The organism is Streptomyces subrutilus, assembly GCF_008704535.1.
GTDB lineage: Bacteria > Actinomycetota > Actinomycetes > Streptomycetales > Streptomycetaceae > Streptomyces > Streptomyces subrutilus.
On sequence record NZ_CP023701.1, the window covers coordinates 3,752,121 to 3,809,674 of the forward strand.

51 protein-coding genes (2 of these 51 cut by a window edge) are annotated in these 57,554 nt (G+C 74.6%); 29 read left to right on the top strand and 22 right to left on the bottom strand.

All coding sequences use genetic code 11. The features are described from left to right. From CP968_RS16400 to CP968_RS16415, 4 genes are all read left to right on the top strand, one after another. Positions 1–253, top strand: partial view of an NTP transferase domain-containing protein gene (locus CP968_RS16400; protein WP_150518729.1) — the 3' end only. The gene continues 686 nt to the left of window position 1, outside the view; 253 of the gene's 939 nt are visible here — the last part of the coding sequence; its start codon lies beyond the left edge, outside the window; the stop codon is at positions 251–253. Further along, positions 250–1,563: a molybdopterin molybdotransferase MoeA gene (locus tag CP968_RS16405; RefSeq protein ID WP_189828902.1), complete on the top strand. Its 1,314-nt coding sequence runs from the start codon at positions 250–252 to the stop codon at positions 1,561–1,563. Before CP968_RS16400 ends, CP968_RS16405 begins: the two co-directional genes overlap by 4 nt. After that, entirely contained in the window at positions 1,551–2,651 is a 1,101-nt protein-coding gene (locus CP968_RS16410; RefSeq protein ID WP_150518730.1) for a potassium channel family protein, read from the top strand. The genes CP968_RS16405 and CP968_RS16410 overlap by 13 nt, the downstream gene beginning before the upstream one ends. A 62-nt stretch (positions 2,652–2,713) precedes the next feature. Beyond that, positions 2,714–3,691, top strand: coding sequence for an NAD(P)H-quinone oxidoreductase (locus CP968_RS16415; protein WP_150518731.1), 978 nt, complete (start codon positions 2,714–2,716; stop codon positions 3,689–3,691). Between the two features lie 119 nt (positions 3,692–3,810). On the opposite strand, the gene CP968_RS16420 is transcribed toward CP968_RS16415, so the two are convergent. From CP968_RS16420 to pdhA, 3 genes are read right to left on the bottom strand one after another with little or no spacing between them, the layout of a single operon-like run. Next, positions 3,811–5,184, bottom strand: coding sequence for a dihydrolipoamide acetyltransferase family protein (locus CP968_RS16420; RefSeq protein ID WP_150518732.1), 1,374 nt, complete (start codon positions 5,182–5,184; stop codon positions 3,811–3,813). Further along, a complete protein-coding gene (locus CP968_RS16425; RefSeq protein ID WP_150518733.1) occupies positions 5,184–6,212 on the bottom strand; it encodes an alpha-ketoacid dehydrogenase subunit beta in 1,029 nt (342 codons plus the stop codon). The genes CP968_RS16420 and CP968_RS16425 overlap by 1 nt, the downstream gene beginning before the upstream one ends. Next, entirely contained in the window at positions 6,212–7,345 is a 1,134-nt protein-coding gene (gene pdhA / locus CP968_RS16430) for a pyruvate dehydrogenase (acetyl-transferring) E1 component subunit alpha (protein ID WP_150518734.1), read from the bottom strand. The genes CP968_RS16425 and pdhA overlap by 1 nt, the downstream gene beginning before the upstream one ends. Positions 7,346–7,523: 178 nt before the next feature. Here pdhA and CP968_RS16435 point away from each other — a divergent pair, with 178 nt between their 5' ends. Next, on the top strand, positions 7,524–8,099 hold the full coding sequence (locus tag CP968_RS16435; RefSeq protein WP_150518735.1) for an Lrp/AsnC family transcriptional regulator: 576 nt from the start codon (positions 7,524–7,526) through the stop codon (positions 8,097–8,099). A gap of 106 nt (positions 8,100–8,205) precedes the next feature. On the opposite strand, the gene CP968_RS16440 is transcribed toward CP968_RS16435, so the two are convergent. Both CP968_RS16440 and CP968_RS16445 read right to left on the bottom strand, forming a co-directional pair. Beyond that, positions 8,206–8,796, bottom strand: a complete 591-nt coding sequence (locus CP968_RS16440; protein WP_150518736.1) for a TetR/AcrR family transcriptional regulator — start codon at positions 8,794–8,796, stop codon at positions 8,206–8,208. Continuing rightward, complete coding sequence (locus CP968_RS16445; protein ID WP_150518737.1) at positions 8,793–10,310, bottom strand: 3-hydroxyacyl-CoA dehydrogenase; 1,518 nt, start codon at positions 10,308–10,310, stop codon at positions 8,793–8,795. The genes CP968_RS16440 and CP968_RS16445 overlap by 4 nt, the downstream gene beginning before the upstream one ends. A 124-nt stretch (positions 10,311–10,434) precedes the next feature. Here CP968_RS16445 and paaN point away from each other — a divergent pair, with 124 nt between their 5' ends. Then, positions 10,435–12,117, top strand: coding sequence for a phenylacetic acid degradation protein PaaN (gene paaN, locus CP968_RS16450; protein ID WP_150518738.1), 1,683 nt, complete (start codon positions 10,435–10,437; stop codon positions 12,115–12,117). Positions 12,118–12,154: 37 nt separating this feature from the next. Here paaN and CP968_RS16455 read toward each other — a convergent pair whose 3' ends face one another. From CP968_RS16455 to CP968_RS16465, 3 genes are all read right to left on the bottom strand, one after another. Then, positions 12,155–13,051, bottom strand: coding sequence for a TrmH family RNA methyltransferase (locus CP968_RS16455; protein WP_189828903.1), 897 nt, complete (start codon positions 13,049–13,051; stop codon positions 12,155–12,157). A gap of 67 nt (positions 13,052–13,118) precedes the next feature. Next, entirely contained in the window at positions 13,119–14,312 is a 1,194-nt protein-coding gene (locus CP968_RS16460) for an HTTM domain-containing protein (protein ID WP_150518739.1), read from the bottom strand. After that, the gene (locus CP968_RS16465) at positions 14,309–14,971 is read right to left on the bottom strand and encodes a DUF5819 family protein (protein ID WP_150518740.1); all 663 of its coding nucleotides are present in this window, start codon (positions 14,969–14,971) and stop codon (positions 14,309–14,311) included. Before CP968_RS16465 ends, CP968_RS16460 begins: the two co-directional genes overlap by 4 nt. A 135-nt stretch (positions 14,972–15,106) precedes the next feature. Between CP968_RS16465 and paaA the strand changes: the two genes are divergently transcribed. The 6 genes from paaA to CP968_RS16495 all read left to right on the top strand — a co-directional run bounded on the left by paaA (position 15,107) and on the right by CP968_RS16495 (position 20,077). After that, positions 15,107–16,111, top strand: coding sequence for a 1,2-phenylacetyl-CoA epoxidase subunit PaaA (paaA, locus tag CP968_RS16470; protein WP_150518741.1), 1,005 nt, complete (start codon positions 15,107–15,109; stop codon positions 16,109–16,111). Then, a complete protein-coding gene (paaB, locus tag CP968_RS16475; RefSeq protein ID WP_030009045.1) occupies positions 16,108–16,392 on the top strand; it encodes a 1,2-phenylacetyl-CoA epoxidase subunit PaaB in 285 nt (94 codons plus the stop codon). Before paaA ends, paaB begins: the two co-directional genes overlap by 4 nt. Next, on the top strand, positions 16,389–17,174 hold the full coding sequence (paaC, locus tag CP968_RS16480; protein ID WP_373304069.1) for a 1,2-phenylacetyl-CoA epoxidase subunit PaaC: 786 nt from the start codon (positions 16,389–16,391) through the stop codon (positions 17,172–17,174). Before paaB ends, paaC begins: the two co-directional genes overlap by 4 nt. Before the next feature lie 68 nt (positions 17,175–17,242). Continuing rightward, complete coding sequence (gene paaD / locus CP968_RS16485; protein WP_229886412.1) at positions 17,243–17,719, top strand: 1,2-phenylacetyl-CoA epoxidase subunit PaaD; 477 nt, start codon at positions 17,243–17,245, stop codon at positions 17,717–17,719. Continuing rightward, on the top strand, positions 17,720–18,835 hold the full coding sequence (locus tag CP968_RS16490; RefSeq protein ID WP_150518743.1) for a 2Fe-2S iron-sulfur cluster-binding protein: 1,116 nt from the start codon (positions 17,720–17,722) through the stop codon (positions 18,833–18,835). Between the two features lie 99 nt (positions 18,836–18,934). Next, positions 18,935–20,077: an acyl-CoA dehydrogenase family protein gene (locus tag CP968_RS16495; RefSeq protein ID WP_150518744.1), complete on the top strand. Its 1,143-nt coding sequence runs from the start codon at positions 18,935–18,937 to the stop codon at positions 20,075–20,077. A gap of 46 nt (positions 20,078–20,123) precedes the next feature. Here the strand turns inward: CP968_RS16495 and CP968_RS16500 are convergent, their stop codons facing one another. The 5 genes from CP968_RS16500 to CP968_RS16520 form a co-directional block, all read right to left on the bottom strand. Next, complete coding sequence (locus CP968_RS16500) at positions 20,124–20,468, bottom strand: rhodanese-like domain-containing protein (protein WP_150518745.1); 345 nt, start codon at positions 20,466–20,468, stop codon at positions 20,124–20,126. Between the two features lie 168 nt (positions 20,469–20,636). Continuing rightward, positions 20,637–21,509: a J domain-containing protein gene (locus CP968_RS16505; RefSeq protein WP_150518746.1), complete on the bottom strand. Its 873-nt coding sequence runs from the start codon at positions 21,507–21,509 to the stop codon at positions 20,637–20,639. Between the two features lie 103 nt (positions 21,510–21,612). Further along, positions 21,613–23,013 carry a DUF2252 domain-containing protein gene (locus CP968_RS16510; protein ID WP_150518747.1) on the bottom strand — a complete coding sequence of 467 codons (1,401 nt, stop codon included), beginning with the start codon at positions 23,011–23,013 and terminating at the stop codon, positions 21,613–21,615. A gap of 53 nt (positions 23,014–23,066) precedes the next feature. Next, positions 23,067–23,726, bottom strand: coding sequence for a response regulator (locus CP968_RS16515; RefSeq protein ID WP_150518748.1), 660 nt, complete (start codon positions 23,724–23,726; stop codon positions 23,067–23,069). An 8-nt stretch (positions 23,727–23,734) separates the two neighbouring features. After that, positions 23,735–25,405, bottom strand: coding sequence for a sensor histidine kinase (locus tag CP968_RS16520; RefSeq protein WP_150518749.1), 1,671 nt, complete (start codon positions 25,403–25,405; stop codon positions 23,735–23,737). A 210-nt stretch (positions 25,406–25,615) separates the two neighbouring features. On the opposite strand from CP968_RS16520, the gene CP968_RS16525 reads away from it, so the two are divergent. Both CP968_RS16525 and CP968_RS34105 read left to right on the top strand, forming a co-directional pair. Next, positions 25,616–26,413 (top strand): AfsR/SARP family transcriptional regulator, encoded by a 798-nt coding sequence (locus CP968_RS16525; protein WP_229886383.1) that lies wholly within the window; start codon positions 25,616–25,618, stop codon positions 26,411–26,413. A 164-nt stretch (positions 26,414–26,577) separates the two neighbouring features. Further along, entirely contained in the window at positions 26,578–27,177 is a 600-nt protein-coding gene (locus tag CP968_RS34105; RefSeq protein ID WP_167536717.1) for an NADH oxidase, read from the top strand. A gap of 133 nt (positions 27,178–27,310) precedes the next feature. Here CP968_RS34105 and CP968_RS16530 read toward each other — a convergent pair whose 3' ends face one another. The 4 genes from CP968_RS16530 to CP968_RS16545 all read right to left on the bottom strand — a co-directional run bounded on the left by CP968_RS16530 (position 27,311) and on the right by CP968_RS16545 (position 31,868). Next, complete coding sequence (locus CP968_RS16530; RefSeq protein WP_150518750.1) at positions 27,311–27,919, bottom strand: response regulator transcription factor; 609 nt, start codon at positions 27,917–27,919, stop codon at positions 27,311–27,313. Positions 27,920–28,014: 95 nt separating this feature from the next. Beyond that, a complete protein-coding gene (locus CP968_RS16535) occupies positions 28,015–29,157 on the bottom strand; it encodes a sensor histidine kinase (protein WP_229886386.1) in 1,143 nt (380 codons plus the stop codon). A gap of 177 nt (positions 29,158–29,334) precedes the next feature. Beyond that, positions 29,335–31,677, bottom strand: a complete 2,343-nt coding sequence (locus tag CP968_RS16540; protein ID WP_150518752.1) for a TOMM precursor leader peptide-binding protein — start codon at positions 31,675–31,677, stop codon at positions 29,335–29,337. After that, complete coding sequence (locus tag CP968_RS16545; RefSeq protein ID WP_150518753.1) at positions 31,674–31,868, bottom strand: hypothetical protein; 195 nt, start codon at positions 31,866–31,868, stop codon at positions 31,674–31,676. The genes CP968_RS16540 and CP968_RS16545 overlap by 4 nt, the downstream gene beginning before the upstream one ends. A gap of 330 nt (positions 31,869–32,198) precedes the next feature. On the opposite strand from CP968_RS16545, the gene CP968_RS16550 reads away from it, so the two are divergent. The 7 genes from CP968_RS16550 (at position 32,199) to CP968_RS16580 (ending at position 38,636) form a co-directional block, all read left to right on the top strand. Next, positions 32,199–32,891 carry a tryptophan 2,3-dioxygenase family protein gene (locus tag CP968_RS16550; RefSeq protein ID WP_167536811.1) on the top strand — a complete coding sequence of 231 codons (693 nt, stop codon included), beginning with the start codon at positions 32,199–32,201 and terminating at the stop codon, positions 32,889–32,891. Beyond that, a complete protein-coding gene (locus tag CP968_RS16555) occupies positions 32,888–33,742 on the top strand; it encodes an alpha/beta hydrolase (protein ID WP_229886387.1) in 855 nt (284 codons plus the stop codon). Before CP968_RS16550 ends, CP968_RS16555 begins: the two co-directional genes overlap by 4 nt. Continuing rightward, complete coding sequence (locus CP968_RS16560; RefSeq protein ID WP_150518756.1) at positions 33,739–34,500, top strand: 4'-phosphopantetheinyl transferase family protein; 762 nt, start codon at positions 33,739–33,741, stop codon at positions 34,498–34,500. The genes CP968_RS16555 and CP968_RS16560 overlap by 4 nt, the downstream gene beginning before the upstream one ends. Before the next feature lie 112 nt (positions 34,501–34,612). Next, positions 34,613–36,169, top strand: a complete 1,557-nt coding sequence (locus CP968_RS16565) for an amino acid adenylation domain-containing protein (RefSeq protein WP_150518757.1) — start codon at positions 34,613–34,615, stop codon at positions 36,167–36,169. Between the two features lie 237 nt (positions 36,170–36,406). Beyond that, the gene (locus tag CP968_RS16570) at positions 36,407–36,625 is read left to right on the top strand and encodes an MbtH family protein (protein WP_150518758.1); all 219 of its coding nucleotides are present in this window, start codon (positions 36,407–36,409) and stop codon (positions 36,623–36,625) included. A gap of 43 nt (positions 36,626–36,668) precedes the next feature. Next, positions 36,669–37,601 (top strand): ATP-binding cassette domain-containing protein, encoded by a 933-nt coding sequence (locus CP968_RS16575; RefSeq protein WP_150518759.1) that lies wholly within the window; start codon positions 36,669–36,671, stop codon positions 37,599–37,601. Between the two features lie 114 nt (positions 37,602–37,715). Further along, positions 37,716–38,636, top strand: a complete 921-nt coding sequence (locus CP968_RS16580; RefSeq protein WP_150518760.1) for an ArsR/SmtB family transcription factor — start codon at positions 37,716–37,718, stop codon at positions 38,634–38,636. A gap of 105 nt (positions 38,637–38,741) precedes the next feature. Here the strand turns inward: CP968_RS16580 and CP968_RS16585 are convergent, their stop codons facing one another. The 5 genes from CP968_RS16585 to CP968_RS16605 form a co-directional block, all read right to left on the bottom strand. Beyond that, the gene (locus CP968_RS16585; protein ID WP_150518761.1) at positions 38,742–41,309 is read right to left on the bottom strand and encodes an FtsX-like permease family protein; all 2,568 of its coding nucleotides are present in this window, start codon (positions 41,307–41,309) and stop codon (positions 38,742–38,744) included. Then, positions 41,306–42,103 carry an ABC transporter ATP-binding protein gene (locus CP968_RS16590; protein ID WP_150518762.1) on the bottom strand — a complete coding sequence of 266 codons (798 nt, stop codon included), beginning with the start codon at positions 42,101–42,103 and terminating at the stop codon, positions 41,306–41,308. Before CP968_RS16590 ends, CP968_RS16585 begins: the two co-directional genes overlap by 4 nt. A 74-nt stretch (positions 42,104–42,177) precedes the next feature. Continuing rightward, entirely contained in the window at positions 42,178–42,696 is a 519-nt protein-coding gene (locus CP968_RS16595; RefSeq protein WP_150518763.1) for a flavin reductase family protein, read from the bottom strand. Continuing rightward, entirely contained in the window at positions 42,693–44,003 is a 1,311-nt protein-coding gene (locus tag CP968_RS16600; RefSeq protein WP_150518764.1) for a cation:proton antiporter, read from the bottom strand. The genes CP968_RS16595 and CP968_RS16600 overlap by 4 nt, the downstream gene beginning before the upstream one ends. A gap of 34 nt (positions 44,004–44,037) precedes the next feature. Further along, positions 44,038–45,591: a tryptophan halogenase family protein gene (locus tag CP968_RS16605; protein WP_150518765.1), complete on the bottom strand. Its 1,554-nt coding sequence runs from the start codon at positions 45,589–45,591 to the stop codon at positions 44,038–44,040. Between the two features lie 304 nt (positions 45,592–45,895). Here CP968_RS16605 and CP968_RS16610 point away from each other — a divergent pair, with 304 nt between their 5' ends. The 8 genes from CP968_RS16610 to CP968_RS16645 all read left to right on the top strand — a co-directional run. Next, entirely contained in the window at positions 45,896–46,693 is a 798-nt protein-coding gene (locus tag CP968_RS16610; RefSeq protein ID WP_268253275.1) for an AfsR/SARP family transcriptional regulator, read from the top strand. A 241-nt stretch (positions 46,694–46,934) separates the two neighbouring features. Beyond that, a complete protein-coding gene (locus CP968_RS16615) occupies positions 46,935–47,945 on the top strand; it encodes a LysR family transcriptional regulator (RefSeq protein ID WP_229886388.1) in 1,011 nt (336 codons plus the stop codon). 137 nt (positions 47,946–48,082) lie between these two features. Then, on the top strand, positions 48,083–48,364 hold the full coding sequence (locus CP968_RS16620) for an acyl carrier protein (protein ID WP_150518767.1): 282 nt from the start codon (positions 48,083–48,085) through the stop codon (positions 48,362–48,364). Between the two features lie 31 nt (positions 48,365–48,395). Continuing rightward, a complete protein-coding gene (locus tag CP968_RS16625; RefSeq protein ID WP_150518768.1) occupies positions 48,396–49,628 on the top strand; it encodes a beta-ketoacyl-[acyl-carrier-protein] synthase family protein in 1,233 nt (410 codons plus the stop codon). Continuing rightward, positions 49,628–50,722, top strand: coding sequence for a beta-ketoacyl synthase N-terminal-like domain-containing protein (locus tag CP968_RS16630; RefSeq protein ID WP_150518769.1), 1,095 nt, complete (start codon positions 49,628–49,630; stop codon positions 50,720–50,722). The genes CP968_RS16625 and CP968_RS16630 overlap by 1 nt, the downstream gene beginning before the upstream one ends. 144 nt (positions 50,723–50,866) lie before the next feature. After that, positions 50,867–51,613 carry a 3-oxoacyl-[acyl-carrier-protein] reductase gene (fabG, locus tag CP968_RS16635; protein ID WP_150518770.1) on the top strand — a complete coding sequence of 249 codons (747 nt, stop codon included), beginning with the start codon at positions 50,867–50,869 and terminating at the stop codon, positions 51,611–51,613. Positions 51,614–51,707: 94 nt separating this feature from the next. Continuing rightward, positions 51,708–52,412, top strand: coding sequence for a 2-hydroxychromene-2-carboxylate isomerase (locus CP968_RS16640; RefSeq protein ID WP_150518771.1), 705 nt, complete (start codon positions 51,708–51,710; stop codon positions 52,410–52,412). Positions 52,413–52,561: 149 nt separating this feature from the next. After that, on the top strand, positions 52,562–57,554 hold the beginning of the coding sequence (locus CP968_RS16645; protein ID WP_150518772.1) for a non-ribosomal peptide synthetase. The gene runs 6,068 nt beyond the window's last position; 4,993 of the gene's 11,061 nt are visible here — the first part of the coding sequence; it begins with the start codon at positions 52,562–52,564; the stop codon falls past the right edge of the window.

Here is a 57,554-nt window from a genome sequence, read left to right on the forward strand (position 1 = left end):
CGCCCGTGACGCCGCCCACGGCGTCGCCCGGCCCGCCGCCCCGCTGACCACCTTCCTGGTCGGCTACGCGGCCGCCCGGGCCGAAGCCAGCGGCGCCGACCCCGCCCGGGCCGTCTCCGAAGCCTCCCGCAAGGCCTCCGACCTGGCCCTGCGCTGGGCCGCCGAGGCGCAGGCCGCCACCGGCCCCGCCGCCCCGGCCCCCGCCCCCGACACCGCCACCGCGGCCGACCCCCGACAGAACGGCTCCGGATGACCCCCACCGATGCCGACCGCGCCCCGGCCGGGGCCGCCGGCTCCGCCGAGCAGGCCCTCGAAGAGGCGCTGGCCCTGGTCAACCGCACCCCGGACGGCGGTGTCCCGCGCGCCGCGGCCTGGCCGCGGGCCCGGGACACCGCCGTGCATGCCGGGGCCGGGACGCGGGCCCGTACGCACCGGGTGCCCCTCGCCGACGCCCTCGGCGACGTACTGGCCGAGCCCCTGGACGCCCTGTCCGACCTGCCCTCCTTCGACACCTCGGCGATGGACGGCTGGGCCGTCGCCGGTCCCGGCCCTTGGGCCGTGCGCGACGGCGGTGTGCTGGCCGGCTGCGAGCGGCCCGAGCCCCTCGCGGACGGGGAGGCCGTACGGATCGCCACCGGGGCCCGCGTGCCCGCCGACACCACCGCCGTCATCCGCAGCGAGCACTGCCGCGAGAAGGGCGCCCAGCTCTTCGCCGACCGGTCCGTCCTGACCGGCCAGGACATCCGCCCGCGCGGTCAGGAGTGCCGCTCCGGCGACCTGCTGCTGCCCGCGGGCTCCCTCGTCACCCCGGCCGTGCTCGGCCTCGCCGCGGCCGCCGGCTACGACGAGCTGGCCACCCGGCCCCGCCCGTGCGTGGAGATCCTGGTCCTCGGCGACGAACTGCTCACCGCGGGCCGCCCGCACGACGGCCTCATCCGGGACGCCCTGAGCCCCATGCTCGCCCCCTGGCTCACCCGTGTCGGCGCCGAGGTCACCGGCACCCGGCGGTTCGGCGACGACGCCGCCGGCGCCGCCGCCCTGCTGGAGGCCGTCTCCTCCTCCACCGCCGACGTGCTGATCACCACCGGCGGCACCGCCGCCGGGCCCGTGGACCACGTCCACCCGGTGCTGGCCGAGGCCGGCGCCGAACTGCTCGTCGACGGGGTCGCGGTGCGCCCCGGGCACCCGATGCTGCTGGCCCGCATCGGCGGCCGGGCCGACGGCCGGTACCTGGTCGGGCTGCCCGGCAACCCGCTCGCCGCCGTCTCCGGACTGCTCACCCTCGCCGAACCGCTGCTGCGCGCCCTCGCCGGCCGCCGCGGGCGCCCCCGCTGGACGGCGGTCGTCCGGGGCGACGTACCGGGGCACCCGCACGACACCCGGCTGGTGCCCGTGGTGCTGACCGACGAGCACGCGGTGCCGCTGCGCTACAACGGCCCGGCGATGCTGCGCGGGGTGGCGGCCGCCGACGCGCTGGCCGTCGTACCGCCGCACGGCGCCCGGTCCGGTCAGGACCTGGAGATCCTGGACCTACCCTGGACCTCGGGGGGATGTTTCACGTGAAACTGCACGGCCACGACGCCATGGCCCGGGGGGCGGACGAAAAACTCGTCTCCCGGCGCATCAAGCTGCCCAAGCGCGTCGTCGAGAAGCCGCTCCGGCAGGTGACCAGGCGCCTGGTGATGGCCCTGTTCGTGCTCTGCCTGACGGTCCTGATCGTCTGGCTCGACCGCGACGGCTACCACGACAACGCCAACGACCAGGTCGATCTGCTCGACTGCGTCTACTACGCGACCGTGACCCTGTCGACGACGGGGTACGGCGACATCGTCCCGTACAGCGACAGCGCCCGGCTGGTGAACATCCTGCTGATCACCCCGCTGCGGGTGCTGTTCCTGATCATCCTGGTCGGCACCACCCTGGAGGTCCTCACGGAGCGCACCAGGGAAGAGTGGCGGCTGAACCGTTGGAGGAACACCTTGCGTGACCACACGGTCGTGGTCGGCTTCGGCACCAAGGGCCGTTCGGCCCTGCAGACGCTGCTGGCCACCGGCCTCTCCAAGGAGCAGGTCGTCATCGTCGATCCGAGCGCCAAGGTCATCGACATGGCCAACGCGGAGGGCCTCACCGGCGTCGTCGGCGACGCCACCCGTTCCGACGTGCTGCTGCGGGCCGAGCTCCAGAAGGCCCGTCAGGTCGTCATCGCCACCCAGCGGGACGACACGGCGGTCCTGGTCACCCTGACGGCGCGCCAGCTCAACCGCGGCGCGAAGATCGTCGCCGCGGTCCGCGAGGAGGAGAACGCGCCGCTGCTGCGCCAGTCCGGCGCCGACGCGGTCATCACCAGCGCGAGCGCGGCCGGCCGGCTGCTGGGCCTGTCGGTCCTCAGCCCGAGCGCGGGCACCGTGATGGAGGACCTGATCCAGCAGGGCAGCGGCCTCGACCTCATCGAACGGCCCGTCAACAGGTCCGAGGTCGGCAAGTCGGTGCGGGACACCGACGACCTGGTGGTGAGTGTGCTGCGCGGGCACCGGCTGCTCGCGTACGACGACGCGCACGCCAGCCCGCTCCAGCTGACGGACCGCCTCATCACCATCGTCCGGGCGTCACCGCGCAGTTCGCCGCCGCAGACCCTGGGGCCGGCCGAGTAGCGCGGCGCGGCGCGCGCGGGGCCGCCTGTGCCGAGGGGGCCGGTTCGCGTAGCCTCCGGGCCATGCATGCGATCACCATCGAGCAACCCGGCGGCCCCGAGGCCCTCGTCTGGACCGACGCACCCGATCCCGTCGCGAGCGAGGGCGAGGTGCTCGTCGAGGTCGTGGCCAGCGCCGTGAACCGCGCCGACGTCCTCCAGCGCCAGGGCTTCTACGATCCGCCGCCGGGCGCCTCCCGCCACCCCGGCCTGGAGTGCTCCGGGCGCATCACCGCCATCGGCCCGGGCGTGTCCGGCTGGTCGGTGGGCGACGAGGTCTGCGCCCTGCTGGCGGGCGGCGGATACGCGCAGAAGGTGGCCGTGCCGGCCGGCCAGCTGCTGCCGGTCCCGGCCGGCCTGGACCTGGTGACGGCGGCCGCGCTGCCCGAGGTGGTGGCCACGGTGTGGTCCAACGTGTTCATGGTGGCCGGGCTGCGCCCCGGCGAGACGCTGCTCGTGCACGGCGGCTCCAGCGGCATCGGGACCATGGCCATCCAGTTGGCGAAGGCGGTCGGCGCGAAGGTCGCGGTGACGGCGGGCGGGCCCGAGAAGCTGGCCCGCTGCGCGGAGCTGGGCGCGGACGTACTGATCGACTACCGCGAGCAGGACTTCGTGGCGGAGGTACGGGCGGCCACGGACGGGGCCGGGGCGGACGTGATCCTGGACATCATGGGCGCGAAGTACCTGGCCCGGAACCTGGACGCGCTGGCCGTCAACGGCCGTCTCGCGGTGATCGGGCTCCAGGGCGGGGCGAAGGCCGAACTGAACCTCGGGGCGCTGCTGGCCAAGCGGGCGGCGATCACCGCGACCTCGCTGCGGGCGCGGCCGCTGGAGGAGAAGGCGGCCATCATCGCGGCGGTCCGGGAGCACGTGTGGCCGCTGGTCTCGGCCGGCCGCGTCCGACCGGTGGTCCACGCCACCCTCCCCATGTCCCGGGCCGCCGAAGCCCACCGCCTCCTGGAATCCAGCAGCCACGTGGGCAAGATCCTCCTCACCCCCTGACCCCACCGGACCGCGGCCCCGGCCCGGAGCCCCGGTGGGTCCGGGCAGCGCGCGGGGGACGGCGGAAGGGCGCGGGCGGGGAGAGGGCGGGGCGGGGCTCCCGCCCCGCCCGCGCCGGGCTACAGGCTGCGCAGCAGGACCGCCGGGGACTCCACGCAGTCCGCGACGTACCGCAGGAAGCCCCCCGCCGTCCCCCCGTCGCACACCCGGTGGTCGAACGTCAGCGACAGCTGCACCACCTGGCGCACCGCCAGCTCACCCCCGTGCACCCACGGCTTCGGCACGATCCGCCCCACCCCGAGCATGGCCGCCTCGGGGTGGTTGATGATCGGCGTGGAGCCGTCGACGCCGAACACCCCGTAGTTGTTCAGGGTGAACGTCCCACCGGTCAGGTCGGACGGCGTCAGCTTCCCCGCCCGCGCCAGCTCGGTCAGCCGGGCGAACTCCGCCGACAGGGACTCCGGGCTGCGGCCCTGCGCGTCGCGGACCACCGGGACCATCAGGCCCCGTTCGGTCTGCGCGGCGAACCCGAGGTGGACCGCCGGGAGCCGGACGATCTCGCCCGCCGCCAGGTCCACGGTGGAGTTGAGCTCCGGGTACCGCGCGAGCGCCGCCGTGCAGATGCGGGCCAGCAGCGCGAGCACCGAGATCTTGGGGCCGCCCACCGCGTTCATCGCGGTGCGGGCGGCCATCAGCTCGGTTGCGTCGGCGTCCACCCAGCACGTCGCGTCCGGGATCTCGCGCCGGCTGCGCGAGAGCTTCTCCGCGACCACCGCGCGCAGCCCCTTCAGCGCGACCCGCTCGCCCTGGGGCGCCGCCCCGGTCGAGCCCGCCGCCGCAGCCGCCGCAGCCGTCACCGCAGCCGCCACGACCGGCGGGGCCTGGAGCGCCGCCTCGACGTCCGCCCGCAGGATCAGCCCCTCGCGGCCCGAGCCGCGCAGCGTGCGCAGGTCCACCCCGTGGTCCCGGGCCAGCTTCCGCACGATCGGCGAGACCACCGCCACGGGGCCGGACACCGCGACCGGAACGGTGACCGCGGCCGCCACCGGCGCGGCCGCGACCGATCCCGCCCCCGCCCCGGCGGTGGCGGGTCGCACCCGCCGCCGTCGGGCCGGGCGGGAGTGGTCGGTGCCGTAGCCCACCAGCACGTTGCCCGATCCGCCGGACTCCGGCTCGGCCTCGGCCCCCGTACCGGAAGCGGGCCCGGCAGCGGGCCCGGCCGGTGCGGCCGCACCCGTACCGGCGGCCGCGCCCACCGCCACGGTGATCAGCGGAGCCCCCACCGGGAGCTCCTCGCCCTCCGCGCCGAACCGGGCGGTGACCACGCCCCCGTACGGACAGGGCACCTCCACCATCGCCTTGGCCGTCTCGACCTCGACGACGGGCTGGTCGATGGCGACGACATCGCCCACCGCCACCAGCCAGCGCACGATCTCGGCCTCCGTGAGGCCCTCGCCGAGATCGGGCAGCTTGAATTCCATGACCTGCGGCATCAGTTCTCCCACTGCAGGCGGGCGACGGTGTCCAGGATCCGGTCCACGCCGGGCAGGTGGTGCTTCTCCAGCATCGGCGGCGGATAGGGGATGTCGAAGCCCGTCACCCGCAGCACCGGCGCCTCCAAGTGGTGGAAGCAGCGCTCCGTGATCCGCGCCGCGATCTCCGCCCCCGGGCCGCCGAAGCCGCCCGACTCGTGGACGACCACCGCGCGCCCGGTCCGCCGTACGGACTCCACGACCGTGTCCTCGTCGAAGGGGACCAGCGAGCGCAGGTCGACGACCTCCAGGTCCCAGCCCTCCTCGCGCGCCGCCTCGGCGGCCTCCAGGCACACGGGCAGCGAGGGCCCGTAGGTGATCAGCGTCGCGCTCGCGCCGCTGCGCCGTACGAGCGCCGTGCCGATCCCCGGCACCCGCGCCGGCGCCTCCGGCGACCAGTCGGCCTTCGCCCAGTAGAGCCGCTTGGGCTCCAGGAAGACCACCGGGTCGTCGCTGGCGATGGACGCGCGCAGCAGCCCGTACGCGTCCTCGACCGTCGCCGGGGTCACCACGGTCAGGCCCGGGGTGGCCACGTAGTACGCCTCGGAGGAGTCGCTGTGGTGCTCCACGCCGCCGATCCCGCCGCCGTACGGCACCCGGATGGTGATCGGCAGCGGCATCGCGCCCCGGGTGCGGTTGCGCATCTTCGCCACGTGCGAGATCAGCTGCTCGAAGGCCGGGTACGCGAAGGCGTCGAACTGCATCTCGACCACCGGCCGCAGCCCGTACATGGCCATGCCGACGGCCGCGCCCAGGATGCCGGCCTCGGCCAGCGGCGTGTCCGTGCAGCGGTCCTCGCCGAACTCCTTCGCCAGGCCGTCCGTGATCCGGAAGACCCCGCCCAGCGTCCCGACGTCCTCGCCCATGACGTGCACGGTCGGGTCCTCGGCCATCGCATCGCGCATCGCCCGGGTCAGGGCCTGCGCCATCGTGGCCGGCTTGGCCCTGGGCACCGCCGCGGCCACCGGCGTCGTCGTCGACGTCGTCATCACTCGCCCTCCGCTTCCAGCTCCGCGCGGAGCAGGGCCGCCTGCTCGCGCAGCCGGCCGGTCTGCTCCGCGTAGACGTGCGCGAAGAGGTCCATCGGGTCCAGCACGGGATCGGCGTTCATGGCCTCGCGCAGCGCCGCCGCCATCTCCTCGGCCGCCTCGCGCTCCACCCGCACCCCCTCCTCGTCGAGGATGCCGCGGGCGGTCAGCTCCCGCTCCAGCAGCGCGACCGGGTCGTGCGCCTTCCACGCCTCGACCTCGGCGTCGCCGCGGTAGCGGGTCGCGTCGTCGGCGTTGGTGTGCGCCTCCATCCGGTACGTGACCGCCTCGACCAGGGTCGGGCCGCCGCCGGCCCGGGCCCGCCGGACGGCCTCGGAGAGGACCTCGTGCATCGCCGCGACGTCGTTGCCGTCGACCAGCCGGCCGGGCATCCCGTACCCCACGGCCTTGTGGGCCAGGGTCGGGGCGGCGCTCTGCTTGGCGAGCGGGACGGATATCGCGAAGCCGTTGTTCTGCACGAGGAAGACCACCGGTGCCTGCCAGACGGCAGCGAAGTTCATCGCCTCGTGGAAGTCGCCCTCGCTGGTGCCGCCGTCGCCGACCATCGCGAGGGCGACCACGTCGTCCCCGCGCAGCCGGGCCGCGTGCGCCAGGCCCACCGCGTGCGGCAACTGGGTGGCGAGCGGGGTGCTCAGCGGTGCGATGCGCAGCTCGCGCGGGTCGTAGCCGGTGTGCCAGTCGCCCCGCAGCAGGGTCAGCGCCTGCACCGGGTCGAGCCCGCGCGCCACGGCCGCCAGGGTGTCGCGGTAGGACGGGAAGAGCCAGTCGCGCTCCTCCAGGACCAGCGCGGCCGCGATCTCGCAGGCCTCCTGGCCGACGGTCGAGGGGTACACGGCGAGCCGGCCCTGCCGGGTGAGCGCGGTGGCCTGGGCGTTGTAGCGGCGACCGCGCACCAGCTCGGCGTAGCACCGCCGCATCAGCACCGGGTCGAGCCGGTCCGCCGCCCCGGTGCCCAGCACCCGGTAGGGCTCCGGGTCCGGCAGCAGCGGAGCGGCGTCCGTACGGGGCCTCCAGGCGGGCGGCGGGGTGGACCGGTGGGACGCACCGGCACCGGGCAGCTCTTGGACCGTCATGGCGGCGTACACCTCCTCGTGGGAAGCGGGCGGGGAGGGCCCCGGATGTGAGGCGCCTCACCTACCGATTGTTCGGTTGTCCGCGCATTTTGGCTACAGGCGCCTCCAGGCTGTGGACAAACTGGCGGCGGGGCCCTGGGATGGGTGCAGGACGTCCAGGAGAGGGAGGCATCGGGCAATGCCGGATGAACAAATGGCCGGAGCGGGCTCCGCACCGGCCGCGCCGGGCGGCGCGCAGGGCGCACCCGGGACCCCGCCGGTGCCGCCCCGCCCGCTGGACCCGATCGACCGGTCGATCATGCGCCTGCTCCAGGCGGACGGCCGCGCGTCGATACGGTCGGTGGCCGAGCAGGTGCACGTCTCGCGCGCGAACGCCTACGCGCGGATCAACCGGCTCATCGACGACGGGGTGATCCGCGGGTTCACCGCCCGCGTCGACCACGAACGGGCCGGTCAGGGCGCCTCCGCCTACATCACGCTGAAGATCGTCCAGAACTCCTGGCGCACGGTCCGCGAGCAGCTGCGCGAGCTCCCGGGCGCCGCCCACATCGCCCTGGTCAGCGGGGACTTCGACGTCCTGCTCCTGGTGCACACCCCGGACAACCGCACCCTGCGCGAACTGGTCCTCACCCGCCTCCAGTCCATCCCCGAGGTGCTCTCGACGCGCACCCTGCTGGTGTTCGAGGAGACGGATCTGCTGGCGCCGGGCCCCGGCCCCGGCCTGCCCCCCGGAACGACGATCACGGAGGAGTAGGCCGTCCGGGTCACGGACGCCGCGCACCGGCCCGTGCAGCGCCGGTGCGCGGGCCGGCCCCGACGGCGCGCGGTCCGGCACCGCGCGGGGCCGGCCCGTGCGCCGGTCAGCCGCGGTTCGTGCGCAGGCCGTCGAGGGCCATGCCGACCACCGCGTCGGCGAGCTGGTCCCGGCTCGTGCCCGGGTGCGGGCGGTACCACTCGACCAGCGAGTTCACCATGCCGAAGAGCAGCCGGGTGGCGAGCCGGATGTCCACGTCCCCCCGCAGGTCGCCGTCGGCCGCGGCGGCCTTCAGCAGCTCGGCCACCTGCTGGTCGAACTCGCGGCGCCGCTCCAGGGCCCAGCGCTCGGTGCGGGTGTTGCCCCGTACCCGCAGCAGCAGGGTCACGTACGGCAGTTCGCCGACCAGCACCTCCACCGTGCGCCGGGTGACGTACTCGACGCGCTCGACCGCGCGGCCCCGTACCGCCCCGGGCTCCTCAAGGACGGCGAACAGGCCGTCCAGGGCGCGGCTGACGGCGCGCCGCAGCAGCTCCTCCTTGCCCGCCACGTGGTGGTAGATGGAGGACTTCGAGATGCCGGCGGCCTTGGAGAGATGCTCCATCGACGTGCCGTCGTAGCCGCGCTCGTTGAAGACCTGGACCGCGACGGCCAGCAGGGTCTCCGGTGTGTAGGTGTCCCGCTTGGCCGTGGTCACCGCACCTCCCCCTCCTCGTCCCCGTCGCCCTCGTAGCCGAGCTTGAACAGCGCCAGGGACGGAGCGTACCGGCCGCCGGGACAGCGTTCGTCCAGGTGGTGCAGCAGGTCGTAGGCCCAGTCGCGGCCGAGGCGCTCGTGCCATGCGGTCGGCCCCAGCGGGTAGTTGACGCCCAGGCGCATCGCGGTGTCGATGTCCTCGGCGGCGGCCACGCCGCGGGCGACGGCGTCGGCGGTGAGGTCGATCAGCATCGCCACGGTCCGGGCGACGATCATGCCGGGGACGTCGCCGATGACGGAGACGTGCTTGCCGAGCTTCTGGAAGAGGCCGACGGCCTCCGCGAGGGTCCGCGCGCTGGTGTCGGCGCTCGCGGAGAGCGCGATCCGGGTGCAGCCGCGGTAGTCCAGCGCGAGGTCGAAGTAGACGACGTCGGAGAACTCCACGGAGGTCTTGCCGTCCGCGAGCACCAGCTGGCCCTCGCCGGGCAGCTGGATGTACGGGCCCCCGTGCGCGGTGGCGGTGACCGCGATCCCGGCCTCCTCCAGCAGCTCGGTCAGCCCGGCGGCGGGCCCGAGGTCCCCGACGACGGTCACCGCCTCCGGCGCCTCCTCGGGCCCGGCGGTGTGCGGGGCGGGGACCGGGGCGTCCGGGCCGTACGGGAACCAGCCGTGGCCCGACTTCCGGCCGAGCCGGCCCGACTGGACCAGCCGGCGCTGGGCCAGGGAGGGGGTGAACTTGGGGCCGCGGAAGAAGGACTCCCACACCGAGCGGGTCACGGCCTCGTTGACGTCCTGCCCGATCAGGTCGGTCAGGGCGAAGGGGCCCATCTTGAAGCCGCCGCTCTCGCGCAGCACGGCGTCGATGGTGGCCGGGGCGGCCCCCTGCTCCTCGTACACCGCGAAGGCCTCGGCGTAGAAGGGCCGGGCGATCCGGTTGACGATGAAGCCGGGGGTGTCCGCGCAGCGCACCGGCGTCTTGCCCCAGCCCAGGACCGTCTCGTACGCGAGGTCGGCCGCCGCCCGGTCGGTGGCGAACCCGCTGACCACCTCGACGAGCGGGAGCAGCGGCGCCGGGTTGAAGAAGTGCAGGCCGAGGAAGCGGCCGGGGTGCGCGAGGCCGGCGGCGAGCTCGGTGACGGACAGCGAGGAGGTGTTGGTGGCCAGCAGCGCGTCCGGCGCGACCACCTGCTCCAGCGCCTGGAAGAGCGCCCGCTTGACGGCGGCGTCCTCGACGACCGCCTCGACGACCAGGGCCGCTCCTGCCAGGTCGGAGAGGGCGGCGGCCGGATCGACGCGGGCGACCGCGGCCTCGGCCGCGGCGGGGTCGAGGCGGCCCTTGGCGGCCATCCGCTCGACGCGGTCCTGCACGATGCCGACGCCGTCGGCGGCGAGCGCTGCGTTGATGTCGTAGATCAGCACGCGGTGACCTGCGAGGAGGGCGACCTGGGCGATGCCCTGGCCCATGGTGCCGGCCCCGATGACCGCCACGGTCCGGGAGCGCTCGATTCCTGTCATGACCCGATCCTCCCGCACCGACTTATCCACAGGCCGGTCGGGCCCTCTTGTCCCGACCGATCGTTCGGTTACTCTAACTCCCGTCTGCTCTCCTTCGCCCGGCTCAACGAGGAGTTGGTCCCTGATGGCCGCCGAACTCACCGTCCCCCAGCTGTCCGCCACGCACCGGCCCACCCTGGACCAGGCCCTGTCGGCGATCCGCAGCCGCGCCTACTGGTCCCCGCACCCCGAGCACCCCAAGGCGTACGGCGAGACCGCGCCGGCCGACGGGCTCGCCGCCTTCGAGGCCCTGCGCGGCACCCGGTTCGACCTGGACCAGCCCGGCACGGACGGCTGGACGGGCGGCGAGGTGTCGCCGTACGGCCCGGAGCTCGGCGTCGCGTACCCGCACGCCGACCCCGAGGTGCTGCTGCCCGCCATGCGGGCCGGCATGGGCGCCTGGCGCGACGCCGGACCCGAGACGCGCGCCCTGGTCTGCATCGAGATCCTGTCGCGCATCTCCGCCCGCACCCACGAGTTCGCGCACGCCGTCATGCACACCAGCGGCCAGGCCTTCATGATGGCCTTCCAGGCCGGCGGCCCGCACGCCCAGGACCGCGGCCTGGAGGCGGTGGCCTACGCGTACGAGGAGCAGACCCGCGTGCCCGGCCGGGCCGACTGGTCCAAGCCGCAGGGCAAGAAGGACCCGCTGGAGCTCGGCAAGACCTTCACGGCCGTCCCGCGCGGCATCGCCCTGATGATCGGCTGCAACACCTTCCCCACCTGGAACGGCTACCCGGGGCTCTTCGCCTCCCTGGCCACCGGCAACCCGGTCCTGGTCAAGCCGCACCCGCGGGCCGTGCTCCCGCTCGCGCTGACCGTGCGGGTCGCGCGGGAGGTGCTCGCCGAGGCCGGCTTCGACCCCAACCTGGTGGCGCTGGCCGTGGAGCGCCCGGGCGAGGGCATCGCGAAGTCCCTGGCGGTGCGCCCCGAGATCAAGCTGATCGACTACACCGGCTCCACGGAGTTCGGCGACTGGCTGGAGGCCAACGCCCGACAGGCGCAGGTCTACACGGAGAAGGCCGGCGTCAACACCGTCGTCCTGGACTCCACCGACGACTACCGGGGGATGCTGTCCAACCTGGCGTTCTCGCTGTCCCTCTACAGCGGCCAGATGTGCACCACCCCGCAGAACCTGCTGATCCCGCGCGAGGGCATCGCCACGGACGCCGGCCACAAGTCGTACGACGAGGTCGTGGCCGACCTCGCGGCCTCGGTCGGCGGCCTGCTCGGCGACGACGCCCGGGCCAACGCGCTGCTGGGCGCCCTGGTCAACCCGGACGTCAAGAGCCGGCTGGAGGCCGCCGCCTCCCTCGGCGAGGTGGCCCTGGCCTCCCGCGAGGTGGTGAACCCGGAGTTCCCGGACGCGGTGGTGCGCACGCCGGTCGTGGTCAAGCTGGACGCGTCCAAGCCCGACCCGGACGCGGCCTACCTCTCGGAGTGCTTCGGCCCGGTCTCCTTCGCGGTGGCCGTGGACTCCACGGCGGACGGGCTGGAGCTGCTGCGCCGGACGGTCCGCGAGAAGGGCGCGATGACCGTCGGCGCGTACACGACGTCCGCGGACACCGAGCGGGCGATCGAAGAGGTCTGTCTGGAGGAGTCGGCGCAGCTCTCGCTGAACCTGACCGGCGGGGTGTTCGTCAACCAGACGGCGGCCTTCTCCGACTTCCACGGCTCCGGCGGCAACCCGGCGGCGAACGCGGCCCTGTGCGACGGGGCGTTCGTGGCCAACCGCTTCCGGGTGGTGGAGGTCCGCCGCCAGGCCTGAGCCGGAACACCGTGACGTCAGGCCTTGGGGCGGGCCGTCAGGCCTTCGGGCCGCCCCAGTGGAAGAGGGCCATGGCGACGCTCGTGGCCAGGTTGTAGCTGGAGACCTGCGGGCGCATCGGCAGCGAGACCAGGTGGTCGGCGCGCGCCCGCAGCTCGGGCGAGATGCCGTGGCGCTCGGAGCCGAAGGCCAGCAGGGCGTCGTCGGGGAGGGTGAGGGCGCGGATGTCCTCGCCCTCCGGGTCGAGGGCGTACAGCGGCCCCGGCGGCAGCTCCGCCAGCTCGACCCGGTCCACGGTGGTCGCGTAGTGGAGCCCGGCCCCGGCCCGGACCACGTGCGGGTGCCAGGGGTCGAGGTCGCCCCGGGTCACCACGCCGGTGGCGCCGAAGCCCGCGGCGAGGCGGACGACGGCTCCGACGTTGCCGAGGTTGCGGGGGTTGTCGAGGACGACCACCGGCGCGGGACGCGGCAGCCGGCCGAGCGCGGCCCGTCCGGCCTCCCGGTCGGGCCGCGCGGCGAGGGCGGCGACCCCGGTGGGGTGCACGCGCGGCAGCAGTTCCTTCAGCGGCGCCCGCCGCACCAGCCGGGCCACCTCCGCCCCGACGTCCGGGGCCAGCCCGTCGGCGAGGGCCCGTACCGCGTCGGGGTCGTCGGCGACGGCCAGGCGCACGTCCGCCCCGAAGCGCAGGGCGTGCTTCAGCGCGTGGAACCCGTCCAGCAGGACGAGATCGCCCTGCCCGGCCGCCTCCCGCCACTGCCGCACCGCCGCGTCCGGGCCCGGCGCCGCGTCCGGGCCCGCCGCCGCGGCCCGTCTCACCGGCGCGTCCGGGCCCGCCGTTCGCCGCTCCGCCGCGGGCCGCTCCTCCGTCGGCCGCCCGGGTCCCGGCCCGTGTCGGTGCCCCTGCTCGCGCGCCTGCTGCCCCTGCTCGTCCATGCCCCGACCCTACGGCCGCCCGGACCCTCGGCCGCCCCGCGTCGGGGCCGCCCGAGGTCAGCCGGGGTCACCGGGGGACGGGGCTGGGGCGCGGCTCCGGTTCGCCCTGGGCCGGCAGCGGTGCGGCCGGCCCGTCCGCCGGCGGCCCCGCCCGCCGCCGTCCGGGCCGGAGCGCGGTGAAGCGGCCCCCGAGCCACAGCAGGAAGGCGGTCGGGAGGAAGACGGCATCGGCGGTGATCATCGCCATCGAGAAGAACGGCAGGCCCAGCAGGACCGCGATCCCGGCGTGCTCCAGCATCATCACGGCCAGCAGCACGTTCTTGAGCCGCCGGTTGAACAGCGTGAAGGGGAACGCGACCTGCACCGCGACCGTCCCGTACGACAGCAGCATCACCAGCGTTCCGCTGCTCGCCAGCAGCGCCGACAGCCCGGGCCACGGGGTGAAGTAGTCCAGCCCCAGCGGGTAGTAGAGGGCCGTCCCGTCCTGCCAGCGCGAACCCTGGATCTTGTACCAGCCGGCCGTCGCGTAGATCAGGCACACCTCGCCCATGATCACCAGCATCCCGGCGTTGTGCAGCAGGTTCGCCAGGACGTCGAGCGCCGCCCGCCCCTCCCCGCGCGGTTCGTAACGGTCGGCCATCCACCACAGCGCGGCGACCACCCACAGCGCCGCGAAGGCCGCGAGCCAGCCCGTGGTGAAGCGCCCCGTCGCCGCGCCGTACGCGAAGACCGCCCCCAGCACGCCCCACAGCACCGGCCCGGCCGCGCCGGCGGTCGCCGCGCCGCGCCGGCGGGCCCGGCGCGCGTCCAGCGACCACACCTGCGCGCACCGGGTCACGACCAGGTACATCGCCATCAGGTGGATGACGTTGTCCCCGCCGTCCCCCATGAAGACGCTGCGGTTCTGCAGCGACAGCACGCCGATCATGAAGACCACCGAGGTGGCCCGGGTGCGCCAGCCCAGCAGCAGGCCCACGCTCGCCAGTGCCGAGAGCGCGTAGACGGCCTCGAACCACAGGTGCGCGTCCGACCACATCAGCACGGTGAAGGCCCGGTTCGAGGCGATCAGCCGCTCGGCCAGGCCGAAGCTCCACGGACCGTCCGGCCCGTACAGCTCGGCCCGGTGAGGGAACTCCCGGATCAGGAAGAAGAGCCAGGTGCCGGCGAAGCCGATGCGGATCACGGCGCTCTGGTACGGCCCCAGGGCCCGCCCGGAGACCTCCGCCAGCGCCCGCCCCGCCGAGGCCCTCAGCCTCCTCACGCCGTCCACCACGACAGCTCCCGGTAGTACGTCCGGGTGTCGGTCTTCTCGTCGCTCCACGGCGGCGCGGCCACCGCCGTGGTCGCCGAGCGCAGCTGGATCCGCAGGATGTGGCCGCCCCGGTGCTCGGGGCGGATGCGGTCCAGCGCGATCCGCCGCAGGTACTCCTCGGACAGCTCGCCCCGCTCGCCGTCGGGCTTGTCGTCCTCGCCGTGCGAGCCCGTGAAGAAGTCCCAGGCCCGCCGCAGCTCGTTCTGCTCGGTGTGGCTCGGGAGCAGGCTGTGCCGGATGGCCGCGCCGTCCTCGGCGGACAGGTCGCGCCAGCCGGTGGTGACCAGCTCGCCGCCCGCGGTCCGCACCTGCGCCCGCGCCTCGACCGCGATGTTCTGCTGGAGCGGGTTGGGGGCGAAGAGCTTCCAGTTCTGTTCGAACTCGGGATAGATCCAGCCGTCGATCGTCCGCGCGTGCTGCCGGCTCACCGTGTTGGCGGGGGCGACGTGCAGGAAGACGAAGGCCAGGTGGGAGCAGGCCGCCACGGCCAGTGCGCCCAGGGCCAGGGCCGCGACGACCCGGTACGGGGTGCCGAGACCGGCGATCCCGGCCCGCCTCGGCGGCGCCGGAGCGGCGTCCTCGGCGGCCGCCTGCTCGTTCGAATCCATCCCGCCCCGATCATCCGGTGTCCACAGGGTTGACCACAGAGGTTGACACCCTACGGGCCGCAGACCCACCATTGAAGACGATGAACCGAACGATCGGTCGGTCGGGCGGACGGCAGATTCAGGCAGGGGGCCGGGATGGTGGCAGTGACCCCGGAGACGGGACAGGACAGGGCCCTCGGGCAACTGGCCGCGGCGTTCGACGCGGCCGTGGCGGCGGACGAGCGCGTCGAGCCGCGCGACTGGATGCCCGAGGCGTACCGCGCTTCCCTCGTCCGCCAGATGGCGCAGCACGCCCACTCCGAGATCATCGGCATGCAGCCCGAGGCCAACTGGATCACCCGCGCGCCCTCGCTGCGCCGCAAGGCGATCCTGATGGCCAAGGTGCAGGACGAGGCCGGGCACGGCCTCTACCTGTACAGCGCGGCCGAGACCCTCGGCACCAGCCGTGACGAGCTGCTCGACAAGCTCCACGCGGGCAGGCAGAAGTACTCCTCGATCTTCAACTACCCGACGCTGACCTGGGCCGACGTCGGTGCGATCGGCTGGCTCGTGGACGGCGCGGCGATCACCAACCAGGTGCCGATCTGCCGCTGCTCGTACGGCCCCTACGCCCGGGCGATGGTCCGGATCTGCAAGGAGGAGTCCTTCCACCAGCGCCAGGGGTACGAGCTGCTCCTCGCCCTCTCGAAGGGCACCGAGCAGCAGCACGCGATGGCGCAGGACGCGGTGGACCGCTGGTGGTGGCCCTCCCTGATGATGTTCGGCCCGCCCGACGACGAGTCGGCCCACTCGGCGCAGTCGATGGCCTGGCGGATCAAGCGGCACACCAATGACGAGCTGCGCCAGCGCTTCGTGGACATCGCCGTGCCGCAGGCCGCCTCGCTCGGCCTGACCCTGCCCGACCCGGACCTGAAGTGGAACGAGGAGCGCGGGCACCACGATTTCGGCGCCATCGACTGGGCCGAGTTCTGGGACGTGCTCAAGGGCAACGGCCCGTGCAACGAGGAGCGGATCGGCCAGCGGCGCCGGGCCCACGAGGAAGGCGCCTGGGTGCGCGACGCGGCCTCGGCGCACGCGGAGAAGACCGCGCGCCGGAGCGCGGCGCGGAAGACCGGACAGAGCGAGGAGGCACGGGCATGACGCAGAACTGGCCGCTGTGGGAGGTGTTCGTGCGTTCGCGGCGCGGCCTCTCGCACACGCACGCGGGAAGCCTGCACGCCCCGGACGCGGAGATGGCCCTGCGCAACGCCCGCGACCTCTACACGCGGCGCGGCGAGGGCATCTCGATCTGGGTGGTGCCCTCCACCGAGATCACCGCGTCCTCGCCGGACGAGCGGGACCCGTTCTTCGCGCCGTCGGCCGACAAGCCGTACCGGCACCCCACCTTCTACGACATCCCGGAGGGGGTGAGCCACCTGTGACCGGCACCGACACCACCGCCGACACCACCGCCGCCGTCCCCCGTGCGGCGGCCGCCCCCCTCGCCGCGGGCGCGGCCCGGGCCGCCGCGCTGTCGCTCGGGGACGACGCCCTGATCCTCTCCCACCGGCTCGGCGAGTGGGCGGGCCACGCCCCGGTGCTGGAGGAGGAGGTCGCCCTCGCGAACATCGCGCTCGACCTGCTCGGCCAGGCCCGCATCCTGCTCTCCCTGGTGGGCGACGAGGACGAGCTGGCGTTCCTGCGCGAGGAGCGCTCCTTCCGCAACCTCCAGCTGGTCGAGCAGCCGAACGGCGACTTCGCCCACACCATCGCCCGCCAGCTGTACTTCTCGCTCTACCAGCACGAGCTGTACGCAGAACTGGCCGGCGGGGACGGCCCGTTCGCACCGCTCGCGGCCAAGGCGGTCAAGGAGACCGCCTACCACCGCGACCACGCCGAGCAGTGGACCCTGCGGCTCGGCGACGGCACCGACGAGAGCCGGCGCCGCATGCGGGCCGCGCTGGACGCGCTGTGGAAGTACACCGGCGAGATGTTCCGGCCGGTGGCGGGGCTGGACGGCGTGGACCCGGCCGCCCTGGAGGCCCGCTGGCTGGCCGCGTTGACGGACGTACTGGAGCGGGCCGGGCTCGCCCTGCCCGAGGTCCCGCGCACGGGCGCCTGGGCGGCCGGGGCCGGGCGGCAGGGCCTGCACACCGAGCCGTTCGGCCGGCTCCTGGCCGAGATGCAGCACCTGCACCGCAGCCACCCGGGCGCGTCGTGGTGACCGGGACCACCGGGCCCCGCGCCCCGGCCGGGACCTCCGCCGCAGCGGCGACGGCCGCGACGACCCGGCTGGAGGCCGAGCTGGCCGCCCTCGCCGGCTCCGTGCCCGATCCCGAGCTGCCCGTGCTCACCCTCGCCGAGCTGGGCGTCGTACGCGGCGTGCGGATGGGCGAGGACGGCGCCGCCGAGGTCACCCTCACCCCCACCTACACCGGCTGCCCCGCCATCGAGGCCATGTCCTGCGACATCGAGCGGGTCCTGCACGACCACGGCATACCGGACGTGCGGGTGAAGACCGTGCTGGCCCCCGCCTGGTCCACGGACGACATCACCGCCGAAGGACGCCGCAAGCTCGCCGAGTTCGGCATCGCGCCGCCCCGCCCCCACGCGGCCGACGGGCCCGTCCCCCTCTCCCTCTCGGTGCGCTGCCCCCACTGCGGGTCCACCGACACCGAGCTGCTCAGCCGCTTCTCCTCCACCGCGTGCAAGGCGCTGCGCCGCTGCGTCGCCTGCCGCGAACCGTTCGACCACTTCAAGGAGCTGTAGATGGCCGAGGCACCCCGGCCGGCCGCCCGGCACGGCGCGTTCCACCCGCTCACGGTGGCCTCGGTCGAGCGCCTCACCGACGACGCGGTGGCGCTGGTCCTGCGGGTACCCGAGGCGCTGCGCGAGGAGTACCGGCACGCACCCGGCCAGCACCTGACCCTGCGCCGGCCCGCGGCCGACGGGCCCGAGGTCCGGCGCACCTACTCGATCTGCTCCGTGGCCCCCGCGCCCGACGGCCCGGGCCCGCTGCTGCTGCGGGTCGGGGTGCGGCTGGTGGAGGGCGGCGCGTTCTCCACCTTCGCCCACAAGGAGATCGCCGCCGGGGACGTGCTGGACGCCATGGTGCCGGCCGGGCGGTTCGTGCTCGACCCGGCCGCCGCCCCGGCCGGCGGGTACTACGCGGCGATCGTCGGCGGCAGCGGGATCACCCCCGTGCTGTCCATCGCGGCGACCCTGCTGGCCGCCCGGCCCGACGTACGGTTCTGCCTCGTGCGCAGCGACCGCACCGCCGCGTCGACGATGTTCCTGGACGAGGTCGCGGACCTGAAGGACCGCTACCCGGCCCGCTTCCAGCTCGTGACGGCGCTCTCCCGCGAGGAGCAGGAGGCCGGTCTGCCGTCCGGCCGGCTCGACGGGGAGCGGCTGACCGCCCTGCTGCCCGCGCTGCTGCCGGTGACCGCGGTGACGGGCTGGTTCCTGTGCGGTCCGTACGGCCTGGTGCAGGGGGCGGAGCGGGCGCTGGGCGCGCTCGGCGTGGCCCGGTCCCGGGTGCACGAGGAGATCTTCCACGTCGAGGACGCGGCGGCTCCGGCCCCCGTCGCCGCCGCGGCCGCTCCCGCGGCGGGGCGGGTCACGGCGCGGCTCGACGGCCGCTCCGGGACCTGGCCGGTCCGCGAGGGCGAGTCGCTGCTGGACGCGGTGCTGCGCAACCGCGCCGACGCCCCCTACGCCTGCAAGGGCGGCGTCTGCGGCACCTGCCGGGCCTTCGTGGTGGCCGGCGAGGTCCGGATGGAGCGCAACTTCGCGCTGGAGGCGGAGGAGACCGAGGCCGGGTTCGTGCTGGCCTGCCAGTCGCGTCCGGTGACGGAGGAAGTGGAGATCGACTTCGACCGCTGATCCGGCCGTCCTCCCCGCCCCTGTCCAATTTCAGGAACATGTTCTATCTTGACGCTCCGTCAGGGCAGGATCCACCGGGTGTGCGCGGGAGGACAGGCAGTGGACTTCACCTTCACCGAGGAACAGCAGGCCGCCGTCGAAGCGGCGAAGGCCGTCTTCGCGGACGTCGCACCCGACGGCGTGCCCAGCCCCGCCCTCACCCCGGGGGCGGTGGCCGAGGACTTCGACCGGCCGCTGTGGGCCCGCCTCGCCTCCTGCGACCTGCTGGGCCTGGTCGTCGCGGAGGAGCACGGCGGAGCGGGCCTCGACGCCATCGCCCTGTGCCTGGTGCTGCGCGAGGCCGCCCGGGTGCTGGCCCGGGTGCCGCTGCTGGAGCACTGTGCGACGGCCATGGCCGTCCAGGCCCACGGCGGGCCCGAGCTGGCCGCCGCCCTGCTGCCCGACGCCGCCCGCGGCGCGCTCGTCCTCACCGCCGCCGCGCACGGCCGATCCGGCCACGATCCGGCCGAACTCGCCGTCACCGCCCGCCGCGACGGCGCGGACTGGACCCTGACCGGCATCCAGACCGCCGTCCCCTGGGCGCACACCGCCGACTGGATCGCCGTACCGGCCCACACGGGGGAGGGGGAGGCGGTCCTCGCGCTCGTCCCGCGCACCACGGCCGGCCTGGGCCTCGCCGAGCAGTGCTCCACCAGCGGCGAGCGCCTCGCCGAACTGACCCTGGACGGGGTGCGGGTACCGGCCGCGCACCTCATCGACGCCCCGGGCGCCTGGGACGCGCTGCGCGGACTCCTGACCATCGGGACCTGCGCCCTCGCGCTCGGCCTCGGCGAGAACGTCCTCGCCATGACCGGCCAGTACACCGGCAAGCGCGAGCAGTTCGGCTTCCCGGTGGCCACCTTCCAGGCCGTCGCCGTCCAGGCCGCCGACCGCTACATCGACCTGCGCGCGATGGAGGTCACCCTCTGGCAGGCGGCCTGGCGGCTCGACGCCGCCACCGGCGGAGCGGGCGGCCCGCTGCCCAGCGCCGGCGACGTGGCGGTCGCCAAGATCTGGGCCTCGGAGGGGGTGCGCCGGGTGGTGCAGACCGCCCAGCACCTGCACGGCGGCATGGGCGCCGACACCGACTACCCGTTGCACCGCTACCACGCGTGGGCCAAGCAACTGGAGCTCCAGCTGGGCCCGGCCGCGGCGCACGAGGAGGCCCTGGGCGACCTGCTGGCCGCCCACCCCCTCGGCTGAGCGGGCGGGCCGCCCCCGCGGCGTTCCGGCGGCGTTCCGGCGGCGTCTAGAGGACGAAGGCCGGGGTCCCGTCGTCCGTGACCATCGGACGCCCGGCGCCGTCCCACGCCTGCATCCCGCCGTCGATGTTGACGGCGTCGACGCCCTGGCGCACGAGGTACTGGGTGACCTGCGCGGAGCGCCCGCCCACCCGGCACATCACGTGCACCCGGCGGCCGTCCTCGACGGCCTCGGTGAACTCGCCGAAGCGGGACACGAACTCGCTCATCGGAATGTGCAGAGCGCCCTCGACGTGGCCGGCCGCCCACTCGTCGTCCTCGCGGACGTCCAGGACGAAGCCTTCGGAGGGCACCGCGGCGGCGTCCACCGAGGGAAGCGGTCCGAAGTTCATGCGTGGCCTTCTCTCATCGCGGATGGGGAGGCCAAACCTATCCGACGGCGCCGCCCACCCCGGCCGGGGCGGCCGGAGCGGCCGCGGCGGCCGGCTCGCCGGCCCCGCACCGCCCCGGCCGGTGCCGCTCCCGCTGCCTGTGCCGCTGCCGCTGCCGGGTCCACCGTCCTACGGGGCGGTGAACGCCGCCAGCTCGGCCTCGCGCTCGGACACCCGCGCCAGCAGCTGTTCCGCGATCTCCTCCAGCAGCCGGTCCGGGTCGTCCGGGGCCATCCTGAGCATCGACCCGATCGCGCTGTCCTCCAGCTCCCGGGCCACCAGCGCCAGCAGCTCCTTGCGGCGCGAGAGCCACTCCAGCCGGGCGTACAGCTCCTCGCTCTCGCCCGGCTCGGGCTCCTCCGGCGCCGGACCGGCCGCCCACTCCTCGGCCAGCTCGCGCAGCAGCTGCTCCTCGCCGCGCCCGTACGCCGCGTTGACCCGCGCGATGAAGGCGTCCCGCCGCTCGCGCTCCGGCTCGTCCTGGGCCAGGTCCGGGTGCGCCTGCCGGACCAGCTCGCGGTAGAGCCGTCGCACCTCCTCCGAGGGCCGCACCCGCTGCGGCGGCCGCACCGGGCGGTCGGTGAGCATCGCACCCGCGTCGTCCGCGATCCCGTCGGAGCCCATCCAGTCGTGGAACAGCTCGTCGACCCCGGGCATCGGCATCACCAGCGCGCGGGCCTCGTGCGCCCGCCGCAGGTCCTCCGGGTCACCGGTGCCGGCCGCCTTCGCCTCGGCGATCAGCGCGTCCAGCTCGTCGAGGCGCGAGTACATCGGGCCGAGCTTCTGGTGGTGCAGCCGGGAGAAGTTCTCCACCTCCACCCGGAAGGTCTCCACCGCGATCTCGAACTCGATCAGTGCCTGTTCCGCCGCCCGGACGGCCCGCTCCAGACGCGCTTCGGGACGCTCCTCGGCGCCACCCCCCGCCCGCCCCTCGGCGAAGGCCCCGGAGTCACCGGGTACGGACTGCTCGGGCTGCTCGGACTGCTCGGTGTGCTCGCTCACCCGGCCAGCCTACGGCCCGCACGGCCGGCCGCCGGAGCCGTGTTTCACGTGAAACGTCCGGGGCGGTGTTTCACGTGAAACACCGCCCCGGACGGACCCGCGCTCAGACCCCGGACTCCGCCGCCACCCGGCCGGCCCGTACGGCCGCCACCAGGTCCGCGTGGTCCGCCTCGGTCCGGTCGGCGTAGGCCACCGCGAAGCCGGCCATCGCCTCGTCCAGCTCCGCGTTCTTCCCGCAGTACCCCGCGAGCAGTCGCGGGTCCACGCTGTGCGCGTGTGCCCGGGCCAGCAGGGCGCCGGTCATCCGCCCGTAGTCGTCGATCTGGTCCACGGCCAGCGCCGCCGGGTCGACGCTGCCCTTGCGGTTGCGGAACTGCCGCACCTGGAAGGGCCGGCCCTCCACCGTGGTCCAGCCGAGCATGATGTCGGAGACCACCTGCATCCGCTTCTGGCCGGCCACCACACGGCGCCCCTCGTGCTCCGGCGGCGGCGCCGGGAAGCCCAGGGCGGGCAGGTACGGCAGCAGCACCGAGGGCCTGGCCTCCTTGACCTGGAGCACCAGCGGCTCGCCCCGGTGGTCCAGCAGCAGCACCACGTACGACCGCGTGCCGACGCTGCCGGTGCCCACCACCCGGAAGGCCACGTCGTGGATCGCGTACCGGGCCAGCAGCGGCAGCCGGTCTCCGGTCAACGTCTCCAGGTACGGGCCGAGCGAGGCCGCCACGGCCGCCGCCTCCGCGTCACCGACCCTGCGCAGCACGGGCAGGGCGTCGACGAACCGGCAACTCCCGTCCTCCGCGGGCGCGGTGGACCGGGCCGCGAACCGGGCGGAGGTGTTGTTGCGGGCCTTCTGCGAGACCCGCTCCAGGGTGCCCAGCAGGTCACGGGCGTCGGCGTGCGAGACCAGCTCCTCGTCCGCGATGGCGTTCCAGGCGTCCATGGCCGGCAGCTTCGACAGCAGCCTCATGGTCCGCCGGTAGGCGCCCACCGCGTCCAGCGCGGCCGCCCGGCAGGTGTCCTCGTCGGCCCCGGCGACCCGCCCCGCGAGCACCAGCGAGGTCGCCAGCCGCTTCACGTCCCACTCCCACGGCCCGAAGACGGTCTCGTCGAAGTCGTTCAGGTCGATGACGAGTTCACCGCGGACGTCCCCGTACAGACCGAAGTTCGCCGCGTGCGCGTCACCGCAGATCTGCGCGCCGACCCCGGTCACCGGACCGCCCGACAGGTCGTGGGCCATCAGTCCCGCCGCCCCGCGCAGGAACGCGAAGGGGTTAGCCGCCATCCGCCCCACCCGTATCGGGGTCAGCCCGGCCACCCTGCCGACGTTCGACTCCTCCACCGCCCGTACGGCGTCCGGCCGGTCGGCCGGTGCCTCGAACCGCGCGTGCGCCGAACGCGGCACCCGCGTACGCAATTCCTTGCCGGCCCCCTTGGGCGATGCCTCCGCCACTCTCGGCGCGAAACCCGCCACCTCCGGTATCCGCTGCCCCGTCCCCGCCGCCATGTGCGCCGCCCCCACCCGTACGTTCGATCGCCTGAAGAACGGGCTGACCGTACCTACAGCCCGGCGTCCCTGGCCAGCAGTGCCGCCTGCACCCGGTTCTCGCAGCCCAGCTTGGCCAGGATGCGGCTCACGTACGTCTTCACGGTGGCCTCGCTCATGTGCAGCCGCCGTCCGGCGTCCGCGTTCGACAGGCCCTCGCCCAGCAGCGCCAGCACCCCGCGCTCCCGTTCGCTGAGCTCCGCCACCTGCCGGCGGGCCTCCTCGCCGCGCACCGCGGCCCTCCCCGAGGCGAGCTGGTCCACGACGTGCCGCGTCGCCCCGGGTGAGAGGTACGCGTCGCCGGCCGCGGCCGCCCGGACCGCGCCGATCAACTCGCCCGGCGCCGAGTCCTTCAGCAGGAACCCGGCGCTGCCCTGGCCCAGTGCCCGCAGGACGTTCTCCTTCTCGCCGAAGGTGGTCAGCACCAGCGCCCGGACCCCGGGCACGGCCCGCCCCAGCTCCGCCAACGCCGTCAGGCCGTCCATCACCGGCATCTGGATGTCCAGCAGCACCACGTCGGGCCCGTGCGCGCGGGCCAGGTCGACGGCCTCCCGGCCGTTCGCCGCCTCCGCCACGACCTCGATGTCCGGCGCCGAGGTCAGGATCATCCTGATCCCGGCCCGGATCAGCGGCTCGTCGTCGGCGATCACCACTCTGATCACTTGGGCTGTCACCCGCGCTCCTACTGGTCGACCTCGTACGCCTGCTTGTCCACGAGCTTGCCGTCTGTGAAGCAGAACCGGAAAACCAGGTCCTTCCCCAGCCCGCTGGGCTGGTCCCTCGCCAGCAGGGCCGTGCAGTCCGAGCCCTCCGGCCGGTCCGGCCCCTTCCGCTCCGCGCCCGCGACCAGGAAGCTGCCGCCGCTCGGCAGCCGGTCGCGCACGGTCTTCTCCGGCGCGCCCACCTGCACGGCGTCGAACTCCGCGCGGTCGATCATCGAATCGTCCATCGAGCCCACCAGCAGCGCCACCCCGGCGCCGCCGACGATCACCAGGAGCACCACCGCGGCGAAGGCGATGCCGCAGCCCAGCGCGAAGCCTCCGGTGCGGGTGCGCTCCGGCACGGCGAGCTCCCGGTCCACCACCGACCAGTCCATGGGCGGCACCGCCCTCAGGCCCTGGGCCCGCTGCCCGAAGTCGTCCGCCACCTCCTCGACCCCGGCCGGCTCCGCCCCGTACGGCAGCACGCCCGCCACCCGGAACCCGCCGCCCTCCACCGCGCCCGCGTGCACCATCCCGCCGACCAGCCGGGCCCGTTCGCGCAGCCCCGTCAGCCCCTGCCCGCCCGAGACCACCTCGCCGGCGCCGGGGCCCGCCGCGGGACCGTTGGCGATCTCCACCACCAGCGAGTCGTCCTCGTACCGCAGCTCCACCGCGATCGGGGCCCCCGGCGCGTGCTTGTACGCGTTCGTCAGCCCCTCCTGCACGATCCGGTAGGCGGCGTGGTCGCACGCCGCGGCCAGCGGCCTCGGCTCGCCCGTCACGGTCAGCCGTACGTCCGTCCCCGCGCCCCGCGCCGCCTCCACGACGCCGCCGATCCCGGCGACCCCGCGCGCCGCCGGCTGCGCCGCCTCCTCCACGGGTACCGGTGCCTCGATGCCGTCCCGCAGGATGCCGACCACCTCGCGCAGCTCGTGCATCGCCGCCACGGACGCCTGGCGCAGCACGCCCACCGCTTCGAGCTGCCGGTCGGTGAGGTGCGGGTCCACCTCCAGCGCCCCCGTGTGCACCGAGATCAGCGCCAGTTGGTGGCCCAGGCTGTCGTGCATGTCCTGGGCGATCCGCTGCCGTTCGCGCAGCCGGGCCTGCCCGGCGACCATCGCCCGCTCGCGCAGCAACTGCGCGTTGCGCTCCTGGAGCGCGCTCAGCAGGGTGCGGCGCTGGGACCAGTAGCGGCTGGCGAGGCCCGGGATCACCGTGGTCGCCAGGAACATCAGCGTGGTGAAGATGACCACGAGCAGTGGGCGCATCTGCGACCACTCGTGCAGGACGCCGAGGCCGACCGATGCGAAGAAGGCCAGCGTGAACGCGGCCGCGGCCCGCCCCACCCCGATGATCCGGCGCCCCGCCGACCAGCCCAGCAGCATCGTGACCAGGATCGTGCCGGGCAGGAACGCACCGAGCGCCGCACCCGTCACCAGCGTCGACGCGGGCAGGCGCCGCCGCAGCAGGGTCAGCGCCACCACGACCGCGGCGCTCGCCAGCATCCGGAGCCCGGAGCCGTTGTCGAGCTCCTCGACGCCCAGCCCGACCAGGGCCAGCACCCCGGCGACCACCAGGTCCCCGGCCAGCATCCGCCGGGTCCAGGGCTCCGGGCCCTTCAGCCAGCCCAGCCCCGCACGCGTCCTCGCCATGGCATCCACGGCACCGACCCTAGACAGCGGCCCCGGTCCCGGCCGTCCTCTTTCGTCGCGCCGTCCCCGACGAAAGTCGTCACCGCGGCCGCCGGGTGTGAAGTTCTCACGGTCCGGGGGGCGTCAGGTCACGGCCGACCGGTGTCGACGTACCTGTCCCGGCCGGGGGTCCGGGTGCGAGCCTGTGGGAGGTCACCGAAGGGAGCGGGCATGGAGCGGCTGGAGATCGGATTGCTGGGGCCCCTCGTCGTCACGGTCGGCGGCAGGTCCGTCGTACCCAGTGCCGCGAAGCAGCGCAGGCTGCTCGCGCTGCTGGCCGTGAACCTGGGGCGCGAGGTGAGCATGGGGACGATCGTCGAGGAACTGTGGGGCGGGTGCCCGCCCAGCGGTCCGGCCGCGGCGGTGCAGACGTACGTGAAGCACCTGCGGCACCGCATCGCGGCCGTCACGGGCGCCGACCCCAAGGAGATCGTCGCCACCGGCTACGCGGGCTACCGGCTCGGCTCCGCCGGGGCCCGGGTCGACACCCGGGAGTTCGAGGCGACCGTGGCCGACGCCAACCGGGCGCTGGCCACCGGGGACGACGAGCGGGGCGCCGGGCTGCTGGGCTCCGGCCTGGCCGCGTGGCGCGGCCCCGCCCTGTGCGACGTCCAGCGGGGCGGAGTGCTGCGGGCGGAGGCGCTGCGGCTGGACGAAGTACGGCTGGCCGCGCTGGAAGCCCGGATCGCGGCGGAGCTGCGGCTCGGCGCGCACACCCGGCTGGTGAGCGAACTGACGGCGCTGACCTCGCTGTACCCGCTACAGGAGAACCTGCACGCCCACCTGATCCTCGCGCTGTACCGCAGCGGACGGGCATCGCGGGCGCTGGAGGTCTTCCGGCGGCTTCGCTCGACCTACGTGAGCGAGCTGGGCATCGAGCCGTCGCGGCGGCTACAGGAACTGCACCGGTCGGTGCTGGGCTGCGATCCGACCCTGGACGCACCGGTTCCGAGTCTGGTCACGCTGTAGTGACGACGTGAGATCTTCATGGCCACCGTATGACTCAGTGGCTGTCCCGGGGCCGGGGCCCGGCCCCATACTCGACGAATCCCGCCGCCCGGCAAGAGAGGTGCGATATGCGGCGCACGACTGGGGATGCCCCAACCGTCCATCTCTGGTCGCTGTCCGAGGACGTGGTCGTCGACCAGGGCGCGGGCGGCGACGCGCTGCTGCTCACCAGCCGCTGGGGTCAGGACCGGCTCGACCGGCCCAGTCCCGCGGTGCGCGAGGCGCTCCGCAGGATGGAGCTCGGCCCGGTGCTGCTGGGCAACGCCGTGAGCGGGACGGAGGAACTGCGCCTCCTCACGCTGCCCACCCTCACCCGGCTGTCCCACCTGGTGGTGCGCACGCTCGGCGTGGACGACCTGAAGGGGCCGCTGCTGTCCGTGTTCCCGCTCTCGCCCGCGGCGCCGTTCGTGTTGATCCGCCAACCCGGCGAGCGCCGGGTCCGGCTGCCCCGCCACGTGGCCCTCACCGTGCCGGAGTCGGGGACCGGATGCGTACTGGAGTCCGTCGACTCGACGCACCGGGTGGTGCTGCACCGGCCCGAGGCGGCCTGGGTGGCGATGATGCTGGCCTGGCCGACCACCCTCGCGGCGGCGTCGGCCGCGCTGCCGCTGCCGCCGAACGTCACCGAGGACATCTTCGGCTACCTGTCCGCCGCCGGGATGGTCGCTCCCGCGGACGAGCCCGCCGACGGACCCGCCGACGGACCCGCCGCCCGGTCCGCCTAGGACCCGCAGGGCCCGCCGGGCCGGCCCGCACGGCGCCCGCCGCGCCCGCCGCGCCCGCAGCACCCCGCAGGACACGGCCGGCATCGCGACAGCGGACCGACGAACCGTCAGGGCCGTCAGGCCGTCAGGGCCGTCAGACCAGCCAGCCCGCGTCACGGGCGATGCGGATGGCGTCGACCCGGTTGCGCGCGTTCAGCTTCGCCACCACCGTCGTCAGGTAGTTGCGCACCGTCCCGGTGGACAGGTGGAGCTCCCCGGCGATCTCCGTCGCCTCGGCCCCCTGCGCGGCCATCCGCAGCACCTCGGTCTCCCGGTCGGTCAGCGGGCTCTCCAGCCCGCTCCACGCGGCCAGGGCGAGCTTGGAATCGATGACCCGCTGGCCGGCCACCACCCGGCGGATGGCACTGGCCAGTTCCTTCGGCGAGTCGTCCTTGAGCAGGTAGCCGGAGACCTGGGCCGCCAGGGCCCGGCGCAGGGTCCCGGGCCGGCCGAGGCTCGTGAGCATCAGCGTCCGGCACTCGGGCAGGTGCTCGTGGATCTGCACGGCGGCGCTCAGCCCGTCGAGACCGGGCAGGTCGATGTCGATGATGGCGATGTCCGGCTTGACGTCGAGGGCGGCGGCGAGTATCTCGTCACCGCGCTCCAGTTCGCTGACGACCTCCAGGTCGTCCTCCAGGTTGAGCAGGGCGACGAGCGCCCCGCGCACCATGTTCATGTCCTCGGCCAACAGGATTCTGATCACCTTGCGAGCCCCCCCGTCCGCGCGGTCGATCTTGCGCCGTCGAGCATAGCAACGTGGCCGGATCCGGGCAGCGTCCCGAACGGGAACCCGTCACCTCAGGCGACGAGCCGCGGCCCGTCGTCCGTCACCGAACCCTCGTCGTCCCGGGCCGGACCGCCTTGCGCGGGGACGCGCGCGACCAGCCGGAACACGTCGCCCGGACCGCGGTCCACCATCAGTTCCCCGCCCACCGCGCGCAGCCGGATCTCCAGATTGCCCAGACCGCTGCCGCTGTGCGGGGAACTGTCCCGGTACCCCTCGGTGACGCCGTCGTTGGTGACCGAAAGCGTCATCAGGCCGGCCTCCTCCACGGCGGTGATCTCGCACTGCGCGGCCCGGCTGTGCCGCAGCACGTTGGTGACGGCCTCCCGCAGCACGGTCGCCAGGACCGTGTCCACCGGTGAGCTGACCCGTCCCATCCGGACGTCGGTCACCGCCTCGACCTCGGCGGCGCTCAGCACCGACCGGGCCGAACCGATCTCCTCCTCCAGCGACATGTCCCGGTAGCCGCTCGCGACCCGCCGTACGTCGGCCAGCGACTGGCGGGAGATCGCGAGGACGTCCTCGACCTCCTGCTTGGCCTTGGCCGGATGGGCCAGGATCAGCCGGTGGATGAGCTCGCCCTTGAGCTGGATGGCCGAGAGGCTGTAGCCGAGCAGGTCGTGCAGGTCGCGTGCGAAGCGCAGCCGTTCGCGCGTGACGGCGGCCCGGGTCAGCTCGTCGCGGCTGTCGTGCAGGAACCGGACCAGCTCCGAGAGCCGGCTCAGCCCGAAGGTGACCAGCCCCGTCAGCAGGGTGGTCTGGACGAGGTAGACGCTGTCGAGCATCGGCCGCCCCTCCAGCACCGGGGGCACCAGCATGCTGACGCCGACCAGCCCGTACAGGGTCCAGCCCAGCCGCGGGGGCAGGAGCAGCAGCAGGGAGCCCGCGAGGAACCCGGCCATCGCCCCCCACTGGGACTTCAGGGTGATGAGCGGCAGGTACGTGAAGAGCGCCTGGACACCGAGGGTCGCCGCCCGGCGCACGGCGGGAGCGTGCCGCGCGCCGGGCCGGGAGTGCAGGAGCTGGAGCCCGAAGACCGCGCCCAGGCAGCCCATGGCGGCCGCCAGGCCGCGTCCTTCGACTCCGGCACCGATGATGTTGAGGATCGTGATGCCCACATAGCAGAGGATCGCGACAATCAGGATGACCTCGGCCATGCGCGGAGCGGGCAAATCCCGACTTCGGCGCAGAATGCCCTCGACTACCACCGCCTCCGGCAGTTCACCCGAGGACTTGCGGCGGTGAGTCATGTCAATCCCCCTTCGGAACTTCCCTGCTTCGGGTCCAGCGCGAGCATAGGCCAGGGATTCCGGGGAAGGGCGGGATTCTCTCGTTCATACGAACATCGGGATGGGGTTGAGCTGGTCGTATGGTGTGGGAGAAGCCAGTCGGCCGAGGGAGACCGGAACGTCGAAAAGGCGGCCGGGAGCGAATCGGGCCCAGAAGTGGCGCAGTCCGGGAACGATGACTTTCACAACCGGAAGTTTCAGATCCGGGCGGGTCTGGTCCAGAACGAGCAAGTCCATCCCCATTCCCCGTACCAATTCGGTGATCATGTGCACATCATCGAGTAGATTCTCATTGCGCATCGGCGTCCAGTTCGCCGGAGTTCGCGCCGCCGCCTCCGGATCGGGGCGCAGATAGGGCTGGTTGGCGACCGTCGCCAGGTGCCACCAGGACAGCGGCTCCGGATCGGTGATCCGGTAGCCCGAGCCGTCCGGACGGACGTCGCTCACCGCGGGCAGCAACTGGCCCATCTCCGAGAGCGCCCGGCGCAGCGCCACCCGCGGATCGAAGTGCGCGCCGAAGCCGAAGATGACGTCCTGGTCGGGCTTGTCCGTACGCCGCGACAGCGCGGCCATCACCGGTATCCCCAGGTCGGAGGTGAGGTCGAGGACCCACACCTCCCGGTTCGCCCGTCGGTAACCGGCACGGACCCGCTCGGTCCACTCCTCCGCGAAGGCGTCCAGGTCCACCCCGGGCTGGCGGGTCCGGTTGTACCACCACAGGGCCACCGCGTCCCGCTCCACCAGCTCCAGGAAGCCCTGCACCACGGCGTCCTCCGGGCTGCTGCCCGCCGCGTTGCCGTTGGAATCCGCCCACAGCCCGTCCCAGGGAGCGCCCTGCGCCCCCGCCCCGCCCCGCTCGAAGTACAGCATCGAGGTGGGCAGCAGCCGCTGGACGCCCCCGGTGAGCGACCACACCGGGGTCCATTCGGTGGGCCGGGCCTCGTCGAAGGGCGTGGAGACGTAGTGGAACCGGGAGTGCTGCGCGTTCCAGTACTCCCGCTCCGCGTGCTGCCGGCCGGCGTACAGCTGGCAGTCGTTGGGGTGCACGGCGGCCGCGCCCAGGGCGCGCAGCGAATCCCGCAGGACCGGTTCGTCGCCGTGGCGGGTCCCGCTGTAGCGCTCGACCGCCTCGCACAGCGCGCTGGTGCGCGCCTCGTCGTCGGTACGGCCCTTGCCGCCGTTGAGCGCGCGCAGTCCGGAGCTCAGCCCGGCGTACGACGCCGACTCCATCGCCAGGTTCTGGCCGGACACGTAGGAGTGGACGAAGTCCGGGGCCCCGGACGACCGCCGGATCTCCTTGACGACCCCGGTCACCGGGTCCACCAGGTGCCCGTACGTCCGGAGCATCTGCGCCGCCGTCAGGGCCCGGTCGCCGCCGCCCGTCCCCGCGGCCTTGGGCCGCGCCGCGGGGACGAAGGGGGCCATGACCCGCCGGGCCACCAGCCCCGGGTCCCCGCAGCCCGCGCACTGGGGGAGCCGCACCACCGGGTGGGCGGCGGTGCGCAACCGCAGCGTGTCCAGCGCCTGCACCTGCCCCTGCTCCGGACTGCGCAGCCCCACCAGCCATTTCGCGGTCTCCAGGACGGCGATGTGCACCGCCAGCGCCGTACCGGCGGCCAGTCCGGCCGCCGGCCGCGGCACCGGACCCTCCAGGCCCAGGGCGCGCCGCACCGGCAGCTCGGAACGGCGGTGGCCGCGCAGCCGTACGGCCAGGCAGTGCCAGCAGGGGCCGGAGCCCGGCTCGAAGAACGGGCCGACCCACGGGTCCGTGCCGCACAGCTTCACCGGCAGCCACGTCCGGCCGGCGGACCGGTGCGAGGCGTCCGCGGCGGCCAGCGCGGGCGAGAGGTAGTCGTCGCACAGCACCAGGACCAGGGCGGCGGCCCGCGGATCCTCGGTGACCGGGATGCCCGACGCCCGGCAGGCGTCGGCCACCGGACCCGGGTCCAGGCCCGTCGGGGCCTCGATGGCGACCGACGCCCGGGCCAGCTCGGCGGCGGCCCGGCCCCCGTCCAGACCGGCCAGGTCCCAGTACGCCTCGGCCTCTTCGCCCCGGGGCACCGCCGCCGTCCCGGCCGCCCCCGCGGCGGCCGGCACGGTGAAGCGGATCAGCCCGGCATCGGCCAGGGCGAGCAGGGCCGCCTCGGCGTCCTCGGGGCCCAGGACCCGCGCGGCCTCACGCCGCACGGCCCGCACGGTACGGGTCCCGTCGAGCAGCGGCACGAGGACCTCGGCCTCGCTGCCGTGCAGGGCGGTCACCCCGCGCCGGGACACCAGGTAGGCGGCGTCGTCCGGTACGACCGTCGGTCTCAGGTGGGACTTGAAGCCCACGAACGCGCCCTCGTCCGCCGGCAGCGCGGCCGGACGCTCCGTTCCGGCCGCGTTCATGCCCCCAGCCGTCCGGCGGTCGGGGCCACCGGGCCGGTCACGCGCGTCAGGGCGCAGATCGAGAAGAGGACGACCGGAACCTCGGGCAGCGCATCGAGGTTCTCGATCACCAGGCCCCGTCTGAAGGAGCGGGCGGGGAGGGTCGCGGAGTCGGTGGAAAGGGTGCGGGCGCCGGCCGTAATGCTGGTCATGGCGGTGAGTTCCCTCTGCGTCGTCGGGAGCGGTTCCTGTCCGTTCGCTGACGATTCTGCGAGGAACGGCTGAGCACTGACAGTGCCCGGCTCACCACCGCGAGATGAAGATCTCACATGGGTGCGCGGCACCCCCCGGAGCACCGCCCCGACGGGGTGCGGACCGGTCGTGCGGGCGGGCCGCGCGGCGGCGGCCGGCCTTTAAGCGAGCGCTTGATGACGATGTTGCCCGCATCCGCTCTCCCTACGCTCGAATTCCCCTCGGGGCCCTCCCCGTTCCCTTTCCCCGTACCCGCGGGGGCGACCGCCCCCGCGAGGAAGAAGGTCCACGTGAACGCCACCGCCGAGGCCCCGCCGTACGGCCGAATCCTTCGGCTCGAAGAGCTCCTGGAGGCCGCCTGCGTCCGCGAGGACGACGTCGAGCGGGTGCTGTTCCTGGCCACCCACCAGTCCTGCGAGATCTTCTTCGCCGTCGTGCTGCGCCACCTCCAGGACGTGCGCGAGGCCCTGGACGCGGGCGACGGCTTCCTCGCGGCCCGCCGGGCGGCCCCGCTGCCCGTCATCTTCCGTACGCTCGTGGGCCAGTTCGACGGGCTGGCCACCCTCACCCCGGCGGCCTTCGAGGCGATCCGCACCGCCCTGGGCGAGGCCAGCGGCTTCCAATCCGCCCAGTTCCGGGAGATCGAGTACCTCTGCGGACTGCGCGACACCCGCTTCCTGAACACCGCCGGGTTCAGCGCCGCCGAGCGGGAGCGGCTGCGCACCCGGCTGGAGGAGCGCTCCGTGCAGGAGGCGTACCGCGACTACACGGCCGGCGGTCCGGACCGCGAGGCCGCCGACGCCGCCCGGCGGGCGCTGCTCGACTTCGACGAGGCGATGGCGCTGTGGCGGGCCCGGCACGCGGTGCTCGCCGAGCGGTTCCTGGGCGGCACCGCCGGCACCGCCGGCTCCGACGGGGCCTCGTACCTGTGGGCGGCGGCCCGCCGCCGGGTGCTCCCCGAGGTGTGGGCGGAACTGGCGTGAGCACCGCCGGACTCGACCTCGACTACTCGCCCAGCTCCCTCGTCCCCGACCTCGACGTGCACCTCGCGCGGTACGCCGCCGACAGCGCACGCGCCCGGGAGACCCTGCCGGCGCACCTGGACCTGCCGTGCGGACCGCTGCCGGAGCAGCGGCTCGACCTGTTCCCCGCGGCCGACCCGGGGGCGCCGCTGGTGGTCTTCGTGCACGGCGGCTACTGGCAGGAGCTCAGCAGGTCCGAAGCGGCCTTCGCGGCGGCGGACTTCGTGGCCGCGGGCGTCTCCTTCGCGGCGCTCGGCTACGGTCTGGCGCCCGGGTACGGGATGCGCGCCATCACCGCCATGGCCGCCGACTCCGTACGCCGTGTCTGCGCGGGCCGGGCCCGGCTGCCCGGCGCCCCCTCGGCCGTGCACCTCGCCGGACACTCCGCCGGGGCCCACCTGGTGGCCTCGGCGCTCCTGGACACGGCCGGCTGGCGTGCGGCGGGTCTGGACGCGGCGGCCGAGATCGCCTCCGCGACGCTGGTCAGCGGCGTGTACGCGCTGGAGCCGCTGACGGGCACCTACGTCAACGACGCGCTCGGCATGGACGCCGCCGAGGCCCGCGAGCTCAGCCCGCTGCTCCGGCTGACCGCCGGGGCCGCGGCGCTGCCGCCGCTGGTCGTGGCCCGGGGCGAGCGCGAGACGGCGGCCTTCGGGCGGCAGCAGGCGGAGTTCGCCGGGGCCGCGCGGGCGGGCGGCGCGGACGTGGCGGAGCTGGTGGTGCCCGGACGGCACCACTTCGACCTGCCCTTCGACCTCGGGCGGCCGGACACCGCCCTCGGGGCGGCCCTCGCCCGCCGGATCCGGGGGTGATCCGGTCCCTGCTGCCCGCCGGAGCCGTCGGCGCGGATGCCTTCGGGGACGCCCCCGAAGGGGTGCTGCTGCCGGCCGAGGAGGCGGCGGTGGCCGGCGTCGCGGCCGGGCGGCGGCGCGAGTTCGCCACCGTACGGCACTGCGCCCGCCGGGCCCTGCGCGAGCTCGCCGGGGACCGGCCCGGCGGGGCCGCGCGGGATCCGGTGGCGCTGCTGCCCGACCGGGACGGCGTGCCCCGCTGGCCCGGCGGGACCGTGGGGAGCATGACCCACACCCGGGGCTACCGGGCCGCCGCCGTCGCCCCGGCCGCGCGCGTGACCCGGCTCGGCATCGACGCGGAGCCGGACCGGCCGCTGCGCGCGGGGGTGCTGGAGACCATCGCGCTGCCGGCCGAGCGGTCGGCGCTGGCGGCCGCCTCCGGGGCCGGCGGCGCGTGCCGGGACCGGCTGTTGTTCTGCGCCAAGGAGGCCGCGTACAAGGCCTGGTTCCCGCACGTCCGGATCCGGCTCGGCTTCCGCGACGTGGAGATCGTCTTCGACGCCCGGGCCGGCGCGCTCCCGGCCGCCGGGCTCCCCGCCGCCGGGGCCCCGGCCGTCCTGGGCGGGTTCCGGGCGTACGTCCGGCACGGCTCCGGAGACGTGCTGCGGGGCCGCTGGGGCGCCGGAAGCGGACTGCTCGTCGCGGTCGTCGCCGACGACGCGGACGACGCCTCCGTCGAAGCGGCCCACGGCCCGCCGGGTGCGGACCGTGGACATTAGGCAGCCGCTTAAGAGCCTGTCCCGCCCCGGCCGGACCCTCCTAGCCTGCACAGAGCCCGCCCCGGGGCCGGTGGAGCCCCGCCCCCGCCCGCGCGGAACCACAGGAGGAGCGATGGTCCCAGCACCCCACCCCAGCTCGATCGCCGGCGACGTCCGGCCCGTCGCGGCCGAGTCGTTCGTGCACCTGGTCCGCGGCCACGCCCGGACCCGCCCGGACGCGGTGGCCGTACGCTCCGGCGACCAACGGATCACCTACCGGCAGTTGTGGCGGCGGGCCCTCGCCGTCGCGGACGCCCTGCGCGAGGCCGGGGCCGGCCCCGGTGACCGCGTCGCCCTGTGGGCCGACCGCACCGCCGGCACCGTCGCCGGTGCGCTGGGGGTGATGGCGCTGGGCGCGGCGTACGTGCCGATCGACCCGACGCACCCCGGCGAGCGGACCGCCTCCGTCCTGGCCGGAGCGGCCCCGGCCGCCCTGCTCCACGACGGCGCCGGCGGCGGGGCGCTGCCCGCCCTGAACGTGCCCGTGCTCGACGTGCGGGAGCTGCCGGACGCCGCCGGGCTGCCGGAACCGCCGCTGCCGGGGGCGCGGGACATCGCGTACGTGGTGTTCACCTCCGGCTCGACCGGCACTCCCAAGGGCGTCATGGTGCCGCACGGTTCGCTCACCAACTACGTGGCCTGGTGCGGCGACCTGGTGGCCGGGCCGGGCAGTGGCAGCCCGCTCTTCGGCAGCCTCGGCTTCGACCTGGCGATGACCTCCCTGTGGGTGCCGCTCGCCCAGGGCCGCACGGTCACCACGGTCGCGGGGATCTGGGACCAGCAGACCCTGTTCGGGGAGCGCGAGGACCCGTACGCCTTCGTCAAGATGACCCCCTCGCACGCCCGGTTCTTCGACGTCCTGGCCGAGCCGCCGCGCTACGACCGGGTCACGCGCCTGCTGATGTTCGGCGGCGAGGCCCTCGACCCCGCCCTGATCGCCTCGCTCGCCCCCCGGCTCGCCGGGGTCCGGCTGGTCAACCACTACGGGCCGACCGAGACCACCATCGGCTGCTGCGCGTACCGCTTCGACCGCGACCGCCTCCCCGCGACCCCCACGGTGCCCATCGGCCGGCCCGCCTGGAACACCCGGGCGTACGTGGTCGACGAGGCACTGCGCCCGGTGGCTCCGGGCGCCCCCGGCGAGCTGGTGATCGCCGGCCGGGCGGTCGCCGCCGGGTACCTCGGGGGCGCGGGCGGCGGGAAGTTCCTCGACGAGCGGGAACTGGGCGGCCCGGCCGGGGAGCGGGCCTACCGCACCGGGGACACCGTGGAGCTGCTGGCCCGGGGCGCGCTGCTCTACCTCGGCCGCGGCGACGACCAGTTGAAGGTCAACGGCCACCGGGTGGAACTGGGCGAGCTGCGCCACCACGTGCTGGCGGTGCCGGGCGTCGCGGACGCCGCCTTCGACATCGTGCGCGGACCGGTGGACACCCTGGAGCTGTTCGTCCGGCTCGGCGGGCGCGGGCCGCGCCCCGACGCGGAGGAGTTCTCCGCCCTGGTCCGCAAGACCCTGGCCGGGGCGCTGCCCTCGGCGCTGGTGCCGGGCGCCGTGCACCTGGTGGACGAGATCGTGGTGAACGCCAACGGCAAGACCGACCTCGCCGCGACCCGCGCCCGGACCCGCCGCTAGCCGGGCGGACGGACGGGGGCGGGTCACACCGGAGGGGTTACCAGATCACCCGCGGACGTCAGACGCAGCTCAGCGCTCCGTCAGCGCCGTCCGGGATCCTCGCAGGGCGGGCCACGGCCCCCCGCCGTCGAACGGCGCGGGGCACCGGGGGTGTCCTGTCGCTCGGGCCGCGAGCCGGCCGGGCGACGGGGCACCCCCAAGCCCGTACCCGACGACTCGGATGACGGAGTGAGCGACGTGTCGAACCCCTTTGACAACCAGGACGGAACCTTCCTCGTGCTGGTGAACGACGAAGGCCAGCACTCCCTCTGGCCCGCCTTCGCCCGGCGCCCCGAGGGCTGGACGGTGGCCCTGGCCGAGGGCCCGCGCGACGGCGCCCTCGCCTACGTGGAGGAGCACTGGACGGACATGCGTCCGGCCGGGCTCCGCGCGTCCGCCGGCGCCGGATCCGCCTGAGCGGGCGCCGGTCCGGGGCGGAGGGACGACTGTGGACGTAGACATGGCGATCCGCGCGGAAGGGCTGCGCAAGAGCTACGCCGGCCACGAGGCACTGGGTGGCGTGGACCTGGAGGTCCCGGCCGGCACCGTACTGGGCCTGCTCGGTCCCAACGGCGCGGGCAAGACGACGACCGTACGGATGCTGGCGACGCTGCTCGAACCGGACGGCGGACACGCGACCGTCGCCGGGTACGACATCGTGCGCGAGCCGCGCGAGGTGCGCCGCCGGATCGGACTGGCCGGCCAGTACGCGGCGGTGGACGAGATGCTCACCGGCCGCGAGAACCTCGAACTCATCGGCACCCTCGTCCACCTGGGGCGGGCCGCGGCCCGCACCAGGGCGCAGGAGCTGCTGGAACGGTTCGACCTGACCGCGGCCGGCGACCGGCAGGCCCGCACCTACTCGGGCGGCATGCGGCGGCGGCTGGACCTGGCGGCCTGCCTGGTCGCGACGCCGTCCGTGCTGTTCCTGGACGAGCCGACCACCGGGCTGGACCCGGTGAGCCGGATGGGCCTGTGGACGGTGGTGCGGGACCTGGTCGAGGACGGGGTGACCGTCCTGCTGACCACCCAGTACCTGGAGGAGGCCGACTTCCTCGCCGACCGCATCGCGGTCATCGACACCGGCCGCGTGATCGCGGAGGGCACCCCGGACGAGCTGAAGCGCAAGGTCGGCGAGGAGCGGCTGGAGGTGACCGTGGCCGTGCCCGGCCGCCTGTCGGACGCGGTGTCCGCGCTGCGCCGGATCACGGCGGCGGAACCGGTCGTGGACACCGCGCGCGGGGTGGTCTCCATCCCGGTCGGCGACGGCCTGGGCACGATCGAGTCGGCCGCCGGAACGCTGCGGCTGGAGGGCGTGGAGGTCTCGGACTTCGCCCTGCGCCGGCCCACGCTCGACGACGTCTTCGTCACGCTCACCGGCACTCCGGCCTGACCCGGCCGGGCACCCGCACGGCGGACCGCGGCCCGGGCACGGGGCCGGCCGCCGGCGCGGGCGCCCGGCCCCACTTCGACGACGGAAACCTAGCGGTACCACGGGGGCTCCACTGTGCAAAGGATCCATTTCACCGCCGCTGACGTCGCCCGCACCCGCCTGAAGATCACCGCGGGACCGCTGGTCGAGTCGGCCTTCGCCTACGGACTGCTCGGACGGGGCGTCAGCGCCCCGTTCGCGCGCTGGCGCAGCCAGGTCGGGGACCGGCTGCGACCCGGCCCCGGCCTGCCGGGCGCACCCGGCACGGACGGCGAAGCCGCCTTGGGCGTCCTGCTGCGGATCATCGAACAGGGCGCTGCGGGCGGTGAGCTCACCCGGGTCTGGCAGACCGCCGTGGCCCCGTACTGGGACCACCTGCTGGCCTTCCTCGAAGTCGAGTGCGAGGCACGGGGCCGGGTGCTGATGGGCGGCGGCGCCGAACTGCTGCTGACCACGCTGCACTCCCGGATCACCTGGCGGGCGCCGGTGCTGGAGATCCACGACGGGCCCGACGAGGACATCCGCCTGGACGGGCGCGGCCTGGTGCTCGCGCCGTCGGTGTTCCTCGCCCACCGGGCCGGCCGCGTCACGCGGAGCCTGGATCCGTCCGCTCCGGTGGTGCTGGCGTTCGGCGCGCCGCCGGACAGCCACCAGGCCACCGCCCTGTGGGACAAGCCGGACGGCAGCGGGCAGTCGCTGGGCGCGCTGGTCGGGCAGACCCGGGCCGCCGCGCTGCACGTGCTGCGGGCCAGCTGCACCACCACCCAGCTCGCCGACCGGCTCGGCATCTCGGCCGCCGGCGCCAGCCAGCACACCGCCGTGCTGCGCCGCACGGGCCTGATCACCACCCGGCGCGTGCGCAACACCGTGCTGCACACCCTGACCCCGCTGGGCGCGGCGCTGCTCAAGGGCATGACCGCGCAGGCCCCGGCCGCCGCCCGGCACCGGCCGCCCGCCGCGGCCGCTCCGGCCGGCGTCCTCCAGCACGCCTCCTGACGTCCCGCGCACCCGCCGCGCACCGCCGGCGGTCCCACCGTACGAAGGCCGCCCCCGGCACGGATCTCCGTGCCGGGGGCGGCCTTCGTACGGGCGGTGCGGGGGCTACTCCTTGATGCCCGCCAGGTCGCCGGGCCGGCCGCGCAGGACCGCACCGGCCGACAGCAGGGTGGTGGCCAGGGTCAGTCCGAGGGCGCCGCCGACCACGGTGACGATGATCCACGGGGAGCCCGTCGGGAGCGCCGTGCCGAGCACGCTCATGCTGAACGGCACCAGGGTCAGCAGCGCCACCAGCAGGCCGAGCACGATGCCCGCCACGGAGACCAGGACCGCCTCCATCGCCATCATCTGCATCACCTGCCGGCGGGTGGCGCCGATCAGGCGCTGCAGCATGAACTCGCGGCGCCGCTCGGTGGTGGCCAGCACCTGCGTGTTGACCAGGGCGATCGTCGCGTAGCCGACGACCACGGCGAGGACCAGGTAGGCCATCCAGGACTGGGTGTCGCTGTTGTCCGCGGCCACCGCCGTCAGCGCCTGCCGGTCGGTGACCCGCAGTCCGGGCTGCCGTTCGGCGAGGGTGCGCAGCGAGGCCTCCAGGGCGGCCCGGCCCGTGCCCGGCGCGGCGCTCACCATGATCTGCGGGACCAGTCCCGCGTCGGTGTGGCCGACCAGGACGGACGCCGGGACCAGGGCGGTCTCGTAACCGCGCTTGCCGTCGACGGTGGCGACCAACCTGAGGTCGACCCGGGTGCCGTCGCCCAGCCGCATGGGCACGGTGTCACCGATCGTGCGGTCGGCGGCGTAGCGGGCCGGGAGGGCCACGGTGGCGCCGCGCAGCGCGTCCAGGCTGCCGGAGGCGGCCCGGAAGGACGTCGTCGCGGCGATGCCCTCGGGGGTGACGCCCTGCATCGACACCTCGGTGGGCTGCGGTGCGCTCGACTCGCCGTCGCCGCCGTTCAGGGTCGGGTCGACGGGTACGTCGGGCTCGATGAAGCCGAGGCTCGGCACCTGGGCGGAGGCCGCCGCCACCCCGGGCAGCCCGCGGATCGCGTCCACCGTCTCCAGCGGCATGCCACCGGAGGCCGAGGTCACCACCGCGTCGGCCCGCAGGCTCTCCTCGAACGCCTGGTCGGCGCCGTCGGCCTGGGTGGTCTGCATGTAGATCAGGCCGACCGCGAGGCCGGTGGCCAGCATGACCGGCATCACCGCCGCCGCGAGCCGGGCCGTACGGGCCTTGGCGTTGCGGGTGGCGAGGTGGCCGGAGAGCCCGGACACCGCGCGCACCGGCCGGCGCAGCGAGGCGGTGATGCCGCGGGCCAGGACCGGGCCGAGGAGACCGAAGCCGGTCGTCCACACCATGGCCGCCGGAGTGGCGACGCTGCCGGCGTCCGGGCCGTCCATGCCGGCGGTGCCCACGGCCAGGGCGATGCCGCCGATCAGGCACAGCAGGCCCAGCACCGATCGGAAGCCGCTGAACCACCGGCGCTGGAGGCCCGCTTCGGCGAGCGCCTCGGTGGGCCGGGTGCGGGCCGCGCCGTTGGCGGCGATGAACGCGGCGCCGACCGCGGTGATCAGGGCGGTGCCCACGCCGACGATCAGCGGGACGGACCCGGCGCGGAAGACGATCGATTCGGGCACCACGCCCGCGTCGGCGAAGGCGCCCAGCAGCCAGCGCCCGACACGCGGACCGGGGATGCAGGCCAGCGCCGTCGCGATGGCCGCCAGCAGTACGGTCTCGCCCAGGATCAGCCGCCGCAGCTGGCCCGGGGTGGTGCCGATGGCACGCAGCAGCGCCATCTCGCGCTGCCGCTGCTGGATGGACAGGCCCAGGGTGGAGGAGGCGACGAACACCGTGACCATGGCGGACAGCCCGCCGAAGGCGGCGGCCAGCGGGATCAGGTCGCTGCCGTCGTCGATCACGCCCGGGTCCTCGGCGCGGCCCCGCTCGTCCCCGGTGAGCACGGAGACCGGCGCCCCGGCGACCGCCTTGCGGACGCCCTCGGCGACCGCGGCGGTGTCCGCGCCGGCGGCCGGGAAGACGCCGATGTTGTCCACGGTGCCGGACAGTCCGGCGGCGGACCGGGCGTCCAGGGCGGCGGCGTCGGAGAGGAAGACCCCGTCGTCCTCGCCGTTGCCGGCCGCCAGGCCGGAGACCTCGTACGCCTTCGAGGCGCCGCCGGAGCGGATCTCGACCCGGGAGCCGGGGCTCAGGCCCGCCCGCTGCGCGAGACGGGTGTCCACGACGACCTGTCCGGCGCCCGCGGGCGCGGCGCCCTGGGTGATCCGGTACGGGGTGAGGGCGGCGGAGGCCCAGCCGTGGCCGGTGACCGCGGTCACCGGTCCGCCGCCGGGCGGCGCGAGGGAGCCGGGGAAGGACACGTCGGCGGCGGCGCCGGCCACTCCCGGGACCGCGGCGATCTTCGTGGTCAGGGCCGCGTCGAAGCGGACCCGCTCGGGGAAGACCAGCTCGCTGGAGGTGCCGAGGTAGCGCTGCTCCCCGGTGACGACGACGGGGGCCGCGGCCAGCCGCTGGGGCGGGGCCGCGTTGTGGATGCCGGTCTCCAGCAGGCCGCCGCAGGCGACGACGATGGTCGCGCCGAAGAACAGCGCGATGAACGAGGCGATGAATCCGCCCTTGTGGTAGCGCAGGGTGCGCAGCGCGATCCTGATCACCGCGGCGCCCCCTGTCCCGTCGCCGCGGCCGCCGGACGGGTGCCCCAGGCACCCAGGTGGGTCATGCGCTCGGCGACCTGGTCGGCGGTGGGCCGGTCCAGGTGGTCGACGATCCGGCCGTCCGCGAGGAACAGCACCCGGTCGGCGTGGGAGGCGGCGACCGGGTCGTGGGTGACCATCACGATGGTCTGGCCGGCCTGTTCGACGGCCTCCCGCAGCAGGGTCAGCACCTCGCGGGCCGTGTAGGTGTCCAGTGCGCCGGTCGGCTCGTCGCCGAAGATGACCGCCGGCCGGGTGATCAGCGCCCGCGCGATGGCGACGCGCTGCTGCTGGCCGCCCGAGAGCTCGCCCGGACGGCGCTTCTCCCGGCCGCCCAGCCCGACCCGCTCCAGCACCTCGGCGACCGCGCCCTTCTGGGGGCGCTTTCCGGCCAGCCGCAGCGGCAGGGTCACGTTGTCCAGCACGGACAGCGCGGGCAGCAGGTTGAACGCCTGGAAGATGAAGCCGATCCGCTCGCGCCGGAACGTGGTCAGCTCCCGCTCCTTGAGCTTCGCCAGGTCCACGCCGTCCAGCAGCACCGAGCCCGAGGTGGGACGGTCCAGACCCGCCGCGCAGTGCAGGAAGGTGCTCTTGCCGGAGCCGGAGGGTCCCATCACCGCGGTGAAGGTGCCCCTGTCCAGGCCGATGCTCACGTTGTCGAGAGCGGCGACCTCGTTCTTCGCACCGCCGTAGACCTTCCGTACGGATTCGAGGCGGACGACGTGGCGACCCTGCGGGTCCGGTGTCCCTGTCATGGGTTTTCCTTCTGCTGGAAGCCGGCCCCGGGGAGGGGCCGGCTGGGGTGAGGGGTCGGGTCGGACGGGACGGGTCAGCTCTGCGACCAGGAGCGGAACTGCCGCTGCCCGTACAGGAGCGGCGGCAGGCTGTGCTGCCGGGTGATGCGGCGGGCGCCGCCGTAGACCGTGACGTGGTCGCCCATCGGCTGGGTGAGGACGACCTCGCAGTCCGCGATGGTGTGCGCGTCGCGGACCAGGTGCGGGCCGCCCGCGCCGGGCGCCTGCTCCCAGGGGACCAGCGCGAACCGGTCCGGATTGCCGGAGGCGAACAGTTCGGCGGTCTCCCGGGCCCGCGCGTGCAGGAAGTTGACGGAGAAGGAGCCGGAGGCCAGCAGCGCCCGCAGGGTGGGGCTGCCGGCCCGGAGGTTCACCAGCAGGGTCGGCGGGGCGAGCGAGACGCTGGTCACCGAGGAGCAGGTCATGCCCCACGGTTCGCCGTCCGGGTCACGGGTGGTGACGGCGCAGACTCCGGTGGGGAACTCGCTCATCAGCGAGCGGAAGGCGTCGGGCGACGCCTGCGCGCCGGCCGCCGCGGTGGGCTGGGTGGTCATCGGGTGCTGCCTTCCATCGCCAGGGCGAGTTCGGGTGCGGCGGGGCCGGCCTGCCCGGCCGGGTCGGGCGCGCGGCGCTCCCGGTGGTCGAGGAGACCGAGGAGCGGCCCGGTCAGGGCGGTGGTGGCCAGCGCCATCACGACCAGCGCGAGGACCATCGGCCCGGTCAGGATCCCGGCGCTGAAACCGGCCTGGAGCACGATCAGTTCGGTCAGCCCCCGGGTGTTCATGAGCACGGCCACCCGCCGGGCGTCGGCCGGCGGCCGGCCGCCGATCCGGGCACCCGCGTACGCGCCGAGGCACTTGCCCGCGCAGGCCAGCAGCACCGTGGCGCCGATCAGCAGCCAGGAGGCCTGCGAGAAGCTGCCGTTCAGCACGGTGACGCCGGTGACCACGAAGAACGCGGGCACCAGGAAGCGGCCGGCGCGGGCGATGCCGTCGACGGCGGGCGCCCACGGCGCGCGTGCGTCGCGGGGGATCGCGAAGCCCACCAGCGCGGCTCCGACGATGGCGGTCATGCCCATCTTCTCCATGACGATCGCCACCGCGAGGGTGGCCGCCGCCAGGACGACGGCGACGGTGCGCGGCGTCCTCCCGTACGCCCGCCGGGCCGGCGCGGTGCGCAGCGCGCCGCGGATCGCCAGCGCGCAGGCTCCGCCGACCGCCAAGGCGAGCACCGAGCGGAGGAAGCCGGCGAGACTGCCCTCGCCGAGGCTGATGGCGAGCATGCACAGCAGCCAGCCCACGGCGTCCACGGTGATGGCCGCGCCGAGCGCGACCCGGCCCGCGGAGGATTCGCTCATGCCGCGGTCGGTGAGGATGCGGGCCATCACCGGCACCGCGGTGATGGACATGGATACGGCGATCATCAGGACGAACGCGGCCAGGGGGGCGTCCCCGCGGGCCGCGGTGTCGTCGGTCAGCAGGACCAGGCCGGCCAGGAGCAGGCCGCTGACCAGCGGCGGGACCAGCGAGCCGGCCGCGACCCAGGCGGTGGTGCGGCGCGGCTGCGCCCCCGGGCCGGTCTGCAGCCGGTGGGCCAGGCCGACGAGGAACAGCGCGAGGGCGGCCTTGGAGACGAGCTTGAGGGTGTCCAGGACCGGAGCGGGGAGCACGGCGTCGAAGGCTCCGGGGCCCATCACGTGCAGGGCGGCCGGGCCCGCGAGCAGGCCCAGTGTGATCTCGCCGATCACCTCCGGCTGGCGCAGCAGACGGGCCGCCGCCCGCCCCGCCCACGCCAGCAGCAGGATCACGGCCAGCAGGGCGAGGACGTGCGCGGTGCGGGTCAGGATGTCGATAACTTCCATGTTTTCAGAGCCCTTTCCGGCCGCGGGACGGCCCTCAGCCGCGCATCCGGGCGAAGTAGTCGTAGGCCTTGGGAAGCGACTCGGTCAGCTGGCGGGTCTTCTCCCGGATCGCCTCGAACTCGCGCTCCGCTGCGGTCGGATCGGCCAGGGCGAGGGCCGGGGAGGGCTTCAGGTCGATGCCGCCCATGCCCAGGAGGATGCACATGTAGGAGTACGGCGGCAGGCCGTGGTAGTAGGGGAAGACCGTCTCGGAGTCGGGGAGCTGCGTCTTCCACTTCTCGATGCGGGCGGCCAGGGACTCCGGGATCGCACGGGTCTTCGCGTCGCGCCAGTACTGGGTGTCGTTGCGCTTGGCCGCGACGTAGTGCAGGACCAGGAACTCGCGCACGCCGTCCATGACGTGGGCGATGGAGTCGTTGTAGAGCTCGCGCTGGACCGGGTTCCAGTCGTCGCCGGGGAAGTTCTTGGCGAGCTGCTCGATCGCGTGGTGGATGAAGAAGATGCCGGTGGACTCCAGGGGCTCGACGAAGCCGCTGGACAGGCCGATGGCGACGCAGTTCTTGACCCAGGAGTTCTCGCTGCGGCCGATGCGCATGGTGATGTGGTTGGCCGGGACGTCCGCGGCGGCCGGGCCGACGAACTCGCGCAGCGTGCGCTCGGCCTCCTCCGGCGAGAGGTAGTCCTTGGCGTAGACGTAGCCCGTGCCGACGCGGCCCATCAGCGGGATCGTCCAGATCCAGCCGGCGTCCTGCGCGGTGGCGGTGGTGCAGGGCAGGATGCCGCGGCGCTCCATGTCCATCGGGACCTGGAGGGCGACGGCGCTGTCGTTGGGCAGCGTGTCCTTGTACGAGATGAAGGGCGTCTCCAGGGCCTTGTTCAGGAGCAGGCCGCGGAAGCCGGTGCAGTCGATGTACAGGTCGCCGGTGATGTCGCCGTGGTCGGTGGTGGTGACCCCGGAGATCCAGCCGCGCTCGTCGAGGGTGACCTGCTCGACGTGGTCGACGACGTGCTTCACGCCGCGCTCGACCGAGTACGTCGTGAGGTACTTGGCCAGCAGCGACGCCTCGAACTGGTAGGCGTAGGGGAACTGCGTCTTGCCCTGGTGCTCGACCATCGTCAGGCCGGCCATCTCGTCCGCGCCCTCGACGAACGGCGAGTCGATGAGCGTGCCGTCCTCCTTGCGCGGGCTGAGGCCGGCGTCGATGACCGAGGCCATCACGAAGCAGTCCTTGTCGAAGCGGTCCGTCGGGCCGTTGCGCAGCCACCAGTCCGTGAGCGGGAACCCGTTGACCGACCGCATCTGCTCGAACGGGTGGTAGAAGTAGTGGCCCTCCTCCCGCCAGTTCTCGAACTTGACGGCGAGTTTGTACGTGGCGTTGCAGGCGGGCATCCAGTCCTTCTCCTTGAGTCCGAGGAACTCGAAGAAGTGGCGGATGTCGCTGAACGTCGCCTCGCCCACACCGACCGCGCCGACGTGGCCGGACTCGACCAGCGTGATGTCGATGCGGTCGCCGAACGCGGCCTTGAAGTACGAGGCCGTCATCCAGCCCGCGGTGCCGCCGCCCACAATGACGATCTTGTTGAGCATCCTGTTGACTCCCCTGTAGCTGACTGATCGCGGATGACCGGAGCCTAGGAACGGGCCGCGGGCCGGCACAGACCTTTAAGTGCTCGGCTAATGTCGCTGGCAGGGGGCGAATTCCGGACACCTCGCGAGGCGTCAGCGTGGTGTCAGGGAAGGTGGGCAGTATGCCGACAGGACTACTCCACGGCAAGAGCAACGGACCGGCCATACCATGTGGCCGATTTCCGGCTGCCCCGATGGTATTTCCCCCGATCGGTTGACCCGGGACACGATGAGGGCCTGCCGAACACAACGGGGGTTTACAGAAATGGAAATCAACATACTCGGTTCCGTCTCCCTCACCTGGGGAGACCGCACCTACGCCATGGCCTCGAAGCGGGTCACCTCGCTCCTGACGTTCCTCGCCCTCTCGCCGCGCACCACGGTCTCCTCCGACCAGATCGAGGACGAGCTCTGGGCGGACCAGCGCATGACCAACGCGCGCAACGCCCTCCAGGCCAACGTGCTGCGCCTGCGCAAGTACCTGGAGTCCCTCACCGGGATCAAGGGGACGGAGCTGATCCGCACGGTCGGCAGCGGCTACCTGCTCGACCTGGCGCCCGAACGCGTGGACGCCCACCGCTTCCTGCGGCAGGCCGAGGCCGGCGCCACCCTGGTCCACGAGGACCCGGCGCGGGCCATCACCGAGCTGGAGCGGGCGCTCGCCCTGTGGCGCGGGCCGGCCCTGATGGACTCCGTCGACGGGATCCGCATCCGGCTGGCCGCCTCGCACCTGGAAGAACGCCGGATCACCGCGTACGAGGACCTGATCACGGCCATGCTCACCGCCGCCGCCCACCGCATCTCGGTGCCGGAGCTGCGCCAGCTCGCCGTCGAACACCCCGAGCGGGAACGGCTCAGCGAACTGCTGATGCTGGCCCTGTACCGGGAGGGCCGGCAGGCCGAGGCCCTGGAGGTGTTCCACGGCGCGCGCCGCCGGCTCGCCGGCGACCTGGGCCTGGAGCCCGGCCGCGCCCTGAACCGGGCCTACCAGGCGATCCTGGAGCAGGACGACGTCCTCGGGGAGCCGCGCCAGGCCCTCGTCTACGCCGGCGGGCGGGCCTGACGGACGGCGCGCGGCCGACGCACCGCTGACGCCCCGCTGTCCTCCGGCTGACGTTCCGCGGGCGCCCCTTGCCCCGAAGCGGAACGCCGATACCGTGAATCGACGGGTTCCGTCCGAGCGACCCCGCCGCCCGACGCCCCTTTTTCCGGCATTTCCGGAAGGGTCGTCCGGCGGCGCGGAGCACGCGGACGGAATTCCGCTTTCCGGGAACCGCCTACGGGGGCAGGACATGGAACTCGAATTGCGTCACGCTCGCATTGTCGTCACGATCAGCACCACCGGCAGCATTTCCGCCGGAGCCCAGGAACTCGGCCTTCCGCAGCCGAGCCTCACCGCACAACTGCGCCGCATCGAAAGGGCGGTCGGCGGCGACCTCTTCGTCCGCTCCCGGTCCGGGGTGAGCCCGACCGAGCTCGGGTCGCGGCTCGTCCCGCGCCTGGCCGACCTGGTCCGGCGGGCCGACGAGGTGATGGCCGAGGCGGTGGCCGCCACCGGTGGCCCGCTGTGCCTGGGCAGCACCGAATGGACCCCGCCGACGCTGCGCGAGGCCCTCCAGGCCGCGCTGCCCGACACCGCCGTGCAGACCCGGACGCTGGACCCGGCGGCCGCGCTGCACGCCGTGCGGCACGGCACGCTCGCCGCCGCGCTGGTGTCCCGGGCCCCCGGCCCGCCGGGCGACGGCGCCCGCGGGGACGTGGACGGGGACGGGGACGGCAGTGGCTCGGCCCTGGGGCGGACCCTGATCGTCCGCGAGCCGGTGTGGCTCGCCGTCCCGCCCGGCCATCCCCTCGCAGCGGACGGCCCGGTGGACGCGGCCGGACTCGCCCGGTTCGCCGGCCGCCCGGGGACGGCCTGGGTGCGCTCCGCCCCGGACCACTGGTTCGCTCCCGTGGAACGGCGCCTGCTGGACGGCTCCGGCCCGGCCGCCGGCCGGGTGCTGCACCACGTCAACAGCCACCAGGAGGCCATGCACTGGGTGCGCGACCACGGCGTGGCCGCGCTCACCACGCCCTCCGGGGCCCTGCCAGGAGTGGACCTGGTGCCGGTGGCCGGAACCGAACGGGTCGAGCTGGCGCTGGTGTGGCGGGCCAGCGCCGTCTCCCGCGAGACCCTCCGCACCCTGGTCGACACCCTGCGCGCGTACTACTGCGCCTACGCCCGCACCAGGCCCGGCTACTGGGAGTGGATCCGGCGCCACCCGGCCGACTTCCGCGAGCTCCGCCGGCACCTTCCGGAGCCCGTCGACGCCTGAGCCCGGCCGGCCCCGCGGGAGTTCAGCGCGCGGTCAGCGGCCGGTCAGCCACGGCTCAGCGGCGGGTCAGCCCCGGCTCAGCAGCGGGTCAGAACCACGTCAGGGCGGCGTCAGGGCCGTCCGCCAGCATCGGCGGCATGACAACCGCAGCGAACCACCTCGACATCGAAGCCCGCGACCGGATCAAGGAGATCATCTGCGACATCCTCGAAATCGAGCCCGAGGAGATGACCGACACCAGCCGCTTCAAGGAGGACCACGAGGCGGACTCCATGGGCGCCATCGAGATCCTCTCCCAGCTGGAGCGGGTCTTCGGCACCGACATCGACCAGGCCGAGCTCTCCCGCATGGTCAACCTCGCCGCCGTCGTGACGGTCGTCGAGGAAGCCATCGCCGCCCAGTCCGACCCGGCCAACTAGGCCACGGCGCACACGACGACGGGAGCGCAGGGTGTACGACGACGAGCGGGCGCCGCGCCGGGTGGTGATCACCGGCCTCGGCACGGTCACCAGCATCGGCCTCGGGGTCACGGCCTTCCTGGACGGACTGCGGTCCGGCCGCAGCGGGGTCAAGCCGATCACCGCATTCGACACGACGGGCTTCGCCCACGCCAACGGGTGCGAGGTGGACGACTTCGACCCCGCGGACTGGATCCACCGCACCGAACCGGCCGAACTGGGCCGGGCCACCCAGTTCTCGATCGCCGCCGCCCGGATGGCCGTCGAGGACGCCGGGCTGACCCCAGGGGACCTCCGGGAGCGCAAGGTCCTGATCTCGGTCGGCACCACCGACGCCGAGTCCCGGGACCTCGACCTGCTCGTCGGACAGCAGCTGGAGCACGGGCCGGAGCAGCTGGACCACCGCGTGGTGCGCCGCGCCCAGGCCGGCCGGCTCTCCAGCGGCATCGTCCGCGAGCTCGGCCTCGTCGACGTGGAGGCCCTCACCATCCCGACCGCATGCGCGGCGGGCAACTACGCCATCGGCAGCGGCTTCGACGCCATCCGCGACGGCGACGTCGAGGCCGCGCTGTGCGGCGGTGCCGACGCGGTCTGCCGCAAGACCTTCACCGGGTTCTACCGCCTCGGCACCATCGCCCCCGAGGTCTGCCAGCCGTTCGACAAGGACCGCAAGGGCATCCTCACCGGCGAGGGCGCGGGCATCCTGCTGATGGAGAGCCTGGATTCGGCGCGGGCGCGCGGCGCCCGGATCTACGCCGAGGTCCTCGGCTACGGCCTCAGCTGCGACGCCCACCACCCCGTCGCCCCCGACCAGGACGGCCTGGCCCGGTGCATCGAGGTGGCGCACGCCAACGCCGGGGTGAAGGCGGAGGACATCGACTTCATCTCCGCGCACGGCACCGGCACCCACGCCAACGACGTGACGGAGGCCGGCGCGATCCGCCAGGTCTTCGACAACCCGCCGCCCACCATCTCCATCAAGTCCATGATCGGCCACTCGATGGGGGCGGCGAGCGCCCTCGCCTCCGCCGCCTGCGCGCTGGCCATCACCGAGGACTTCATCCCGCCCACCATCAACCACCGCGAGACCGACCCCGAGTGCGGCCTGGACTGCGTGCCCAACGAGGCCCGCCCCGCCCGGCTGAACGTCGTGCAGAACAACGCCCTGGCCTTCGCGGGCAACAACGCCGTGCTGATCCTCGGCCGGTACGAGGAGGCCGTCTGATGTCCCCGACCCCCCTGGTCATCTCGGGCTGGTCGGCGGTCTCGCCGTTCGGCGTCGGCCGCGACGCCTTCCGCGGCGGGATCTCCGCCGGCCGCACCGCGGTCGCGGCCGTGGACCGCGAGGCCTTCCCCGGCCCGTTCGCGGAGGGCGCCGTCGTCCCCGACTTCACCGCCGCCAAGTACGTGGGCAAGAAGGGCACTCGGACCATGGACCGGGTCACCGCCATCGCGGTCACCGCCGTCGGCGGCCTCATCGAGGGCTTCCGCGACGAGCTCGCCGCCCGGCCCGAGCAGACCGCCTTGGTCCTCGGCACCGGCTCCGGCAGCGTGCAGAGCATCATGGACTTCACCCGCGACGCGCTGGCCGGAGAGCGCCCGTACCACGTGGACCCGGCCCGCTTCCCGAACACCGTGATGAACCGGGCCGCGGGGCAGAGCGCCATCTGGCACGGCATCAAGGGCCCCAACACCACCGTCGCGGGCGGCTCCCTGACCGGCCTGCTCGCCTTGGGCTACGCGCTGCGGCTGCACCGCGGCGGCCACTGCTCGCGGGTGCTGGTCGGCGCCGCCGAGGAGTACTCCACCCAGCGCTCCTGGCTGGAATGGCACGGCCGCGCCGAAGCGGAGCGCGACACCCCGCTCGGCGAGGGCAGCGCCGTCTTCCTGCTGGAGACCGCCGAGGACGCGGCCCGGGCCGGGCGCGGCGCGCTGGCCCGGGTCGGCGCCACCGGCTTCCGCGCCTTCCACGAGCCGGACGGGGCCCGCGAGGCACTCGCCACCTGTGTGCGCGGCGCCCTGGAGAGGGCCGGGGTCGCCCCCCGCGACGTACGGCTGGTGGCGCCGCTGGGCGCCGGCGGTCCGCTCGTCGCGCAGGAGGAGGCCGCCGTCACCGACGTGCTCGGCGAGGACGCCGACCCGCGGTGGGTGCGCATCCGGCCGCTGGTCGGCGACACCTCCGCGGCCTCCGCCGCGCTCCAGCTGGCCGGCGTCCTCGCCGCGGCCGGCGACCACGGCCTGGCCCCCGGCGAGGCCGCGCTGGTCACCGGCGTCGAACGGGACGGCCAGGTCGGCTGCGCGGTCCTCATCGGCGACTGACCCCCCGCACCCCGGCGGCCGGCCGGGGGCACACGCGACCCCCGCCCCGGCCGGCCGCCGGCCCGTCCCGCGCCCGCACCGAGCCCCGTACCCGCACGACGGGCCCCGCCCCGGCACCCGCCCCCACCGAGGAGAAGCACGCACATGTCCGCAACTGAACGCCGTGTCGCACTGGTGACCGGGGGCTCCCGGGGCATCGGCCGCCACGTCGTGTCCCGGCTGGCCCGCGACGGCTACGACGTGGCCTTCTGCTACCAGTCCGACGAGAAGGCCGCCGAGACCGTGGCCGCCGAGGCCGCCGGGGCCGGCGCCCGCGTGCACACCGCGCGCACCGACGTCCGCGACCACGACGCCGTCCGTGACTTCGTCCGCTCCGCCGAGAAGGCACTCGGCCCGCTCCACACGGTGGTCTCCTGCGCGGGCATCGTCCGCGACAACCCGCTCGTCATGCTGTCGCCCGACGACTGGGACGCGGTGCTGCGGGTCAACCTGGACGGCACCTACAACCTGTGCAAGGCCGCGGTGTTCGCCATGATGAAGCGCCGCGCCGGCTCCGTGATCACCCTGTCCTCGGTGGCCGGCGTGTACGGCAACGCGACGCAGACCAACTACTCCGCGACCAAGGCCGGGATCATCGGCTTCACCAAGGCCCTCGCCAAGGAGAGCGGCCGCTACGGCATCCGCGCCAACGCCGTCGCCCCCGGCTTCATCGAGACCGACATGCTCTCCGGCCTCGCCCCGGAGCACGTGAAGAAGATGACCGAGCGCATCCCGCTCGGCCGGTTCGGCCGCCCCGAGGAGGTCGCCGACCTGGTCTCCTTCCTCGCCTCCGACCGCGCCTCGTACATCACCGGACAGGTCTTCGGGATCGACGGCGGCCTCGTCGTCTGACGCCGCCCGCCCCGGCGCGCCCGGCCCCGGCCCCGCCCGGCCGGGCCGCACCCGTCCCTCCCGCCCCGCAGCCAGGCCGACCGAAGGGTCCACCGTGCCCAAGAACAAGACGCCCCGCTTCTACTTCTCGCTGCGCAGCCCGTACTCCTGGCTGGCCTACCGCGAGATCACCGCCTTCCACCCGGACCTCGTCGAGCGCCTGGAGTGGGTGCCCTTCTTCGAGCCCGACGAACTGAGCGCCCGGCTGCTGGCCGAACAGGGCGGCCGGTTCCCGTACTCGGAGATGTCCCGCGAGAAGAACCGGTACGTCCTCCAGGACGTCGGCCGGCTCACCAAGGCCCGCGGCCTCACGATCACCTGGCCCGTGGACCGCGACCCGGTGTGGGAGGTCCCGCACCTGGCCTACCTGGTCGCCGCCCGGCACGGGCGCGGCCACGCCTTCATCGACGCCGTGTACCGGGCCCGCTTCGGGCGGGGCCGGGACATCTGCGATCCGGCCACCATCGAGGACATCGCCTTCGAGATCGGGCTCGACCCGCGCGAGCTGGCCCGGGCCAGCACCGTCCCGGAGGTACGGGCCGAGGGCATCCGCGTCCTGCTCGACGTCTGCCGGGACGGGGTGTTCGGGGTGCCCTTCCTCGTCCACGGCTTCAGCCGGTTCTGGGGCCTCGACCGGCTCGACGACTTCGTCGCCCACCTGCGCGACCGGGAGGAGCCGGCCGCGTCCGTCCCGCAGCCGCTGTCGGCGATCGGCACGGGCCGGGCGACCGACGACGCCCACGCGGGCGGCTGCGGCTGACCGCGCCGGCCGGCCCGCACGGACCGGACCGGCGCGCTCCACCGCGCGTCAGGGCGCCATCAGTTCGTTTTCAGCCAGCCGTCAGCGCCTGCGGCAACGATCGTGCCCGTGACCGGGCCGACAACGGAAACCTTCGCTAGGGGATAGCCATGACGCACGTTCAGACGGTCGGCGGCCTTCCGCTCACCGCCGGCCAGAAGGACATCTGGTTCGACGCGAAACTCTCTGGCGGGGGAGCCACCTACAACACCGCCATCTACTGGGACATCGAGGGCCCGCTCGACCACGGCCTGCTGCGCACCGCACTGGAGCGGCTGGTCGCGGAGTCCGAGTGCCTGCGCACGCGGTTCACCGAAGTGGAGGGCGAGCCCCGCCAGTTCGTCGAACCGCTGTCGTCCCTGCCCCTGACCGAGACCGACGTCAGCGGCGCCCCCGACCCGGCGGCGGCCGCGCACGCGGCGATCCGCGCCGACCTGCGGGTGCCGTTCGCCCTCACCGCCGAGGACCGTGCGGCCGGCGACGGCGTCCGCAGCGCCGACGACGCCTTCGAGCCGCTGTTCCGGCTGAGCGTCTTCACGCTCGGTCCCGACCGCGCCTTCTTCTGCCTCCTCAACCACCACCTGGTCTCCGACGGCTTCAGCTACGTCATCTACTGGCAGCGGCTCGGCGCGATCTACGAAGCCCTGCTGGCCGGCGCCGACCTCGACGAGGGCCGCTTCCCCGCCCTGACCACCCTGCTCGACGCCGAGGCCGCCTACACCGGCTCGGCCCGCGCCGAGCGCGACCGGGCCTACTGGGAGGAGCGGTTCACCGACCGGCCCGAACCGATCAGCCTCTCCACCGGCGACGCCGAACCCGCGCAGACCTTCCTCCAGGAGCAGGGCGTCCTGCCCGAGACCGTGGCCGAGCGGCTGCGCGCCGTGGCCTGGGAGTCCCGCGTCACCTGGCAGACCGTGCTGGTCGCGGCCCTGGGCGCGTACACCGGCCGGATGGCGGGCACCGAGGACGTCCTGCTGTCCCTGCCGGTCACCGCCCGCGTCGGCGGCGACACCCAGAAGGTCCCCGGCATGGTGGTCAACTACCTGCCGCTGCGGCTCGGCGTGGACACCGCCACCACCCGCGCCGGCCTGCTCGCCGACGCCTACCGCTCCTTCTCGCAGGCGCTCCGGCACCAGCGCCACCGCGTCAGCAGGATCCGCCGCGCCATGGGCCTGCCGAGCGACGACCGCCGCCCCTTCGGCCCGTTCCTCAACATGATGCCGCAGGTGGAGAAGCTGGCCATCGGCCCCTGCGCGGCCACCATCCACAGCCCGTCCACCGGTCTCGTCGACGACCTGGAGTTCACCGTCGCCGACAAGGGAGACGCCGGCATCGGCATCGACCTCAACGGCAACGAGGCCCGCTACGCGCGCGCCGAGGTCCGTGCCCACCTCGACCGGTTCGTCCGCTACCTCGACCGGTTCCTGACCGCGGCGGCGGACGAACCGCTGTCCGGCCTGGAGCTCCTCGCCCCCGGCGAGGCCGCCGACCTGACCGCCGCCCTCACCGGCCCCGTCCGTCCCACCCCGTACCTGGGTGTCGTCGAGCGGATACGGGCCCGCGCCCTGGCCGCCCCCGACGCCCCGGCCGTCACCGACGACACCGGCACCCTCGACTACGCCGGGCTCGTCGGCCGCGCCGGCGCGCTCTCCCGCCACCTGACCGGCACCGGCCCGGTCGCCCTGCTCAGCGAGCCCGGCCGCGACTTCGTCACGGCGGAGGTGGCCGTGCTCGGCGCCGGGCGGGCCTTCGTGCCGCTCGACCCCGGCGCGCCGCTCCCCCGTCTGACCGCGCTGCTGCGCGACAGCGGAGCCGGGTACGTGCTCACCGACGCCGCCCACCGGGACCTCGCCGAGCGGGCCGCCGCGGCCGCCGGCGACGGCGCCCCGCTGCCCGTGCGCGAGATCGGCACCGAGCAGGACCCCTTCGACGCGCTGCCGCCCGTCCTGGGCGGCCCGCAGGACCTCGCGTACGTCATCTACACCTCGGGCTCCACCGGCAAGCCCAAGGGCGCCATGGTGCAGCGCGGCGGCATGGTCAACCACCTGCTCGCCAAGATCGAGGAACTGTCGCTGGACCACACCGACGCGCTCGTCCACAACGCCCCGGTCACCTTCGACGTCACCGTCTGGCAGACACTGACCACGCTGCTCGTCGGCGGCCGGGTCCGCGCCTTCAACCGCGCCGACGCCGCCGACCCCGACGCGCTGTTCACCGCCATCGGCGCCGAGGGCCTGACCGTGCTGGAGGTCGTCCCCTCCCTGATGCGCGCCACCCTCGACGTGTGGGACGCGGCCGGCTCCGCCCCCGCGCTGCCCGCCCTGCGCTGGATGATCTCCAACGGCGAGGCCCTCCCGGCCGAGCTGTGCAGCCGCTGGTTCGCCCGCTTCCCCGGCATCGCGCTGGCCAACCTGTACGGCCCCACCGAGTGCTCCGACGACGTCACCCACGCCTACGCCCGCGACCGCGACGCCCTCGACGCGATGGACGCGCCGGTCGTCCCCATCGGCCGGCCGCTGCGCAACACCCGCCTGCACGTCCTCGGCGACGACCTCACCCCCGTCCCGCGCGGGGTCCGCGGCGAGCTGTACATCTCCGGCGCCGGCGTGGGCCGCGGCTACCTCGGCGATCCCCGCCGCACCGCCGTCACCTTCCTGCCCGACCCCTTCGCGGGCGACGGCTCCCGCATGTACCGCACCGGCGACCTGGTCGAACTGCGCCCCGACGGCCAGCTCGCGTTCGTCGGCCGCCGCGACCACCAGGTCAAGATCCGCGGACAGCGCATCGAACTCGGCGAGGTCGAGGCCGCGCTGCGCGCCCTGCCCGGCGTCGCCGACGCGGTCGCCGCCGCCGTGACCGACCCGTCCGGGCACAAGCGCCTGGTCGGCTACCTGGAGCCGGAGGCGGGCGCCGCCCCGGACACCGGCGCGCTGCGGACCGAGCTCGCCGGCCGGCTGCCCGAGGCCCTCGTTCCCACCGTCCTGGTCACGCTGGACGCGCTGCCGCTCACCGCGCACGGCAAGGTGGACCGCAAGGCGCTGCCCGCGCCCGACCCGGTCGGCCCGCAGGGCTCCGTACGCGCCCCCCGCACCCCCGCGGAGGCCGTCGTCTGCGCCGTGCTGGCCGAGGTGCTGGGCCTGCCCGACGTCGCCGTCGACGACAGCTTCTTCGCCCTCGGCGGCGACAGCATCAGCTCCATCCAGGTCGTCAGCCGGGCCCGCCGGGCCGGGCTGGTCATCACGGCCCGCGACGTCTTCAAGCACCGCACACCGGCCGCCATCGCCGCGGCGGCCCGCCCCGTGCCGTCGGCCGCGGCGGCCGTCGCGGACGACGGCACGGGCGAGATCGAGCCGACCCCCATCTTCGACCGGCTCCGCGAACAGCTCTCCGAACTGCCCGACGCCACCAGGGAGTTCGCCCAGTACGTCGTCGTCAACGCGCCCGCCGGACTGACCCCCGGCGTCCTGGAGCCCGCCCTCCAGGCCGTCCTGGACCGGCACGACGCGCTGCGCCTGAAGCTCACCTCCCCGGTACCGGGCCTGTGGGCGCAGGAGGTCCTGGCGCCCGGCTCCGTCACCGCCGCCGACACGGTCACCCGCGTCACCGTCCCCGCCGGCGCCGACGGCGCGGCCGTGCTCGCCGAGCACACCGCCGCCGCCCGGGCCCGGCTGCGCCCGGAGACCGGCCTGGTCGTCCAGGCGGTCCTGCTGGAGGAGGCCCCCGGCGCGGGCGGCCGCCTGCTGCTCGTCGTCCACCACCTCGCCGTGGACGGGGTGTCCTGGCGCATCCTGCTGCCCGACCTGGAGGCGGCCTGGCGGGCCGTCACCGAGGGCCGCGCCCCCGCCCTCGACCCCGTCCCCACCTCGCTGCGCACCTGGGCCAAGGCCCTGTCCGCCGAGGCCCGCACCGCCCGCCGGGCGGCCGAACTCCCGCTGTGGAACGCCCAGGGCGCCGGCTCCGCCGAGATCCTCGCCGACCGGCCGCTGGACCCGGCGGCCGACACCTGGGCCACCGCGGGCCGGCTCCGCCTGGAGCTGCCCGCGAAGCTCACCGCCGACCTCCTCACCCGGGTGCCCGCCGCCCTGCACGCCGAGGTCAACGAGGTGCTGCTGACCGGCCTCGCGCTGGCCGTCACCGGGCGCACCGGAGCGCGGGGCACCCGTACCGTGGTCGAGCTGGAGGGCCACGGCCGCGAACAGATCGGCGACGGCCTCGACGTCTCCCGCACCGTCGGCTGGTTCACCAGCGCCTTCCCCGTCGGGCTGGACGTCGGCGCGCTGGACCGGGCCGAGGTCGCGGCCGGCGGCCCGGCCGTCGCCACCGCCCTCAAGCGGGTCAAGGCCGCCCTGCGCGCCCTGCCCGACCACGGCATCGGCTACGGCCTGCTGCGCCACGTCAACCCGCAGACGGCGCTCGTGCTCGCCCGCGCCGCCGTGCCCCAGATCGGCTTCAACTACCTGGGCCGGTTCGCGGCCGGCGAGGGAGCGTGGGCCATCGAGACCGGCGGCGCCGGCCTGACCGCCTCCCCCGCCACCCCGCTGCGCCAACCCCTGGACCTGGTCGCCCTGACCGAGGACCGGCCCGGGGGCCCGGTCCTGGTGGCCGAGTGGACCTGGCCGGCCGACGCCCTGGCCGAGAGCGCCGTACGGGAGATCGCCGAGGAGTGGTTCGCCGCGCTGCGCGCCCTGGCCGCGCACGCCGCCGCCCCCGGCTCCGGCGGCCGCATCGCCGCCGAGTTCCCGCTCGTCGACGTGACGCAGTCGGAGATCGACGCCTGGGAGCGGGAGCTCGACGGGCTCACCGACGTCCTGCCGCTCTCCCCGCTCCAGCGCGGCCTGTTCTTCCAGGCCGAGTTCGACCGCCAGGGCATGGACGCCTACACCCTCCAGGTCGTCATGGACATCGGCGGCCCCCTCGACGCCGCCGCGCTGCGCGCCGCCGCCACCGCACTGCTCGACCGCAACCCGGCGCTGCGCGCCCGCTTCCGCGAACGGGAGCAGGGCGACCCGGTGCAGCTGATCCCGGCCTCCGTCGCACTGCCGTGGACCGAGCACGACCTCACCGCGGCCGCCGACCCCGAAGCCGAGGCCGCCCGCCGCACCG

Coding starts and splice junctions, on each gene's coding strand:
- CP968_RS16405 (WP_189828902.1), top strand. CDS start 250: ATGACCCCCACCGATGCCGACCGCGCCCCGGCCGGGGCCGCCGGCTCC.
- CP968_RS16410 (WP_150518730.1), top strand. CDS start 1,551: ATGTTTCACGTGAAACTGCACGGCCACGACGCCATGGCCCGGGGGGCG.
- CP968_RS16415 (WP_150518731.1), top strand. CDS start 2,714: ATGCATGCGATCACCATCGAGCAACCCGGCGGCCCCGAGGCCCTCGTC.
- CP968_RS16420 (WP_150518732.1), bottom strand. CDS start 5,184: ATGCCGCAGGTCATGGAATTCAAGCTGCCCGATCTCGGCGAGGGCCTC.
- CP968_RS16425 (WP_150518733.1), bottom strand. CDS start 6,212: ATGACGACGTCGACGACGACGCCGGTGGCCGCGGCGGTGCCCAGGGCC.
- pdhA (WP_150518734.1), bottom strand. CDS start 7,345: ATGACGGTCCAAGAGCTGCCCGGTGCCGGTGCGTCCCACCGGTCCACC.
- CP968_RS16435 (WP_150518735.1), top strand. CDS start 7,524: ATGCCGGATGAACAAATGGCCGGAGCGGGCTCCGCACCGGCCGCGCCG.
- CP968_RS16445 (WP_150518737.1), bottom strand. CDS start 10,310: ATGACAGGAATCGAGCGCTCCCGGACCGTGGCGGTCATCGGGGCCGGC.
- paaN (WP_150518738.1), top strand. CDS start 10,435: ATGGCCGCCGAACTCACCGTCCCCCAGCTGTCCGCCACGCACCGGCCC.
- CP968_RS16455 (WP_189828903.1), bottom strand. CDS start 13,051: ATGGACGAGCAGGGGCAGCAGGCGCGCGAGCAGGGGCACCGACACGGG.
- CP968_RS16465 (WP_150518740.1), bottom strand. CDS start 14,971: ATGGATTCGAACGAGCAGGCGGCCGCCGAGGACGCCGCTCCGGCGCCG.
- paaA (WP_150518741.1), top strand. CDS start 15,107: ATGGTGGCAGTGACCCCGGAGACGGGACAGGACAGGGCCCTCGGGCAA.
- paaB (WP_030009045.1), top strand. CDS start 16,108: ATGACGCAGAACTGGCCGCTGTGGGAGGTGTTCGTGCGTTCGCGGCGC.
- CP968_RS16490 (WP_150518743.1), top strand. CDS start 17,720: ATGGCCGAGGCACCCCGGCCGGCCGCCCGGCACGGCGCGTTCCACCCG.
- CP968_RS16500 (WP_150518745.1), bottom strand. CDS start 20,468: ATGAACTTCGGACCGCTTCCCTCGGTGGACGCCGCCGCGGTGCCCTCC.
- CP968_RS16510 (WP_150518747.1), bottom strand. CDS start 23,013: ATGGCGGCGGGGACGGGGCAGCGGATACCGGAGGTGGCGGGTTTCGCG.
- CP968_RS16520 (WP_150518749.1), bottom strand. CDS start 25,405: ATGGCGAGGACGCGTGCGGGGCTGGGCTGGCTGAAGGGCCCGGAGCCC.
- CP968_RS16525 (WP_229886383.1), top strand. CDS start 25,616: ATGGAGCGGCTGGAGATCGGATTGCTGGGGCCCCTCGTCGTCACGGTC.
- CP968_RS16535 (WP_229886386.1), bottom strand. CDS start 29,157: ATGGCCGAGGTCATCCTGATTGTCGCGATCCTCTGCTATGTGGGCATC.
- CP968_RS16540 (WP_150518752.1), bottom strand. CDS start 31,677: ATGAACGCGGCCGGAACGGAGCGTCCGGCCGCGCTGCCGGCGGACGAG.
- CP968_RS16545 (WP_150518753.1), bottom strand. CDS start 31,868: ATGACCAGCATTACGGCCGGCGCCCGCACCCTTTCCACCGACTCCGCG.
- CP968_RS16565 (WP_150518757.1), top strand. CDS start 34,613: ATGGTCCCAGCACCCCACCCCAGCTCGATCGCCGGCGACGTCCGGCCC.
- CP968_RS16575 (WP_150518759.1), top strand. CDS start 36,669: ATGGCGATCCGCGCGGAAGGGCTGCGCAAGAGCTACGCCGGCCACGAG.
- CP968_RS16590 (WP_150518762.1), bottom strand. CDS start 42,103: ATGACAGGGACACCGGACCCGCAGGGTCGCCACGTCGTCCGCCTCGAA.
- CP968_RS16595 (WP_150518763.1), bottom strand. CDS start 42,696: ATGACCACCCAGCCCACCGCGGCGGCCGGCGCGCAGGCGTCGCCCGAC.
- CP968_RS16600 (WP_150518764.1), bottom strand. CDS start 44,003: ATGGAAGTTATCGACATCCTGACCCGCACCGCGCACGTCCTCGCCCTG.
- CP968_RS16605 (WP_150518765.1), bottom strand. CDS start 45,591: ATGCTCAACAAGATCGTCATTGTGGGCGGCGGCACCGCGGGCTGGATG.
- CP968_RS16610 (WP_268253275.1), top strand. CDS start 45,896: ATGGAAATCAACATACTCGGTTCCGTCTCCCTCACCTGGGGAGACCGC.
- CP968_RS16620 (WP_150518767.1), top strand. CDS start 48,083: ATGACAACCGCAGCGAACCACCTCGACATCGAAGCCCGCGACCGGATC.
- CP968_RS16630 (WP_150518769.1), top strand. CDS start 49,628: ATGTCCCCGACCCCCCTGGTCATCTCGGGCTGGTCGGCGGTCTCGCCG.
- fabG (WP_150518770.1), top strand. CDS start 50,867: ATGTCCGCAACTGAACGCCGTGTCGCACTGGTGACCGGGGGCTCCCGG.